The organism is Streptomyces goshikiensis, from assembly GCF_014650555.1.
Classification (GTDB): domain Bacteria; phylum Actinomycetota; class Actinomycetes; order Streptomycetales; family Streptomycetaceae; genus Streptomyces; species Streptomyces goshikiensis.
Genome location: NZ_BMVE01000002.1, coordinates 742,752 through 798,697, shown reverse-complemented (window position 1 = coordinate 798,697; position 55,946 = coordinate 742,752). Strand labels below are relative to the sequence as shown.

53 protein-coding genes (1 of these 53 only partly in view) are annotated in these 55,946 nt (G+C 73.0%); 32 read left to right on the top strand and 21 right to left on the bottom strand.

Features of this window, described 5'->3' with window-relative positions:
* Positions 1–99 precede the first annotated feature (99 nt).
* Complete coding sequence (locus IE248_RS08880) at positions 100–285, bottom strand: DUF5999 family protein (protein WP_008741183.1); 186 nt, start codon at positions 283–285, stop codon at positions 100–102.
* 155 nt (positions 286–440) lie between these two features.
* Between IE248_RS08880 and IE248_RS08875 the strand changes: the two genes are divergently transcribed.
* Entirely contained in the window at positions 441–890 is a 450-nt protein-coding gene (locus tag IE248_RS08875; protein ID WP_190030337.1) for an SRPBCC family protein, read from the top strand.
* A 90-nt stretch (positions 891–980) separates the two neighbouring features.
* Positions 981–1,820: an LppU/SCO3897 family protein gene (locus IE248_RS08870; protein WP_229895188.1), complete on the top strand. Its 840-nt coding sequence runs from the start codon at positions 981–983 to the stop codon at positions 1,818–1,820.
* A 64-nt stretch (positions 1,821–1,884) separates the two neighbouring features.
* Here IE248_RS08870 and IE248_RS08865 read toward each other — a convergent pair whose 3' ends face one another.
* Positions 1,885–3,114 (bottom strand): acyl-CoA dehydrogenase family protein, encoded by a 1,230-nt coding sequence (locus IE248_RS08865; protein WP_073772645.1) that lies wholly within the window; start codon positions 3,112–3,114, stop codon positions 1,885–1,887.
* 222 nt (positions 3,115–3,336) lie between these two features.
* Here IE248_RS08865 and IE248_RS08860 point away from each other — a divergent pair, with 222 nt between their 5' ends.
* Complete coding sequence (locus tag IE248_RS08860) at positions 3,337–3,981, top strand: TetR/AcrR family transcriptional regulator (protein ID WP_008741179.1); 645 nt, start codon at positions 3,337–3,339, stop codon at positions 3,979–3,981.
* A gap of 30 nt (positions 3,982–4,011) precedes the next feature.
* On the opposite strand, the gene def is transcribed toward IE248_RS08860, so the two are convergent.
* Positions 4,012–4,569: a peptide deformylase gene (def, locus tag IE248_RS08855; RefSeq protein WP_190030336.1), complete on the bottom strand. Its 558-nt coding sequence runs from the start codon at positions 4,567–4,569 to the stop codon at positions 4,012–4,014.
* Between the two features lie 123 nt (positions 4,570–4,692).
* On the opposite strand from def, the gene IE248_RS08850 reads away from it, so the two are divergent.
* From IE248_RS08850 to IE248_RS08825, 6 genes are all read left to right on the top strand, one after another.
* On the top strand, positions 4,693–5,931 hold the full coding sequence (locus IE248_RS08850) for a MurT ligase domain-containing protein (protein WP_008741177.1): 1,239 nt from the start codon (positions 4,693–4,695) through the stop codon (positions 5,929–5,931).
* Between the two features lie 19 nt (positions 5,932–5,950).
* Positions 5,951–6,679, top strand: coding sequence for a type 1 glutamine amidotransferase (locus IE248_RS08845; RefSeq protein ID WP_008741176.1), 729 nt, complete (start codon positions 5,951–5,953; stop codon positions 6,677–6,679).
* A gap of 189 nt (positions 6,680–6,868) precedes the next feature.
* Entirely contained in the window at positions 6,869–7,897 is a 1,029-nt protein-coding gene (locus tag IE248_RS08840) for a 6-phosphofructokinase (RefSeq protein WP_008741175.1), read from the top strand.
* Between the two features lie 92 nt (positions 7,898–7,989).
* The gene (locus IE248_RS08835; protein ID WP_008741174.1) at positions 7,990–8,946 is read left to right on the top strand and encodes a cytochrome c oxidase assembly protein; all 957 of its coding nucleotides are present in this window, start codon (positions 7,990–7,992) and stop codon (positions 8,944–8,946) included.
* Between the two features lie 32 nt (positions 8,947–8,978).
* On the top strand, positions 8,979–9,137 hold the full coding sequence (locus IE248_RS08830; protein WP_008741173.1) for a hypothetical protein: 159 nt from the start codon (positions 8,979–8,981) through the stop codon (positions 9,135–9,137).
* 169 nt (positions 9,138–9,306) lie between these two features.
* A complete protein-coding gene (locus IE248_RS08825; RefSeq protein WP_190030335.1) occupies positions 9,307–10,017 on the top strand; it encodes a lysophospholipid acyltransferase family protein in 711 nt (236 codons plus the stop codon).
* Between the two features lie 33 nt (positions 10,018–10,050).
* Here the strand turns inward: IE248_RS08825 and IE248_RS08820 are convergent, their stop codons facing one another.
* The 8 genes from IE248_RS08820 to IE248_RS08785 all read right to left on the bottom strand — a co-directional run bounded on the left by IE248_RS08820 (position 10,051) and on the right by IE248_RS08785 (position 17,199).
* On the bottom strand, positions 10,051–11,715 hold the full coding sequence (locus IE248_RS08820; RefSeq protein WP_073796760.1) for an alpha/beta hydrolase: 1,665 nt from the start codon (positions 11,713–11,715) through the stop codon (positions 10,051–10,053).
* Between the two features lie 193 nt (positions 11,716–11,908).
* Entirely contained in the window at positions 11,909–12,694 is a 786-nt protein-coding gene (locus IE248_RS08815; RefSeq protein ID WP_229895187.1) for an urease accessory protein UreD, read from the bottom strand.
* On the bottom strand, positions 12,691–13,386 hold the full coding sequence (gene ureG / locus IE248_RS08810) for an urease accessory protein UreG (protein WP_008741169.1): 696 nt from the start codon (positions 13,384–13,386) through the stop codon (positions 12,691–12,693). The genes IE248_RS08815 and ureG overlap by 4 nt, the downstream gene beginning before the upstream one ends.
* A gap of 22 nt (positions 13,387–13,408) precedes the next feature.
* On the bottom strand, positions 13,409–14,089 hold the full coding sequence (locus IE248_RS08805; protein ID WP_008741168.1) for an urease accessory protein UreF: 681 nt from the start codon (positions 14,087–14,089) through the stop codon (positions 13,409–13,411).
* A complete protein-coding gene (locus IE248_RS08800) occupies positions 14,089–15,810 on the bottom strand; it encodes an urease subunit alpha (protein WP_008741167.1) in 1,722 nt (573 codons plus the stop codon). Before IE248_RS08800 ends, IE248_RS08805 begins: the two co-directional genes overlap by 1 nt.
* The gene (locus tag IE248_RS08795) at positions 15,803–16,114 is read right to left on the bottom strand and encodes an urease subunit beta (RefSeq protein WP_008741166.1); all 312 of its coding nucleotides are present in this window, start codon (positions 16,112–16,114) and stop codon (positions 15,803–15,805) included. Before IE248_RS08795 ends, IE248_RS08800 begins: the two co-directional genes overlap by 8 nt.
* A 14-nt stretch (positions 16,115–16,128) precedes the next feature.
* The gene (locus IE248_RS08790; RefSeq protein WP_008741165.1) at positions 16,129–16,431 is read right to left on the bottom strand and encodes an urease subunit gamma; all 303 of its coding nucleotides are present in this window, start codon (positions 16,429–16,431) and stop codon (positions 16,129–16,131) included.
* Positions 16,432–16,746: 315 nt separating this feature from the next.
* Positions 16,747–17,199 carry an ATP-binding protein gene (locus IE248_RS08785; RefSeq protein ID WP_190030334.1) on the bottom strand — a complete coding sequence of 151 codons (453 nt, stop codon included), beginning with the start codon at positions 17,197–17,199 and terminating at the stop codon, positions 16,747–16,749.
* Positions 17,200–17,396: 197 nt separating this feature from the next.
* Here IE248_RS08785 and IE248_RS08780 point away from each other — a divergent pair, with 197 nt between their 5' ends.
* Together IE248_RS08780 and IE248_RS08775 are read left to right on the top strand one after the other, a co-directional pair.
* Positions 17,397–18,281 carry a helix-turn-helix domain-containing protein gene (locus IE248_RS08780; RefSeq protein ID WP_100580261.1) on the top strand — a complete coding sequence of 295 codons (885 nt, stop codon included), beginning with the start codon at positions 17,397–17,399 and terminating at the stop codon, positions 18,279–18,281.
* Between the two features lie 12 nt (positions 18,282–18,293).
* A complete protein-coding gene (locus IE248_RS08775) occupies positions 18,294–18,515 on the top strand; it encodes a DUF397 domain-containing protein (RefSeq protein WP_008741162.1) in 222 nt (73 codons plus the stop codon).
* 9 nt (positions 18,516–18,524) lie between these two features.
* Here the strand turns inward: IE248_RS08775 and IE248_RS08770 are convergent, their stop codons facing one another.
* Positions 18,525–19,721: an 8-amino-7-oxononanoate synthase gene (locus IE248_RS08770; RefSeq protein ID WP_100580262.1), complete on the bottom strand. Its 1,197-nt coding sequence runs from the start codon at positions 19,719–19,721 to the stop codon at positions 18,525–18,527.
* A gap of 159 nt (positions 19,722–19,880) precedes the next feature.
* On the opposite strand from IE248_RS08770, the gene bioB reads away from it, so the two are divergent.
* From bioB to mug, 9 genes are all read left to right on the top strand, one after another.
* On the top strand, positions 19,881–21,098 hold the full coding sequence (bioB, locus tag IE248_RS08765) for a biotin synthase BioB (protein WP_008741160.1): 1,218 nt from the start codon (positions 19,881–19,883) through the stop codon (positions 21,096–21,098).
* Entirely contained in the window at positions 21,091–22,413 is a 1,323-nt protein-coding gene (locus tag IE248_RS08760; protein WP_124290371.1) for an adenosylmethionine--8-amino-7-oxononanoate transaminase, read from the top strand. Before bioB ends, IE248_RS08760 begins: the two co-directional genes overlap by 8 nt.
* Before the next feature lies 1 nt (position 22,414).
* Positions 22,415–23,134 carry a dethiobiotin synthase gene (gene bioD / locus IE248_RS08755; RefSeq protein ID WP_073796766.1) on the top strand — a complete coding sequence of 240 codons (720 nt, stop codon included), beginning with the start codon at positions 22,415–22,417 and terminating at the stop codon, positions 23,132–23,134.
* 157 nt (positions 23,135–23,291) lie between these two features.
* Complete coding sequence (locus tag IE248_RS08750; RefSeq protein ID WP_229895186.1) at positions 23,292–23,966, top strand: class I SAM-dependent methyltransferase; 675 nt, start codon at positions 23,292–23,294, stop codon at positions 23,964–23,966.
* 195 nt (positions 23,967–24,161) lie between these two features.
* Positions 24,162–25,502 carry a hemolysin family protein gene (locus IE248_RS08745; RefSeq protein ID WP_190030333.1) on the top strand — a complete coding sequence of 447 codons (1,341 nt, stop codon included), beginning with the start codon at positions 24,162–24,164 and terminating at the stop codon, positions 25,500–25,502.
* Positions 25,499–26,524: a hemolysin family protein gene (locus tag IE248_RS08740; protein ID WP_100580267.1), complete on the top strand. Its 1,026-nt coding sequence runs from the start codon at positions 25,499–25,501 to the stop codon at positions 26,522–26,524. Before IE248_RS08745 ends, IE248_RS08740 begins: the two co-directional genes overlap by 4 nt.
* A 111-nt stretch (positions 26,525–26,635) precedes the next feature.
* Complete coding sequence (locus IE248_RS08735) at positions 26,636–27,427, top strand: SGNH/GDSL hydrolase family protein (RefSeq protein ID WP_073796770.1); 792 nt, start codon at positions 26,636–26,638, stop codon at positions 27,425–27,427.
* Positions 27,428–27,498: 71 nt separating this feature from the next.
* Positions 27,499–28,932 (top strand): adenylosuccinate lyase, encoded by a 1,434-nt coding sequence (gene purB / locus IE248_RS08730; RefSeq protein ID WP_008741153.1) that lies wholly within the window; start codon positions 27,499–27,501, stop codon positions 28,930–28,932.
* Positions 28,929–29,477 carry a G/U mismatch-specific DNA glycosylase gene (gene mug / locus IE248_RS08725; RefSeq protein WP_073772916.1) on the top strand — a complete coding sequence of 183 codons (549 nt, stop codon included), beginning with the start codon at positions 28,929–28,931 and terminating at the stop codon, positions 29,475–29,477. The genes purB and mug overlap by 4 nt, the downstream gene beginning before the upstream one ends.
* Positions 29,478–29,502: 25 nt before the next feature.
* On the opposite strand, the gene IE248_RS08720 is transcribed toward mug, so the two are convergent.
* The 3 genes from IE248_RS08720 to IE248_RS08710 are packed head-to-tail and all read right to left on the bottom strand — an operon-like array spanning position 29,503 to position 31,675.
* A complete protein-coding gene (locus IE248_RS08720) occupies positions 29,503–29,937 on the bottom strand; it encodes a hypothetical protein (protein ID WP_190030332.1) in 435 nt (144 codons plus the stop codon).
* Between the two features lie 40 nt (positions 29,938–29,977).
* Positions 29,978–30,727 carry an ABC-2 transporter permease gene (locus IE248_RS08715; protein ID WP_073796773.1) on the bottom strand — a complete coding sequence of 250 codons (750 nt, stop codon included), beginning with the start codon at positions 30,725–30,727 and terminating at the stop codon, positions 29,978–29,980.
* Between the two features lie 36 nt (positions 30,728–30,763).
* Positions 30,764–31,675 carry an ABC transporter ATP-binding protein gene (locus IE248_RS08710; protein WP_190030331.1) on the bottom strand — a complete coding sequence of 304 codons (912 nt, stop codon included), beginning with the start codon at positions 31,673–31,675 and terminating at the stop codon, positions 30,764–30,766.
* A gap of 107 nt (positions 31,676–31,782) precedes the next feature.
* Between IE248_RS08710 and IE248_RS08705 the strand changes: the two genes are divergently transcribed.
* The 3 genes from IE248_RS08705 (at position 31,783) to IE248_RS08695 (ending at position 34,865) form a co-directional block, all read left to right on the top strand.
* On the top strand, positions 31,783–32,958 hold the full coding sequence (locus IE248_RS08705) for a sensor histidine kinase (RefSeq protein ID WP_190030330.1): 1,176 nt from the start codon (positions 31,783–31,785) through the stop codon (positions 32,956–32,958).
* A gap of 4 nt (positions 32,959–32,962) precedes the next feature.
* Positions 32,963–33,613 carry a response regulator transcription factor gene (locus IE248_RS08700; protein WP_008741147.1) on the top strand — a complete coding sequence of 217 codons (651 nt, stop codon included), beginning with the start codon at positions 32,963–32,965 and terminating at the stop codon, positions 33,611–33,613.
* A 97-nt stretch (positions 33,614–33,710) separates the two neighbouring features.
* On the top strand, positions 33,711–34,865 hold the full coding sequence (locus IE248_RS08695) for an ROK family transcriptional regulator (RefSeq protein WP_008741146.1): 1,155 nt from the start codon (positions 33,711–33,713) through the stop codon (positions 34,863–34,865).
* Positions 34,866–35,075: 210 nt separating this feature from the next.
* On the opposite strand, the gene IE248_RS08690 is transcribed toward IE248_RS08695, so the two are convergent.
* The gene (locus IE248_RS08690; protein ID WP_124290368.1) at positions 35,076–35,861 is read right to left on the bottom strand and encodes a GntR family transcriptional regulator; all 786 of its coding nucleotides are present in this window, start codon (positions 35,859–35,861) and stop codon (positions 35,076–35,078) included.
* A 286-nt stretch (positions 35,862–36,147) separates the two neighbouring features.
* Here IE248_RS08690 and IE248_RS08685 point away from each other — a divergent pair, with 286 nt between their 5' ends.
* From IE248_RS08685 to IE248_RS08670, 4 genes are all read left to right on the top strand, one after another.
* A complete protein-coding gene (locus IE248_RS08685) occupies positions 36,148–36,999 on the top strand; it encodes an alpha/beta fold hydrolase (protein WP_037798599.1) in 852 nt (283 codons plus the stop codon).
* A 115-nt stretch (positions 37,000–37,114) separates the two neighbouring features.
* The gene (locus IE248_RS08680; RefSeq protein WP_037800054.1) at positions 37,115–38,701 is read left to right on the top strand and encodes an alkaline phosphatase D family protein; all 1,587 of its coding nucleotides are present in this window, start codon (positions 37,115–37,117) and stop codon (positions 38,699–38,701) included.
* A 220-nt stretch (positions 38,702–38,921) separates the two neighbouring features.
* On the top strand, positions 38,922–40,394 hold the full coding sequence (locus IE248_RS08675) for a GNAT family N-acetyltransferase (RefSeq protein ID WP_073796778.1): 1,473 nt from the start codon (positions 38,922–38,924) through the stop codon (positions 40,392–40,394).
* Positions 40,395–40,613: 219 nt separating this feature from the next.
* Positions 40,614–42,320: a DUF885 domain-containing protein gene (locus IE248_RS08670; protein WP_073796779.1), complete on the top strand. Its 1,707-nt coding sequence runs from the start codon at positions 40,614–40,616 to the stop codon at positions 42,318–42,320.
* Between the two features lie 81 nt (positions 42,321–42,401).
* On the opposite strand, the gene IE248_RS08665 is transcribed toward IE248_RS08670, so the two are convergent.
* Complete coding sequence (locus IE248_RS08665; protein ID WP_190030329.1) at positions 42,402–42,926, bottom strand: rhodanese-like domain-containing protein; 525 nt, start codon at positions 42,924–42,926, stop codon at positions 42,402–42,404.
* A 94-nt stretch (positions 42,927–43,020) separates the two neighbouring features.
* Between IE248_RS08665 and IE248_RS08660 the strand changes: the two genes are divergently transcribed.
* On the top strand, positions 43,021–43,467 hold the full coding sequence (locus tag IE248_RS08660) for an Lrp/AsnC family transcriptional regulator (protein ID WP_008741137.1): 447 nt from the start codon (positions 43,021–43,023) through the stop codon (positions 43,465–43,467).
* Here the strand turns inward: IE248_RS08660 and IE248_RS08655 are convergent.
* Complete coding sequence (locus tag IE248_RS08655) at positions 43,457–46,471, bottom strand: AAA family ATPase (protein WP_190030328.1); 3,015 nt, start codon at positions 46,469–46,471, stop codon at positions 43,457–43,459. The two genes, IE248_RS08660 and IE248_RS08655, sit on opposite strands and share 11 nt — an antisense overlap.
* Positions 46,468–47,637: an exonuclease SbcCD subunit D gene (locus IE248_RS08650; RefSeq protein ID WP_190030327.1), complete on the bottom strand. Its 1,170-nt coding sequence runs from the start codon at positions 47,635–47,637 to the stop codon at positions 46,468–46,470. The genes IE248_RS08655 and IE248_RS08650 overlap by 4 nt, the downstream gene beginning before the upstream one ends.
* 598 nt (positions 47,638–48,235) lie before the next feature.
* On the opposite strand from IE248_RS08650, the gene IE248_RS08645 reads away from it, so the two are divergent.
* The 4 genes from IE248_RS08645 to IE248_RS08630 all read left to right on the top strand — a co-directional run bounded on the left by IE248_RS08645 (position 48,236) and on the right by IE248_RS08630 (position 54,514).
* Complete coding sequence (locus tag IE248_RS08645; RefSeq protein ID WP_037792937.1) at positions 48,236–48,466, top strand: hypothetical protein; 231 nt, start codon at positions 48,236–48,238, stop codon at positions 48,464–48,466.
* Between the two features lie 99 nt (positions 48,467–48,565).
* Positions 48,566–49,369, top strand: coding sequence for an HlyD family efflux transporter periplasmic adaptor subunit (locus IE248_RS08640; RefSeq protein WP_100580277.1), 804 nt, complete (start codon positions 48,566–48,568; stop codon positions 49,367–49,369).
* Positions 49,366–51,618: an NHLP family bacteriocin export ABC transporter peptidase/permease/ATPase subunit gene (locus IE248_RS08635; RefSeq protein ID WP_190030326.1), complete on the top strand. Its 2,253-nt coding sequence runs from the start codon at positions 49,366–49,368 to the stop codon at positions 51,616–51,618. Before IE248_RS08640 ends, IE248_RS08635 begins: the two co-directional genes overlap by 4 nt.
* A gap of 1 nt (position 51,619) precedes the next feature.
* Complete coding sequence (locus tag IE248_RS08630) at positions 51,620–54,514, top strand: NHLP bacteriocin export ABC transporter permease/ATPase subunit (protein WP_190030325.1); 2,895 nt, start codon at positions 51,620–51,622, stop codon at positions 54,512–54,514.
* 25 nt (positions 54,515–54,539) lie between these two features.
* Here the strand turns inward: IE248_RS08630 and IE248_RS08625 are convergent, their stop codons facing one another.
* A complete protein-coding gene (locus IE248_RS08625) occupies positions 54,540–55,673 on the bottom strand; it encodes a bifunctional 2-methylcitrate synthase/citrate synthase (RefSeq protein WP_073796785.1) in 1,134 nt (377 codons plus the stop codon).
* A gap of 26 nt (positions 55,674–55,699) precedes the next feature.
* A protein-coding gene (gene prpB / locus IE248_RS08620; protein WP_190030324.1) for a methylisocitrate lyase crosses the window boundary here: on the bottom strand, positions 55,700–55,946 show its 3' portion. 659 nt of this gene lie beyond the right edge of the window; only the last 247 of its 906 coding nucleotides appear in the window; the start codon falls outside the window, past its right edge — the gene reads right to left on this strand; it ends in the stop codon at positions 55,700–55,702.

Sequence of the window (55,946 nt, the reverse complement as noted above, 5' to 3'; positions counted from 1 at the left end):
GGGAGGGGTCTGCCCGACGGTGTGCGCAGGTCCAGGTCTCGGGGGGCGGGCTTGGGAACGGGCTTGCGGATCAGCTGCTGGCGCATGCCGACTCCTCGTTCAGACCAGGGCCGGGCGGCGGGGGTCCACCGCACGGCCGTCGGGGAGCAGCTCGCCGGTGTCGTCGAAGATCACCAGGCCGTTGCAGAGCAGGCTCCAGCCCTGTTCGGGGTGGAAGGCCACGGTGCGGGCGGCGTCGTGATCGGCGTCATCGGCGGCCGGGCAGGGGGGCTGGTGGGAGCACATGGTGCACCTCCTCGCAGTGTGGGGCGGGAGGGCCGGTGGTCACCCGGTCGAATCCGCGATCCACGGTGGCGGTGAGTATTACCGATCGCCGCCCCCGGACGGAACCCATATTCGAGGTCCAGTTCAGGATGTGTATGCCCGCTTACCATGCGCTCATGCCCGCTATTCGGATCGTTCACCGTTCACCGCTCGACCCGGCGGAGGCGTGGCGCAGGCTCACGGACTGGGAACGCCACGGCGCACAGGTTCCGCTCACCCGGACGATCATCGACACGGCGCCTCCCACGCACGTCGGAACGGTGTTCACGGCGCGCACCGGAGTGGGAAGGATCACGTTCGACGATCCGATGGAAGTCGTGGTCTGGCGCCCCCCCTCGGCGGCTTCCGGGGACGGCTCGGTGGGGCTGGTCCGGCTGGTCAAGCGCGGCCGCGCGGTCCGGGGCTGGGCGGAGATCGAAGTCCGCCCCCGCGCGGCGGGCGGCACGGAGGTCCACTGGCGGGAGGAGCTGCGGCTGCGCGGGCTCGGCCGCCCCTTCGACCCGCTGGTCGCGGCGGCGGGCCGGTTCCTCTTCGGGCGGGCGCTCGCCCGGCTGCTGCGGCCGTGAGGGCTCGGGCTAGGGTTCCGTGATCACCTTCCTTGATCACGGGCGGGGTCCACCCCGTCCGGTGGTCCCGCGAGCCCCGAGGAGACGTCCGTGGCCACTCCGCCACCGCAGTACGGCGCCGGCCCCCCTTCCCCGTACGCCCCGCAGCAGGGCCCGCCGCAACAAGGCCCGTACCAGGCGCCGCAGCAGGCCGGCCCGTACCAGGCACCCCCGCAGCAGGCACCCCCGCAGCACGCCGGCCCGTACGGCCCCGCGTGGCCCCAGCAGGCCCCGGCCCCGTACGGGCCCGCCTATCCGCCGCCGCAGGGCATGTACGGCTGCCGGCTCTGCGGGGCGTACCCGGCCGCGCACGCGACCGTACGCGGCCACCAGGGCTTCCTCGTGATCATGCGGTTCCTGAGCATGCCCGGGCCGTTCTGCCGCGACTGCGGGCTCTCCACCTACCGCCGGATGTCCTCGGACACCCTGTGGCAGGGCTGGTGGGGGCCGCTGTCGTTCTTCATCACGCCCGTCACCCTGCTGACGAACCTGGGCCCGCGCGGCACCTTCCGCGCCCTCCCGCCCCAGACGGGCGGCTTCCGGCCCGCCCTCGACCCGGGCAAACCGCTGTGGCGGCGCCCGGCGGCCGTGCTCTTCCTGGTACCGGCGCTGCTCCTCGTCCTCTCGATACCGACGCTGATCGTGATCGGCCTGCTGTTCGGGGAGGACGAGCCGCCGAAGCTGTCGGTCGGGCAGTGCGTGCGCAACGCGGGCAGCTGGCAGCAGCAGGACCTGCGGATCGTGGACTGCGGCGCGGCGGGGGCCCGGTTCCGGGTCACCAAGCAGCTGGACGTGGGCGACAGTTGCGCCCCGCTCGACCGGCTGGCGGACACCAAGTACAGCGCCGACGGCTGGACCCAGAGCTGCCTGACGCCGCTGGGCAAGGGCTGAGGCGACGCACGGGCGCGCCCCCGGACACCGAGGGGTGTCCGGGGGCGCGTCTGCTTTCCCGCGGCTAGCGGATCGGCATGTCGGAGATCGTCCGGGCGATGACCAGCCGCTGGATCTCGCTGGTCCCCTCGAAGATCGTGTAGATCGCGCTGTCGCGGTGCATCCGCTCCACCGGGTACTCGCGGGTGTAGCCGTTGCCGCCGAGGATCTGCACCGCCTGCGCGGTGACCTTCTTGGCGACCTCGCTCGCGAACAGCTTCGACATCGAGCCCTCCGCCGAGGTGAAGGGCTTGCCCGCGACCGCCATCCAGGAAGCCCGCCACACCAGCAGCCGGGCCGCGTCGATCTGGGTGCGCATGTCGGCGAGCTGGAAGGCCACGCCCTGGTTGTCGATGATCGGACGGCCGAACTGGGTCCGGGTCTTGGCGTAGTCGAGGGCGACCTCGTACGCGGCGCGCGCGGTGCCGACGGCCATCGCGCCGACGGCCGGGCGGGAGGCCTCGAAGGTGGCCATGGCGGCGTTCTTCACCCGCTCGCCGCCGCCGGCCCGGGCCCGCTCGCGGGCCCGCGCGAGGCGCTCGTCCAGCTTCTCCTTGCCGCCGAGCAGGCAGGAGCCGGGGATCCGGCAGTCCTCCAGCACCACCTCGGCGGTGTGCGAGGCGCGGATGCCGTGCTTCTTGAACTTCTGCCCCTGGGACAGGCCCGGGGTGTTCGGCGGCACGATGAAGGAGGCGTGCCCCTTGGTGCCCAGCTCCGGGTCCACCACGGCGACGACGATGTGGACGTTGGCGATGCCGCCGTTGGTCGCCCAGGTCTTGGTGCCGTTCAGCACCCATTCGTCCTTGGCCTCGTCGTAGACGGCGCGGGTGCGCATGGCGCCGACGTCGGAGCCGGCGTCGGGCTCGGAGGAGCAGAACGCAGCGACCTTCACGTCGTTCTGGTCCCCGTACATCTGCGGGATCCAGGTGCCGATCTGCTCCTCGGTGCCGTTGGCGACGACGCCGATCGCGGCGAGTCCGGTGCCGACGATCGACAGGGCGATGCCCGCGTCGCCCCAGAAGAGCTCCTCCATCGCCATCGGGATGCCGAGGCCGGTCGGGTCGAAGAACTGCTGCGCGTAGAAGTCGAGCGAGTAGATGCCGACCTTGGCGGCTTCCTGGATGACGGGCCACGGAGTCTCTTCGCGCTCGTCCCATTCCGCGGCCGCGGGCCGGATGACCTCGGCGGCGAAGCCGTGGATCCAGTCCCGCACCTGCTTCTGGTCGTCGCTCAGCTCCATGGTGAACTCCGCCATGTCCCCTCCAGCTGTCTCACAATGGGTCGCCGGCGCGTCGTCGCAAGGCGTTGTTACTGCCGGTAACCCGAACGGTGACCACAGTCTGTTACCGGCGAGTAAGCCCTGTCAAGCGTGGTCGGAGCCCCGGAGCGGAGTACGCCGGTTCAATCGCCAGGGTGTGCGGGGTGTTACGTTGCGTGGGCGTCACGCACATCGCAAGGGCGGGGAGACAAACACGTCATGGAGACCACGCATCAGGCCGGCGACCCGGGAGCGGCCGACCGGCGCAGGCGGGAACTGCTCGAAGCCGCCGACCGGGTCGTCCTCAGGGACGGCCCCAAGGCGTCCATGAACGCCATCGCGGCGGAAGCCGGCATCACCAAGCCGATCCTCTACCGCCACTTCGGCGACAAGGCGGGCCTCTACCAGGCGCTCGCCGTCCGGCACACCGACGCGCTGCTCGACTCGCTGCGGGCGGCGCTGGACGCCCCGGCCGAGCGCCGGCGCCGGGTGGAGGCCACCCTCGACACCTACCTCGCCGCCATCGAGGCCCGGCCGCAGGTCTACCGGTTCCTGATGCACCCGGCGGAGGACTCGCAGACCGCCGAGCGCGGGTTCGACGTCGGGCTGCACTCGGCCCCGCTGCTGCGCCGGCTCGGCGAGGAGCTGGCGCAGGTCATCGGCGAGCGCGTGGACCTCGGCCCCGGCGGCGAACGCCTCGCCCGCGTCTGGGGGCACGGCATCGTCGGGATGATGCACGCCGCCGGGGACTGGTGGCTCGGCGAGCGCCCCTGCGAGCGCGCGGAGCTGGTCACCGGCCTCACCGACCTGCTCTGGGGCCGCCTGGCGACGGCCGGCAACCGCGTGGACGGGCCGGGCTTCTGACGGGAGTCCCCCGGCACACCGAGCGCCGGACTAGGGCTGTACGAGGGCCCGCGCGCCCCACGCCGTCTTGCGGATCGCCCGCCGCAGCCGGCGTGCCCGCAGCCCCGTCACGCGGTCCGCGTACACCGTGCCGTCGAGGTGGTCGCACTCGTGCTGGAGGCAGCGCGCGAAGAACCCGGTGCCCTCGATCCGCACGGGCGCGCCGTCGGAGGTGACCCCTTCGACGACCGCGCGGTCGAAGCGGTCGGTGCCCGCCTCCAGGCCGGGCAGCGAGAGGCAGCCCTCGGGACCGCGGATCTCGTCCCCGTCGGCCGTCACCAGACGGGGGTTGACGATGTGACCGACATGACGGACATCATCGTCGTCGGGGCAGTCGTACACGAAGACCCGCTGCCCCACGCCGATCTGGTTCGCGGCGAGTCCGACGCCCTCGGCGGCGTACATCGTGGCGAACATGTCCTCGATGAGCCGGTCGAGGGCCGGGCCGAATTCGGTGACCTCCGCGCAGGCCGAGTGGAGCACCGGATCGCCCAAGAGGCTCATGGTGCGGACGAGTCCGGTGGTACCGGGAATGGGGCGCTGTCGCATGGCGGTAAGCGTACGACGGGCGAATATATGAGGAGATCCGCGGCGGCACTGGGGCGCCGCGGTCAGGGCTCGGGCCGGTACTGGATAGGCTGGTGCCGACCGACGCAAGGAGGACAAGGGACGATGGCAGGCAACACAGAGCCGCTTTCGCCGCGGGCCAAGCTGGCCGTGACGGCGGGCAAGGCCGCGGCGGCGGTGTCGCGGGCCGCGGGACGCGGAAGCGGATCGGTGATCGGTGGCAAGGTCGCACTCAGGCTCGACCCCGATCTTCTCGGAGCGCTGGCGCAGCATCTCGATGTCGTCCTCGTCTCCGCGACGAACGGCAAGACCACGACGACCCGGCTGATCGCGGAGGCCCTGCGGGCCAGCGGTCCGGTGGTGTCCAACGCGCTCGGCGCGAACATGCCGGCCGGCATCACCTCGGCGCTGGCGGGCGGTTCGGACGCCAAGTACGGGGTCATCGAGGTCGACGAGAAGTACCTGGCGGGCGTGGCCCGGGACGTCACCCCCAAGGTGATCGCCCTGCTGAACCTCTCCCGCGACCAGCTGGACCGCGCCGCCGAGACCCGCATGCTCGCGGAGAAGTGGCGCGAGGGGCTCCAGGGCTCCAAGGCGGTCATCGTCGCGAACTGCGACGACCCGCTGATCGTGTGGTCGGCCTCCTCCTCGCAGAACGTGGTGTGGGTCGCGGCCGGCCAGGAGTGGAAGGACGACGCCTGGTCGTGCCCCTCCTGCGGTGGCGTCATGCAGCGTCCGGGCGACGACTGGTTCTGCGGCGAGTGCGGTTTCCGCCGCCCCGCCCCCAGCTGGGTGCTCTCCGGCGACCACGTCCTGGACCCGCACGGCTCGGCCTGGCCGATCCACCTCCAGCTGCCCGGCCGCGCCAACAAGGCGAACGCCGCGACCTCGGCCGCCGTGGCCGCCGTGTTCGGGGTGCCGCCGCAGGTCGCGCTGGAGCGGATGTACCAGGTGCAGGCCGTCGCCGGACGCTACGACGTGGTGAACTTCCAGGGCCGTGACCTGCGGCTGCTGCTCGCGAAGAACCCGGCGGGCTGGCTCGAGACGTTCTCGCTGATCGACCCGCCGCCGACCCCGGTGATCCTGTCGGTGAACGCGCGCGGCGCCGACGGCACGGACACCTCCTGGCTGTGGGACGTGGACTACCCGCGCCTCGCCGGCCACCCGATCTTCGTGATCGGTGACCGCAAGCTGGACCTGGCCGTCCGCCTGGAGGTCGCGGGCCTGGACTTCCGGGTGTGCGAGACCCTCGACGAGGCCGTGCAGCTGGCACCGCCCGGGCAGATCGAGCTGATCGCCAACTACACCGCCTTCCAGGACGTGCGCCGCCGCGTCGGCAACTAGAACCCTCAAGGACAACAGCATGAGCGACAACAGCCTGCGTCTGGTGTGGGTCTACCCGGACCTGCTGAGCACGTACGGAGACCAGGGCAACGCCCTCGTGGTGGAGCGCCGGGCGCGCCAGCGCGGCCTGGACGTCCACCGCGTGGACGTGCGCAGCGACCAGCCCATCCCCACCTCGGGCGACATCTACCTGATCGGCGGCGGTGAGGACCGGCCGCAGCGGCTGGCCGCGGAGCGCCTGCTGCGCGACGGCGGTCTGGAGCGGGCCGTCTCGAACGGGGCGATCGTCTTCTCCGTCTGCGCCGGGTACCAGATCCTCGGCAAGGCCTTCGTCAACGACGTCGGCCAGCGTCAGGAGGGCCTCGGCCTGCTGGACGTCGAGACCGTGCGCGGCGAGGGCGACCGGTGCGTCGGCGACGTGCTCGCCGACATCGACCCGCGGCTCGGCCTGCCCCAGCTGACGGGCTTCGAGAACCACCAGGGCATCACCCACCTCGGTCCGACGGCGCGGCCGTTCGCCCGTACCGTGATGGGCCGCGGCAACGGCACCGGCGACGGCACCGAGGGCGCGTACAACGACACGGTGTTCGGCACGTACATGCACGGCCCGGTCATGGCCCGCAACCCGCTGATCGCGGACCTGCTGCTGAAGCTGGCCCTCGACGTGAACGCGCTGCCGCCGGTCGACGACCGCTGGTACGAGGCGCTGCGCGCCGAGCGCATCGCGACGGCCACGCAGCCCGCGTAACGCCCGCGTCACGTGGTGTTCGGCCCGGATTCCCTGGGGGATCCGGGCCGACATGCGTCCGCACGACGGATATGACCAGCATGTGGAGGATGGTTCAGTCCAGTGCGGATCCGCTTGTAGGGTGACGGGTAGTTCCAACCGGACGACGTGGTCCGGTCGTCGGCCCACGTTGCAAAGGTTTTCCCTGCCATGCGCATTGGTGTGCTCACTTCCGGCGGCGACTGCCCCGGCCTCAATGCCGTCATCCGTTCCGTCGTCCACCGTGCCGTCGTCGACCACGGCGACGAGGTCATCGGCTTCCACGACGGGTGGCGCGGCCTCCTGGAGTGCGACTACCGCAAGCTCGACCTGGACGCCGTGAACGGCATCCTGGCCCGCGGCGGCACGATCCTGGGCTCCTCCCGCGTCCAGCCCGCGCACCTGCGCGACGGCGTGGAGCGGGCCCGCGGGCACGTCGCCGACCTGGGTCTGGACGCGATCATCCCGATCGGCGGCGAGGGCACCCTGAAGGCCGCGAACCTGCTCTCGCAGGGCGGTCTGCCGATCGTCGGCGTCCCGAAGACCATCGACAACGACATCGCCTCCACCGACGTCACCTTCGGCTTCGACACGGCCGTCGGGGTCGCCACCGAGGCCCTGGACCGGCTGAAGACCACCGCCGAGTCCCACCAGCGCGTGATGGTCGTCGAGGTCATGGGCCGCCACACCGGCTGGATCGCCCTGCACTCGGGCATGGCGGCGGGCGCACACGCGATCGTCGTCCCGGAGCGCCCCTTCGACATCGAGCGGCTCACGGAGATCGTCGGCGAGCGCTTCTCCGCGGGCAAGCGGTTCGCGATCGTCGTGGTCGCCGAGGGCGCCAAGCCCGCCCTGGGCAGCTCGATGGCGGTCGAGGCGGGCGGCACGGACATGTACGGCCACGAGCGGTTCGCCGGCATCGGCAACCGGCTCGCCGTCGAGCTGGAGGACCGGCTCGGCAAGGAGGCCCGCCCCGTGATCCTGGGCCACGTCCAGCGCGGCGGCACGCCCACCGCGTACGACCGGGTGCTCGCCACCCGCTTCGGCTGGCACGCGGTGGAGGCCGCGCACCGGGGCGAGTTCGGGATGCTGACCGCGCTGCGCGGCACCGACATCGTGATGGTGCCGCTGGCCGACGCCGTGCAGACCCTGAAGACGGTCCCGGCGGAGCGCTACGACGAGGCCGAGACCGTTCTGTGAGCTTTCCCCCCTTCCGTCACCGCCCCCGGCCGCGATAGCGCCCGGGGGCGGCACTACTGTGGTGGGGCACCACAGGTCAAGGGAGTGGACAGATGGATCACAGCGGGCACGGCATGGACATGAACATGGACCTGCCGCCGTTCACTCTCGGGAGGGGTCTGGAGTTCTCCTTCGACGCGTTCTTCCTGTTCGGCTCGCTGCTGGGGCTGGCCCTGTACGGCTGGGGCGTGCTGCGGCTGCGCGGGCGCGGGGACTCCTGGCCGCTGGGCCGGACCCTCGCCTTCACCGCCGGCGTGCTGACCGTGATCCTGGTGATGTGCACCAAGCTGAACGACTATGGCATGGTCATGTTCAGCGTGCACATGGTGCAGCACATGGTGATCAGCATGGTCACCCCGATCCTGCTGCTGCTCGGCGCCCCGATGACGCTGGCGCTGCGCGCGCTGCCGCCGGCCGCCCGCGGCCACAAGGGTCCGCGCGAGCTGCTCCTGATGCTGCTGCACAGCCGGTACATGAAGGTGATCACCCACCCGGCCTTCACGATCCCGATGTTCATCGCGAGCCTCTACGCGCTGTACTTCACCCCGCTCTTCGACTTCCTCATGGAGAGCCGGACCGGGCACATCGCGATGATGGTGCACTTCCTCGCCGTCGGTGTGATCTTCTTCTGGCCGATCATGGGCGTGGACCCGGGCCCGCAGCGCCCCGGCTACGTGATGCGGATGCTGGAGCTGTTCGCGGGCATGCCGTTCCACGCCTTCTTCGGCATCGCGCTGATGATGGCGAGCGAGCCGATGATCAAGACGTACGCGAACCCCTCGCCCTCGCTCGGCATCGATCCGCTGCTGGACCAGCAGTGGGGCGGCGGGATCGCCTGGGCCTTCAGCGAGATCCCCTCGGTTCTGGTGCTGATCGCCCTGGTCTACCAGTGGTACCACTCCGAGCAGCGGACGGCGAAGCGCTCCGACCGAGCCGCGGACCGCGACGGTGACCAGGAGCTGGAGGCGTACAACGCATATCTGGCCTCCCTCCAAGCGCGTGGCCAGTAGCGGATTCGCGCCTTCGCGCTGCACCATGGGGCATGACCGGATCCGTTAAGGCGATGGCCGTCATCACCTTCGCCGCCCTGGTGGCCGTGGCCACGTACTCGGTGGCCCTGGGCAGCAACGGCTGGCTGTGGTTCGGCTGGGTGGTCCTGGGGCTGATCACCATCGGCATGGCCGCGTCCGGCAACGTCTGAATCCGGCCGGGCGGCGCCCCTGCCGGGCACCCGCCCCGGCCGCCCGGGGCCGTGTCCGCGCGCGGCCGGTACGTGCCCCTCGTCGCTCCGGTATCGCCATCCCCTCCTGACACGCGGCTGACTGTCCGTAGGATGTCGGTGACAACGGGGCATCGACGGGAGCGGCCTGGTGTTCTACCACTTGCTCAAGCACGTACTGCTCGGTCCGCTGTTGCGGTTGCTGTTCCGGCCCCGGATCGAGGGCCTGGAGAACATTCCGGCGGAGGGCGCCGCGATCGTCGCGGGCAATCACCTCTCGTTCTCCGACCACTTCCTGATGCCCGCGATCCTGAAGCGGCGCATCACCTTCCTCGCGAAGGCCGAGTACTTCACCGGCCCCGGGGTCAAGGGGCGGCTCACCGCCGCGTTCTTCCGCAGCGCCGGGCAGATCCCGGTGGACCGCTCCGGGAAGGACGCCGGTCAGGCCGCGCTCCGGGAGGGGCTGGGCGTGCTGGCCAAGGACGAGCTGCTGGGCATCTACCCGGAGGGCACCCGCTCGCACGACGGGCGGCTGTACAAGGGGAAGGTGGGCGTGGCCGCGATGGCGCTGGGCGCCGGGGCTCCGGTGATCCCCTGCGCGATGGTCGGTACGTTCGAGATCCAGCCGCCCGGACAGAGGATCCCGAAGATCCGCCGGGTGACGATCCGCTTCGGCGAGCCGATGGACTTCTCCCGGTACGACGGGCTGGAGGGCGAGCGGGCCGTCCTGCGGGCCGTCACCGACGAGATCATGTACGCGATCCTCGGGCTGTCCGGGCAGGAGTACGTCGACCGGTACGCCACCGAGGTCAAGGCCGAGGAGGAGGAAGCACGGAAGAAGGCCCGGCGCAGAACGCGCTGAGCCTCCTCCCGTGCGGTGTCACCACCGGTCGTCCTAGCGGATGGCCGGGAGCTCCTCACGCGGCGCGAGCTCGGCGCCCTGGGCCGTGGCGAGCGACTTCGCGGCGGCCGGAGCCGGCGCCACCGGGGTGGCGTGCGGTGCGCACTTCACGTCCTTGGCGTCGACCTTGCCGGTCAGCAGGTAGGTCTCCACCCGCGGGTTGATGCAGGGGTTCACCAGGCTGGTCACACCGTGCGAGCCGGCGTTCAGCTCGGTGATCAGGCGCGAGCCGGCGAGGCGCTTGTGCAGCGAGACCGCACCGTCGTACGGCGTGGCCGCGTCGCGCTCGGACTGGACGATCAGCACCGGCGGCAGACCGCGCTTGGCACCGACCTCGATCGGGGTGCTCTGCTTGGCCTTCCAGGTCGCGCAGGGCAGGTTCATCCACGCGTTGGACCAGGTCAGGAACGGGTACTTCTGGTGCAGCTTGGAGTTGTCCCGGTCCCACTTGGCCCAGCTGGTCGGCCACTTGGCGTCGGCGCACTCGACCGCGGTGTAGACGGCGTTGCTGTTCTCCGAGGCGGCGTTGCCCGCGGTGTCGCTCATGTCCGGGGCGATCGCGTCGACCAGGGCCTGCTCGTCACCGGCGAGGTACTTGCTCCAGGTCTGGGCGACGGGCACCCAGGAGGAGTCGTAGTACGGGGCGCCCTGGAAGAAGCCGATCAGCTCGGCCGGGCCGACGACCCCGCCGATCGGGTTGGCCTTGGCCTTGGCGCGCAGCTCCTGGTACTTGGCCTCGACCTTGGCGCGGGTGTCGCCGATGTGGAAGACCGCGTCATTCTTGGCGACCCAGTCCTGCCAGTCGTTCCAGCGCATCTGGAAGGCGACGTCCTGGCCGAGGTTGGCCTCGTACCAGATGTTGTCCTGGTCCGGGTTGACCACGCTGTCGACGATCATGCGGCGCACGTGGGTCGGGAACAGGGTCGCGTAGACCCCGCCGAGGTAGGTGCCGTAGGAGACGCCGAGGTAGTTCAGCTTCCGGTCACCGAGCGCGGCGCGGATGACGTCCAGGTCGCGCGCGGTGTTCGGCGTGGTCATGTGCGGCAGCATCTCGCCGCTGCGCTCCTTGCAGCCGTCCGCGTACTCGGCGGCGAGCTTGCGCTGGGCGCGCTTGTCGGCCTCGTTGGAGGGGACCGGGTCGGCCTTGGGGGCCTTGACGAACTCCTGCGGGTCGATGCAGGAGATCGGCGCCGAGTGGCCGACACCGCGCGGGTCGAAGCCCACGAAGTCGTAGGCCTTGGCGGTGTTGACCCACAGCGGGCTCTTGGTGGTGGTCCGGCGCGGGAAGCGCATGCCGGAGCCGCCGGGGCCGCCCGGGTTGTAGACGAGGGAGCCCTGGCGCTCCTCCTTGGTGCCGGTGCTGACCGCGCGGTCGACCGCGAGCTCGATGGTCTTGCCGAACGGCTTGCGGTAGTCCAGCGGGACCTTGACCCAGCCGCACTGGATCGGCTTCTCGAAGCCCCAGTCGGCAGGACAGTCCTTCCAGTCGATCCCCGTGCGGGCGGCGCGGGCGGCGGCGATCTGAACGCCGATCGCCTCCGCCGCTCCGTTGTCACGGTCGGCCGATGCCGCCGAGGCGGACGGGGCCAGCAGCAGACTCGCCGCCAGCGTTCCGGTGATCAGTGTGGCGGCGCTCCCCAGCGCCGCGTTGCGTATCACGTGGTTGTTCCCCCTGCTCATGTGCCGCCGTGGGCAGCCGGGTTCGGTGGGTTCGGTCGTCGGGCGTGCAGGGGGATCCTTGCGCCTGACCGATACCCGACAACAGAGGAGCGCAAGGTTCTTTGCCCAACCGATAACCGGAAAGACGTGTACCGCTCAGCGGTGTCCGATGGGTCCTGAAATCGGACGCCCGTCACCAGCCGTATGTCCGGCGGGCCGCGTCCAGCAGTTCCCGCAACCGGAGGGCGTCCGGGGCCAGCGCGGTCACGAGGACGGCGGGTCCGGCCAGCGGGGTGACCGCGGCGAACTCCCCCAGCACCGCGGCGGCGGCCGGGGCCTTCTCGAAGGCCGGGTCCACGACGAGGAGTTGGCCGAGCGAGCGGTGCCCCGCCAGACCCGCCGGGCCGTCCCAGCCAGCGGGCGCGCCTGGTCCGCAGGCCAGTTCCTGGTCCAGCAGCGGGCGGCCCGCGCGGGTGACGGTGAGCCGGCTGCGCAGCAGGCCACCCGGCTCCCCCGCGCGGCCCAGCACCTGCTCCTCGCGCAGCAGCAGCCGGGCCCCGGGGGCGAGCTCGGCCCGGGTGCGCACCCGCAGGTCACTGCCGCGTACGGAGACCAGCGGCTCCGGCAGCCACCGCAGGGCCGCGTCCCCTTCCAGCGTCAGACGTACGTCGTACCGCGCGGGCGCACCGCCCCGGCCGGGCAGGGCCAGGGTGGCCGCCGCCGTCGCCAGTGCCAGCCGGGCCCCCGCGCCGACGTCCGCCTCGACGGCGAGGTGGTCCCCGCCGAGCGGGGCGCTCATCGCGCCGACCAGCATGACCCCGGCCTCGGCGCCCTCCCCCCGGGTGCGGCGCAGCGCGAGCGGCCCTTCCCCGGTGAGGAGGGGCAGGGCGGTGCCGCCGCGGCCGTCGGCGGTGGCGCGGATCCGGGCGGTGGCCCGCACTCCCGCCGGGACGGGGGTGGCGGGGGGCGCGCTGGTCACCGTACGGCCCAGGCGGCGAACCGCTCGCGGATCCACGAGGCCACGGGGGCCACGCCCTCGGGGCCGCGCAGGGACTGGAAGGCGACGGGCAGTTCGCCGCGCTTCTCGGCGGCGTCGCGGGCCATCCGGCCGAGGTCGGAGCCGACGTGCGGGGCGAGGTCGGTCTTGTTGACGATGAGCAGGTCGGCGGTGGTGACGCCGGGGCCGCCCTTGCGCGGGATGTCGTCGCCTCCGGCCACGTCGATGACGAAGATCTGGGCGTCGACGAGGCCCCGGGAAAAGGTGGCGGTGAGGTTGTCCCCGCCGGATTCGACGAGGATCAGGTCGAGCGGGGCGTGTTCCCGGAAGGCCTCCTCCAGTTCCTCGACGGCCTCCAGGTTGGCGGAGATGTCGTCGCGGATGGCGGTGTGCGGGCAGGCCCCGGTCTCGACGGCGGTGATCCGCTCGGGCGGCAGGACGGCCTCGCGGAGCAGGAACTCGGCGTCCTCGCGGGTGTAGATGTCGTTGGTGACGACGGCCATGGACAGTTCGGCGCGCAGGGCCCGGCAGAGCGCGGCGACGGTCGCGGTCTTGCCGGAGCCGACGGGGCCGCCGAGGCCGATGCGCAGGGCGCGGCGGGTGCCGTCGGCCCGGAGGGGCTCGGCGCTGTGGGTGTGGCGGTGCGGGAAGGTCACGCCGTGGTCGAGGTGCATGGGGGTCTCCTTGGGGGGTGGCTCAGGACGCGAACAGGCGTACCGGCCAGTCGGCATGGATTTCCGCCGCGATCTCCAGCAGGGGCGAGGAGGCGGCGGGCAGCGCCTCCGTGCCCTCCGTCCGGGCGCGCCGGGCGGCGGCCGCCGCCTCGGCGGCGACGGCGTCGAGTTCGGGGGCGAGCCGGGCGAGGACCCCGCTGGCCTCGAAGGGGTCGAGGCCCAGCAGCCGTACGGTCGCGGTGGCGGGCCCGCCGACGCTCTCGTACGCGGCCACGTGCGCGGCGTCGAGCGGCCCGAGCCCGGCGGCCCGGGCCGTGAGGCCGAGCACCACGGGCTGGTGGGCTCCTCGTGGGAACGCGGCGGCCAGCGCGTCGAGTTCGGGCGCGGGCCAGGTGGCCCGGGCGGCCCGCATCAGCTGCCGGCCGAGCCGGCGCCCGGCGGTGCGCAGGGCGGGTGACGGGGTGCGGGCGTCGGCGGCGGCGTCGAGCTCCGCCGGGTCGAGTCCGAGGGCGGCGGCCGCGGCGAGCCCGGCGGCGACCAGGCCCGCGGTGTGCAGGCGGCCGCGGCAGAACTCGGCCAGGGTGGCGGCGTCGTGGATGCGGCCCGCCGCGCAGGCGGCCTCCGCCCCGCCGGAGTGGGCGTGCCCTCCGGCGGGGAAGCGGCCGTCCGCGAGGACGAGCAGGGCGGCGAGGCTGGAGGCCATCAGAAGAGGAAGTATCTCTGCGCCATGGGCAGTTCGGCCGCGGGCGCCGGCTCCACGACCTCGCCGTCGATGCTGACGGTGAAGGTGTCGGCGTCGACCTCGACCCGGGGCATGGCGTCGTTGTTGCGCATGTCGGCCTTGGTCACCTTGCGGGTGCTCTCGATGGCCACGAACTCCTTGCCCAGCCCGAGCCGTTCGGGCAGTGCGTCGTCGAGCGCGGCCTGCGCCGTGAAGTTGACGGAGTTCAGACCGGGCGCCCGGCCGTGACTGCCGAACATCGGCCGCGGCAGTACGGGCTGCGGGGTCGGGATGGAGGCGTTGGCGTCGCCCATCTGCGCGTAGGCGATCTGGCCGCCCTTGATCACCAGCTCGGGCTTGACCCCGAAGAAGGCGGGGTTCCACAGCACCAGGTCGGCGAGTTTGCCGGTCTCGACGGAGCCGATCTCGCGGGCGAGTCCCTGGGCCACGGCGGGGTTGATCGTGTACTTGGCGACGTAGCGGCGGGCCCGCTGGTTGTCGGCGGGGCCGTCCCCGGGCAGGAAGCCGCGCCGCTTCTTCATCACGTGGGCGGTCTGCCAGGTGCGCAGCACGACCTCGCCGACCCGGCCCATGGCCTGGGAGTCGGAGGAGATGATGGAGATGGCGCCGAGGTCGTGCAGGACGTCCTCGGCGGCGATGGTCGAGGGCCGGATCCGGGACTCGGCGAAGGCAAGGTCCTCGGGGACGGCCGGGTTGAGGTGGTGGCAGACCATCAGCATGTCGAGGTGTTCCTCGACGGTGTTGACGGTGTGCGGCCGGGTCGGGTTGGTGGAGCTGGGCAGTATGTTGGGCTCCGAGACCACGGTGATGATGTCGGGCGCGTGCCCGCCGCCCGCCCCCTCGGTGTGGTACGAGTGGATGGTCCGGCCGGCGATGGCGGCGAGGGTGTCGGAGACGAAGCCGGCCTCGTTGAGCGTGTCGGTGTGGATGGCGACCTGGGCTCCGGTCTCCTCGCACACGCTCAGGCAGGCATCGATGACGGCGGGGGTCGCGCCCCAGTCCTCGTGGATCTTGAATCCGAGTGCGCCGCCGCGCAGCTGGGAGTGCATGGCCTCGCGGGACATGGTGTTGCCCTTGCCGAGCAGCCCGATGTTGACGGGGTAGGCCTCCAGCGCGGCGAACATCCGGGCCAGGTGCCAGGGTCCGGGCGTGACGGTGGTGGCCTTGGTGCCCTCGGCGGGGCCGGTGCCGCCGCCGACGAGGGTGGTGATGCCGGAGGCGAGGGCCTCCTCGATGACGGTCGGGGAGATGAAGTGCACGTGGGCGTCGATGGCCCCGGCGGTGACGATCTTCCCGTTGCCCGCGATGATCTCGGTCTCGGGGCCGATCACCAGGGCCGGGTCAACCCCGTCCATGGTGTCGGGGTTGCCGGCCTTGCCGATGCCGCAGATCCGGCCGTCGCGGATGCCGAGGTCGGCCTTGACGATGCCCCAGTGGTCGAGGACGACGACCCCGGTGATCACGGTGTCGGGGGCGCCCTCGGCGCGGGTGGTGCGGGCCTGGCCCATGGACTCGCGGATGACCTTGCCGCCGCCGAACACGGCCTCGTCGCCGGAGCGTCCGGGTCCGCCGCTGAGGTCCCGCTCGATCTCGACGAAGAGGTCGGTGTCGGCGAGCCGGATCCGGTCGCCGGCCGTCGGCCCGAAGAGGTCGGCGTACACGGGACGGGAGAGCTCAGCCATCGAGCGGCCCCCCGGTCTCGCCGCGCAGCCCCGGGACGGTGCGCAGCCCGCCCAGCGGTACGAGTTCCACGGAGACCGGGATGCCCGGCTCGAAGCGGACGGCGGTCCCGGCGGCGATGTTGAGCCGCAGGCCGTGCGCGGCCCGGCGGTCGAAGTCGAGGCCCGGGTTGGCCTCGGCGAAGTGGTAGTGGGAGCCGACCTGGACGGGCCGGTCGGCGGCGTTGAGCACGGTGACGCGGGTGACGGGGCGGCCTTCGTTGAGGCGCACCGGGCCGTCCCCGTAGCGGATTTCGCCGGGGATCATGCGGGTGCTCCTCTTCAGACGATCGGGGCGTGGACGGTGACGAGCTTGGTGCCGTCCGGGAAGGTCGCCTCGACCTGGACGTCGTGGATCATCTCGGGGATCCCCTCCATGACCTCCTCGCGGCCGAGGACCGTACGGCCGGAGGCCATCAGCTCGGCCACCGTGCGGCCGTCGCGGGCCCCTTCGAGGATGTGGGAGGTGATGAGGGCGATCGCCTCGGGATGGTTGAGGCGGACCCCGCGCGCCTTTCGCTTCTCCGCGACGTCGGCGGCCACGTGGATGAGCAGTCTCTCCTGCTCGTGCGGTGTCAATTGCACTCGAATTCACCAAGCTTCCGGGACATGATCAACGTCGCGCCGAGCCGACCCTATGGGCCGTCAACACTTTGTTGACCTGCGCATATCCGAGCCAAGCGTGTCTTGCCCAACGCGGGGAAAGGCTTTCCGTCCCCACCACCGCCGCTTTGCACACTCATGGGTGAACCATTGGTGAAGAGCCGTGGCGGCCACGCTAAGGCGCCCGTTTTTCCGCTGGGTTAACCCAGGTTTCAGGGAGGTTCCGGGGGCTCGGCACACGCCCGCCCGGGCCCGGCGCTCGCGGGGGTGCCGCGCTCGCCGGGGTCCCGCAGCGGTTCAGCAGCCGGTGACGGCGCTCTCCGCCGGGGCATCCACGGTCCAGGGGAGCGCGATCCACACCGTCTTGCCGCCGTCCTCGGTGGGACAGACGGAGAGCCGCCCGCCCGCCTCGGCCGCGAGCCAGCGGATGATGACCATCCCCCGGCCGTTGTCCTGCTGTACGGCGGCCGGGAGCCGCCTCGGCCAGCGCGGATGACTGTCGGTCACCCCGACGCGGAGCCACTCCGCGCGCTCCAGCCGCACCTCGACGGTGAAGGTGGGCGACTGCCCGAAGGTGTGCTGGACGGAATTGGTCGCGAGCTCCGAGACGATCAGCCGGACGGAGTCGGCGATCAACGCGTCTTCGGGCAGTCCCCATTCACCCAGCACCTCCGCGACGTAGCGGCGGGCGGCGGCGACCGAGGCTGGGTCGCTCGGCAGAGTGATGGAGGCTTCCTGCTGATCTGCCATGACGACGTCCCTTTCCCACCGGGGCGCAGCCGTCCCGGATCTGTGCTGAGCGCCAGAGTGCCACCCATCGTCCCGCTGTTGTTGCCGTTCTCCCAAGACCTGCATATATCTGTCGCTCAATGCGGTGAACTCTGCTACGGAAGAGCGTATTTGGACGGAAGACCGGTGCGAGCCGTACCGGTGGAAGGAGAGCGGGTATGCAGCACGGCCCCGCGGTGCGTCGGCGCAAGCTCGGCGAGGAGTTGCGCGCCCTGCGCGACCGGTCCGGACTCACCAGTGGTGAGGCGGCCCGGATGGTCGGGTGGCACCAGTCGAAAGTCAGCCGCATCGAGACGGGGCGCAGCGGGGTCAAACCTGAGGACATCCGGTCGCTCCTCGACGTCTACGGGGACGTGGTCAGCGCCCAGCAGCGCGCCCTGCTGGAGGCCCTGTCGGCCTCGGCGGCCGGGCCCGGGCCGGGGGCGGGCGCCGGGCGGGGCCGCGAGTGGTGGCACGACTACCGGGGGCTGCTGCCGCAGGAGTACCGGGACTTCATCAGCCTGGAGGCCGGCGCCCGCTCGGCCCGTACGGTGGAACTGTCGGTGGTGCCCGGCCTGTTGCAGACCCCGGACTACGCCAGGGCCGTGACCCGGGCGGCGCTGGGCGGGCTGCCGGAGCCGAAGGTGGACGCGCTGGTCGACGTACGGCTGGCCCGGCAGTCGGTGCTGCGGGCGGATCCGCCGCTGGAGCTGAGCGCGGTGCTGGACGAGGCGGTGCTGCGGCGGCAGATCGGCGGTCCGGGGGTGATGGCCGAGCAGCTGCGGCACCTGAGCGAGGTGACGCGGCTGCCCCAAGTCTGTCTACAGGTACTGCCGTTCAGCGTGGGGGGTCATCTCGGCCTGACCGGACCCTTCGTCATCTTTTCATTTCCGGACATCGCCGATCTCGATGTGGTGGTACTCGACCATTTGACGAGTAGCCTCTATCTGGAGCGGAAGGAAGACATCGAGGCCTACAGCGCCGCTTTCCGCGCGATCCAGGCCCACGCCCTCCCGCCCCGTGACTCGTCGGATCTGATCAGCTCACTCGCTGACGACGCGTAAGGAGGCACCCCCGTGTCCGCAACCCCGTTATCCACCAGCGGACTTCTGAGCAGTGCGCGGTGGCTGCGGAGCAGTCGCAGCACCGGAATGAACAACTGTGTGGAAACGGCCGCCCTCCGCGGCGGCCTGCTGGCCGTCCGCGACTCCAAACGAGCGGACGGCCCGGCCGTGCTCTTCACCGGGCCGGCCTGGGACGGCTTCCTCGCCTGTGTCCGGGCGGACGTGCTCGCGTAAGAGCCCCGCCTACCGGTCCGTGGCTCCGGCCGGAGCGGTCCGCAGGATCGTCTCGACGGCCCGGTCGATCTCTTCCCCCGTGAGATCGGCCCGAGCGGTCAGCCGCAGCCGGGACACCCCGTCCGGCACCGACGGCGGCCGGAAGCACCCCACGGACAGACCCGCCTCGCGGCAGTCGGCGGCCCAGCGCAGTGCCGCCGGAGCCGACGGGGCCCGTACCGACACCACGGCCGCGTCCGGCCGGGCCGCGGTCAGGCCGGACGCGGTGAGCCGTCCGTACAGCGCGGCGGCCACCTCGCGGGCCAGGCCTGCCCGTTCCGGTTCGCTCCGCAGCAGGCGCAGGCTCGCCAGCGCCGCTCCGGCGGCGGCCGGGGCGAGCCCGGTGTCGAAGATGAAGGTACGGGCGGTGTTGATCAGGTGCCGGATCACCTTGGCCGGCCCGAGCACCGCGCCGCCCTGGCTGCCCAGCGACTTCGACAGGGTCAGCGTGGCGACCACCCCGGGCGCGCCCGCGAGCCCGGCCGCGTGCAGCGCGCCGCGTCCGCCCTCGCCCAGGACGCCCAGCCCGTGCGCGTCGTCCACGATCAGGGCCGCGCCCTGCTCCCGGCAGGCGGCCGCGTACCCGGCGAGCGGGGCGGCGTCCCCGTCGACGGAGAACACCGAGTCGCTGACCAGCAGGGCCCGGCCCGTGTGCGCGGCCAGCGTCTTGCGGGCGCCGGCCACGTCGGCGTGCGGGACGACGGCGGTCTCGGCGCGCGAGAGGCGGCAGCCGTCGACGATCGAGGCGTGGTTCCCGGCATCGGAGACGACCAGGGTGCCCCGGTCGCTGAGCGCGGTCACTGCGGCCAGGTTGGCGGCGTAACCGGAGGACAGCACCAGCGCGGCCTCGAAGCCGCAGAAGTCGGCGAGCTCCCGCTCCAGCTCGGCGTGGAGCTCGGTCGTACCGGTGACGAGCCGCGATCCGGTGGCCCCGGCGCCCCAGCGCTCGGCGGCCTCCCGCGCGCCCCGGACCGTCTCCGGGTGCCGGGACAGACCGAGGTAGTCGTTGCTCGCGAGGTCCAGCAGCGGTGAGGAGGCCGGCCGCGGGCGCAGCGTGCGGACCAGCCCCGCCCGCTCGCGCGCCCGCTCGGCGTCGTCGATCCAGGCGAAGACGTCCGGGACCGGGCCGGGCTCGGCGGCCGCGGCGTCGGGGGTGTGCTGGGGCATCGGCGGCGTCCTCGCGTTTTGTCGGCTGTCCACAGACCTGCGAACGACCCTAGTGGGCGTGACCTCTGTGTCATGTGTGGTGATACACACACTCCAAACAGGCCATGTTGTCCGATCTCTCCTTGGCCGGGAGTGGTCGTGTGGTCCAGGATTCGGACCATGGACCTGCTGAACACCCTGGTGGACAAGGGACTGCGGCGTGAGCTGCCGACCCGCGAAGAGGCGCTCGCCGTTCTGGCGACCTCGGACGACGAACTGCTCGATGTTGTGGCCGCGGCGGGCAAGGTGCGCCGCCAGTGGTTCGGACGTCGGGTCAAGCTGAACTACCTCGTCAACCTGAAATCCGGGCTCTGCCCCGAGGACTGCTCCTACTGTTCCCAGCGTCTGGGATCGAAGGCGGAGATCCTCAAGTACACCTGGCTGAAGCCGGAGGAGGCCACCCAGGCCGCCGCGGCCGGGGTCGCGGGCGGTGCCAAGCGGGTCTGTCTGGTGGCGAGCGGGCGCGGTCCGACGGACCGGGACGTGGACCGGGTCGGCAAGACCATCGAGGCCATCAAGGAGGGCAACGAGGGCGTCGAGGTCTGCGCGTGCCTCGGCCTGCTCTCGGACGGCCAGGCGGAGCGGCTGCGCGACGCGGGCGCGGACGCCTACAACCACAACCTCAACACCTCCGAGGCGACGTACGGGGAGATCACCAAGACCCACACGTACGCCGACCGCGTCGACACCGTGCAGAAGGCGCACGCCGCCGGCCTGTCGGCCTGCTCGGGCCTGATCGCGGGCATGGGCGAGAGCGACGAGGACCTGATCGACGTCGTCTACGCCCTGCGCGAGCTCGACGCCGACTCGGTGCCGGTCAACTTCCTGATCCCCTTCGAGGGCACCCCGCTCGCCAAGGAGTGGAACCTCACCCCGCAGCGCGCGCTGCGCATCCTCGCGATGGTCCGCTTCGTCTGCCCCGACGTGGAGGTCCGGATCGCGGGCGGCCGCGAGGTGCACCTGCGCACGATGCAGCCGCTGGCACTGCACCTGGCCAACTCGATCTTCCTCGGCGACTACCTCACCAGTGAGGGCCAGGCCGGTCAGGCCGACCTCGACATGATCGCGGACGCCGGTTTCGAGGTGGAGGGCGCCGGTACGACGACCCTTCCCGCGCACCGCTCCGAGGCGACGGCCGCGGTGGCGGCGGCGCCCGCGGGCGGAGTATGCGGTTCCGGCTCCGGGGCGGCTCCGGCCGCGGCGGGCTGCGGGTCGGCGTGCGGCGGCTGCTCGGGCCACGACGCGGCGCCCGCCCAGGCCGACGCGGGCGAGGTCCGCTCGGACCTGGTGGCGGTACGCCGCCGCGGCGCGGGAACGGATCTCGCCCCGAATGCCTGAGCGGTCCCACCCGTACGAGGCGCTGCCGGCCGCCGAACTGCTCGCGCTGGACCGGCAGCACGTCTGGCACCCGTACGGCCCGATGCCCGGGCGGCAGGAGCCGCTGATCGTCTCCTCCGCCTCGGGGGTCCGGCTGCGGATGGCCGAGCCCGTCGAGGGCCACGAAGAGCTGGTCGACGGCATGTCCTCGTGGTGGTCGGCGATCCACGGCTACAACCACCCCGCGCTGAACGAGGCGACGACCGCCCAACTCGGCCGGATGTCGCACGTGATGTTCGGCGGGCTCACCCATGAGCCCGCCGTCCGGCTGGCCGCGAAGCTGGTCGAGATCACCCCGGCCGGCCTGGAGCACGTCTTCCTCGCCGACTCGGGCTCGGTCGCGGTCGAGGTCGCGGTCAAGATGTGCCTCCAGTACTGGCGCTCCATCGGCCGGCCCGGCAAGACCCGGCTGCTGACCTGGCGGGGCGGCTACCACGGGGACACCTGGCAGCCGATGGCCGTCTGCGACCCCGAGGGCGGCATGCACGAGCTCTGGTCGGGGGCCCTGCCCCGCCAGGTCTTCGCGGACGCCCCGCCCGGCGGCTTCGACGCCCCGGTGGACCCGGCGTACGCCGACCACCTGCGCTCCCTGATCGCCGCGCACGCGGACGAGCTGGCGGCCGTGATCGTGGAGCCGGTGGTGCAGGGCGCGGGCGGCATGCGCTTCCACAACCCCGGTTACCTGCGGGTGCTGCGCGAGCTGTGCGACGAGTACGGGGTCCTGCTCGTCCTGGACGAGATCGCGACCGGTTTCGGCCGCACCGGCGCCCTGTTCGCGGCCGACCACGCGGGGATCACCCCCGATGTGATGTGCCTCGGCAAGGCCCTGACCGGCGGTTACCTCACCCTGTCGGCGACCCTGTGCACGCCGCGGGTGGCCGACGGGATCTCCGAGGGCGAGGTCCCGGTACTGGCCCACGGGCCGACCTTCATGGGCAACCCGCTGGCCACGGCGGTGGCCTCGGCCTCGATCGACCTGCTCCTCGGCCAGGACTGGCAGCGCGAGGTCAAGCGCATCGAGGCGGGCCTCCTGGAAGGCCTGGCCCCGGCCGCGGACCTGCCCGGAGTGCGGGAGGTCCGGGTGCTGGGCGCGATCGGCGTGGTGCAGCTGGACCACGCCGTCGACATGGCGGCCGCCACCCGGGCGGCGGTCCGGGAGGGCGTCTGGGTACGTCCGTTCCGCGACCTGATCTACACGATGCCGCCGTTCGTCACGGGCGACGCCGACGTGGCCCGCATCTGCCGCGCAGTGTGCGCCGCGGCAAAGGAGGGCTGACATGCCGGTCGTCTTCATATCCGGAACGGGCACGGAGATCGGCAAGACGGTCGTCACGTCGGCGATCGCGGCGTCCGCCGTGGCCGCCGGCCGTTCGGTCGCGGTCCTCAAGCCCGCCCAGACGGGCGTGGGGCCGGCGGAGCCCGGGGACGCGGCGGAAGTGGTCCGGCTGGCGGGGCCGACGGTGACGGCGCTGGAACTGGCCCGCTACCCGGAGCCGTTGGCCCCGGACACGGCGGCCCGGCGCGCCGGGCTGCCCACGCTCTCCCCTGCGCGGATCGCGGAGGCGGCGCGGCAGCTCTCCCTGGACCACGACCTGGTCCTGGTGGAGGGCGCCGGCGGGCTCCTCGTCCGCTTCGACGAGGCGGGTCACACGCTGGCCGACGCGGCGCGGCTGCTCGCGGCGCCGGTGCTGGTCGTCGCCCCGGCGGCCCTCGGCACCCTCAACTCCACGACCCTGACGGCCGAGGCCCTGCGGGCGCGGGAGCTGACGGGGCTGGGCGTGGTGATCGGCAGCTGGCCGGCCGCCCCGGATCTGGCCTGCCGCTGCAACCTGGCCGACCTGCCCGGCTCCTCGGGACTGCCCCTGCTGGGCGCGGTCCCCGAGGGCTCGGGCGCGCTGTCCCCCGAGGCGTTCCGCGCCTCGGCCGCGGGCTGGCTGGCCCCTCGCCTGCACGGCACCTGGTCCCCGGAGGCCTTCCGCGCCGCCTGGCCGGCCTGACCCGGCGCTCACGGCGCGCGGGCCCGGTCCGGCCGGGCCGGGCCCGCGGCCAGGCCCGGCCCGGGGCAGCGCCGCGCGGCCGTGCGGCGCTGCCGGGGTGAGCCGACACCGGCGGGGAAAAATGGCAGTACGCGCCCCGTCCGCACGAGGAGGTCCCGTGCTCCGTCGCAGCCGCCCTACGCAGGATCCGGTCCACCATCCGCTGTTCGCCCGCTTCTACGCCCGGATGAGCGTCGAGGCCGATGCCCGCGCCGGGGTCGGGAAGATCCGCGAGGAACTCCTGGCCGGGCTGAGCGGCCGGGTCATCGAGATCGGCGCGGGCAACGGCCTGAACTTCGCGCACTACCCCCGCGCCGTGTCCGAGGTCGTCGCGGTCGAGCCGGAGCGCGTCCTGCGCCGGCACGCCGCAGAGGCGGGGCTGCGCGTCGAGGTCCCCGTCGACGTGGTGCCGGGCGCCGCCGAGGCCCTGCCGGTCAAGAGCGAGTCCTTCGACGCGGCGGTGGCCTCGCTCGTGCTGTGTTCGGTACGGGACCTGCCGCGCTCCCTTTCCGAGCTCCACCGCGTCCTGCGCCCGGGCGGGGAGCTGCGCTTCTTCGAGCACGGCCGCGCCCCCGGCCGGGGCATGGCCGCCTTCCAGCGCGTCCTGGACCGGACCGTGTGGCCGCGGCTGTGCGGCGGCTGTCACACCGCGCGCGATCCGCTGGCCGCCATCGAGGCGGCCGGGTTCGAGGTCACGGCGGTGCGCGGCCTCCGGGTCCCGGAGGGCGGACCCGCGCTGCCGTCCTCGTACTGCGTGCTGGGCACGGCCCGCCGGGGTTACGGGACCGACTAGCCCGTGGCCGGTGCGAAGGACGAGCCATCTCCTTTGCCCGTCCTTTACCATGTGTGCAGCTGTTCGAACCGTTCCTCCGATCGAAAGGTGTGAGCGTCCGCCCATGGGCGAGCCTCCCAGTACCCGACACCGCCGCAGCCGACATCGCGCGCTCCCCCTCCGCCTGACCGATCATGGGACGGAGGTGACCGACCGATGACCGAAGTGCTCCTGCTCGTCGTGGCGCTGCTGCTCTGCCTCGCCTGTGGAGTCTTCGTCGCGGCGGAGTTCTCGCTGACGACCGTCGAGCGCAGCGAGCTCGAACAGGCCGTCGAGCGGGGCGAGCGGGGCGCGGAGAGCGCCCTCGTCGCCGTCCGCAGCCTGACGTTCCAGCTCTCCGGCGCGCAGCTCGGCATCACCGTGACCGGCCTGGTCATCGGCATGATCTCCAAGCCCTCGATCGCCGCCCTGCTGAAGGGCCCGTTCCAGGCGATGGGACTGTCGCCCGGCGCCGCCTCCTCCACCGCCCTGGTCCTCGGCACCGCGCTGTCGACCGTCGTCCTGATGGTCGTCGGCGAGCTGGTGCCGAAGAACTGGGCGATCTCCTCCCCGCTGGCCGTCGCCAAGCGCGTGGCCACCATGCAGCGGCTCTTCAGCCGCGCGTTCGGGCCGCTCATCGGACACCTGAACACCACCGCGAACCACATGGTGCGCCGGCTCGGCCTGGAGCCGGCCGAGGAGCTGGCTTCGGCGCGCAGCCCGCAGGAGCTGGTCGCGCTGGCGCGGCACTCCGCCAAGGCGGGCGCGCTGGAGAAGGACACCGCCGAGCTGTTCGTGCGGACCCTGAACCTGGCCGACCTGACCGCGGAGAACGTGATGACCCCGCGCGTCCAGGTCACCGCGCTCGACCTGCAGGCCACCGCCGAGGACGTGGCGAACGCGACGCTGGCCACCGGTCTGTCGCGCTTCCCGGTCTACCGGGGCAGTCTCGACACCGTCGTGGGCACCGTCCACATCAAGGACGTCCTGGCCCTGCCCGCCGAGGAGCGGCACCGCACCGCCGTCTCGCAGCTGCTGCGCGAACCCCTCCTCGTACCGGAGTCGCTGACCGTGGACCGGCTGCTGGACCGGCTGTCGGGCCGGCAGACGATGGCCGTGGTGATCGACGAGTACGGCGGCACGGCCGGCGTCGTCACGCTGGAGGACATCGTCGAGGAGGTCGTGGGCGAGGTCCGCGACGAGCACGACCCGCACGAGACCCCGGACCTGGCCCCGGCCGGTACGGACGCCTCCGGGCGCGCGCTCTACTCCGCCGACGGCGCCGCGCGCACCGACCAGCTGCGGCGGATCGGACTGCGGGTGCCCGAGGGCCCGTACGAGACGCTGGCCGGTCTGATAGCGACCGAGCTCGGCCGGATCCCGGCCGTCGGCGACAGCCTGGAGCTGGACGGCTGGCACCTGGACGTGGTGGACGCGAGCGGGCGCCGGGCCGCGCGGGTGCTGCTGCACGTGCCGGTCGAGTCCGCTGACGACGAAGACGCGGAGGGGACCCGATGACCGCGATCCAACTGCTCATCGGCCTGGCGACCCTGGTCGTCAACGCCTTCTTCGTCGGGGCGGAGTTCGCGCTGATCTCGGTGCGGCGCAGCCAGATCGAGCCGTACGCCGAACAGGGCGACCGGCGGGCCCGCGCCGTGCTGTGGGGCCTGGAGCACGTGTCGGCGCTGATGGCGGCGGCGCAGCTGGGCATCACGCTGTGCACCCTGGTGCTGGGTGTGGTGGCCGAGCCGGCCATCGCGCACCTGCTGAGCCCGCTGCTCGACGCGGTCGGGGTGCCCTCCGGCGTGACGCACGCGATCTCCTTCGTGGTGGCGCTGGCGCTGGCCACGTACCTGCACATGCTCTTCGGCGAGATGGTGCCGAAGAACGTGGCGCTGGCGGAGCCGGTGCGCACCGCGCTGGCGCTGGGGCCGCCGCTGGTGACCCTGGCGCGGGCGCTGCGGCCGGTGATCTTCGCGATCAACGCGTTCGCCAACACCTTGCTGCGGCTGCTGCGGGTGGAGGTGAAGGACGAGGTCGGAGCGACCTTCTCGGACGACGAGCTGGCCCGGATCGTGAAGGACTCCTCCGCGGCGGGGCTGATCGACGACCGGGCGAGCGAGCGCCTGTACGACGCGCTGGAGCTGGGGCGGCGGCCGGTCACCGATGTGGTGCTGCCCTCGGGCCGGGTGGTCTCGGCCCGGGCCGGCATCACGCCGGCGGGGCTGGAGCGGCTGTCCGCCGAGTCGGGGTACTCCCGCTTCCCGGTGCTCGACGCGGAACAGCGGATCCTCGGCTACCTGCACGTCAAGGACGCCCTGGACGCGGACGCGACGGAGCGGGAGGAGCCGTTCCCGGTGCCCGCGCTGCGGCCGATCGCGCAGGTACGGGCGGAGACCCCGCTGGACGACGTGCTGACCGCGATGCGGCGCAGCCGTACGCACCTGGCGGCGGTGCTCGGTGCGGACGGTGCGATGACGGGTCTGGTGACGATGGAGGACGTACTGCGCGAGCTGTTCGACCGGCCCGCCTCGGCGTGAGCCGGGCCGGGCCTCGCCGGGCCGGGCCTGATCGCATCGGCGCAGCTCAGCGGGTCAGGTACCGCCGCCCCGGACGGGGCGGCGGTACCGCGCGGTAACATCTCTTCCGCCATGGAGATGAATGCGTCTTACACCAGTTTCGTCGCGGTCGGCGACTCCTTCACCGAGGGCATGTCGGACGGCCTGCCCGACGGCTCCTACCGGGGCTGGGCCGATCTGCTCGCCGCCCGGCTGGCCGCGCGCGAGCCCGGCTTCCGGTACGCGAACCTCGCGGTCCGCGGGAAGCTGATCGGCCAGATCGCCGGGGAACAGGCGCCGGTGGCGGCGGGCATGGGCGCCGACCTCGTGACCCTGGTCGGCGGGCTCAACGACGCCCTGCGGCCCAAGGTCGACATGGGCAGGGTGCGCGCGCACCTGGAGGAGTCCGTGGCCCTCCTCGCGCCCTCCTGCCGGCAGCTGGTCCTGATGCGCTCCCCCGGCCGCAACGGTCCGGTGATGGACCGGTTCCGGCCGCGCATGGAGGAGCTCTTCGGCATCATCGAGGAACTCGCCGACCGGCACGGCGCGCTCGTCGTGGACCTGTACGGGGCTCCGGCGCTCGCGGACCCCCGCATGTGGGACGTGGACCGGCTGCACCTGACCGCCGAGGGGCACCGCCGGGTGGCCGAGGCCGTCTGGCAGACGCTCGGACTGCCGCCCGAAGAGGACTGGCGCACCGCGCTGGCGCCCACCGCGGCGCCGGGCTGGGCGGTCCGCCGCTCCCAGGACCTGAGCTTCGCCCGCAGGCACCTGCTCCCCTGGATAGGCCGCCGGCTCACCGGCCGCTCCAGCGGTGACGGCCGCCCGCCCAAGCGGCCGGAACTGCTGCCGCACGACGCTTCGGCCGCCGACCGGCTCTCGTAGCAATCCACAATCCGAGACGGGCTCCCTACCTGCGTAAAGACACAGCGGCGGCCCAAGTAGAATCACTCCACGTGACAGCCAAGCCCCGCATCCCCAATGTCCTGGCCGGCCGCTACGCCTCCGCGGAGCTCGCCGTCCTGTGGTCCCCCGAGTACAAGGTGACGCTGGAGCGGCGGCTGTGGCTCGCTGTCCTGCGCGCCCAGAAGGACCTCGGTATCGAGGTACCGGACGCCGCCCTCGCCGACTACGAGCGCGTCCTGGAGACGGTCGACCTCGCCTCCATCGCCGAGCGCGAGAAGGTCACCCGCCACGACGTGAAGGCCCGGATCGAGGAGTTCAACGCCCTCGCCGGCCACGAGCACGTCCACAAGGGCATGACCTCGCGCGACCTCACCGAGAACGTCGAGCAGCTCCAGATCCGGCTCTCCCTGGAGCTGGCCCGCGACCGTACGGTCGCGGTCCTCGCCCGCCTCGGCAAGCTGGCCGGCGAGCACGCCGAGCTGGTCATGGCCGGCCGCTCCCACAACGTGGCCGCGCAGGCCACCACCCTGGGCAAGCGCTTCGCCACCGCCGCCGACGAGCTGCTGGTCGCGTACGCCCGCCTGGAGGACCTGCTCGGCCGCTACCCGCTGCGCGGGATCAAGGGCCCGGTCGGCACCGCCCAGGACATGCTGGACCTGCTGGGCGGCGACGCCGCCAAGCTGGCCGACCTGGAGCAGCGGATCGCCGCCCACCTCGGCTTCGCGGAGGCCTTCACCTCCGTCGGCCAGGTCTACCCGCGCTCGCTCGACTACGACGTGGTCACCGCCCTGGTGCAGCTGGCCGCCGCGCCGTCCTCCATCGCCAAGACGATCCGCCTGATGGCCGGCCACGAGCTGGTAACCGAGGGCTTCAAGCCCGGCCAGGTCGGCTCCTCCGCGATGCCGCACAAGATGAACACCCGCTCCTGCGAGCGCGTGAACGGCCTGATGGTCATCCTGCGCGGCTACGCCTCGATGACCGGCGAGCTGGCCGGCGACCAGTGGAACGAGGGCGACGTCTCCTGCTCCGTGGTCCGCCGCGTGGCCCTGCCGGACGCCTTCTTCGCCTTCGACGGCCTGCTGGAGACCTTCCTGACGGTCCTCGACGAGTTCGGCGCCTTCCCGGCCGTCGTGGCCCGCGAGCTGGACCGCTACCTGCCGTTCCTCGCCACCACCAAGGTGCTGATGGGCGCGGTGCGCGCGGGTGTCGGCCGCGAGGCCGCCCACGAGGTCATCAAGGAGCACGCGGTGGCCTCCGCGCTCGCCATGCGCGAGCAGGGCGCCGAGCGCAACGAGCTGCTGGACAAGCTGGCCGCCGACGAGCGGATGCCGCTGGACCGGGCGCAGCTCGACGCGCTGATGGCCGACAAGCTGTCCTTCACGGGCGCGGCCGGCGACCAGGTCGCGGCGGTGGTCTCCCGTATCGAGGCGATCGCCAAGCAGCACCCGGAGGCCGCCGGGTACGCGCCGGGGTCGATCCTCTGACCCCCGACGAGCTCGACGCCGCCCGCGACCGCGTCCTCCCGGACGTGGTCGCGGGCGGTCTGCGTGTGCTCTTCTGCGGAATCAATCCGGGTCTCCTCTCCGCCGCGACGGGCCACCACTTCGCCCGCCCCGGCAACCGTTTCTGGCCGGTGCTGCACCTGTCCGGCTTCACCCCGCGCCGGCTGGCCCCCGCCGAGCAGGAAGAGCTGCTGACCTACCGGCTCGGCATCACCAACGTGGTGGCCCGCGCCACCGCCCGGGCCGACGAGCTGAGCGCCGAGGAGTTCCGCGAGGGCGGCCGCATCCTCACGGCGAAGGTGGAGCTCCTGCGCCCCCAGTGGCTGGCGGTCGTCGGCGTCACCGCCTACCGCACCGCTTTCGGCGAGAGGAAGGCTCAGATCGGCCCCCAGGAGCGGATGATCGGCTCCACCCGCGTCTGGGCCCTCCCCAACCCCAGCGGCCTCAACGCCCACTGGACCGCGGAGACGATGGCCCAGGAGTACGCCCGCCTGCGCACGGCCGCCGAAGCGACCGCACAAGACTGAGCGGCGGGCACCGGACCGACGACGATCAGGGCGGGTCGATCACCGTCACCGCCGCCATCAGCCGGGGCGAGTGGTCGGCTCCCCACCGGGCCTCGAAGAGCACCACCCAGCGGTCGCCGGCCCGCCACAGGCACAGTTCCTCGGAGGTGTCGCCCATCTCCCGCCAGGGCTGTGGCGCCTCCTCGCCTTCCGCCCGCAGTCTCAGGCTCCTGAGGCTGAACCGGTCGGCCGCCCCCCAGCGCTCCTCCAATCCCAGGCTCAGCGCCTCGAACTCGGCCGAGACCTGCTCCTCCCCCGCCACCCGGTCGGCCGCGTCCTCATCCCCCTGCCAGCGGCTCGCGCCCAGCTCGGCCAGGTGGTAGCCGGGGCCGCTGGTGCCCACCTCGGACCGGCCCTGGACCTCGGGGAAATCGCGCGTCAGGAGCCGGTCGATCGTGTCGAGATGCTCTGCCGTGGTCATGCCGTCAGTATCCGGGGGACCACTGACAACTGGCCCGGCGTCACACGTCCCGCCGGCGCACCGCAAGCCAGCCACCGATGACTGCGGCCCCCGCCCACAGGGTCAGCACCCCGAGGCCCTGCCAGTGGCCCACGACGCTGCCGGCCTCGGCCCGCATCATCATCTGGCCGGCCCGGTCCGGCAGGAACTCGGCCATGCCCTCGGCACCGGCCCCGATGACGAAGGACAGCATCAGCACGAACGGTATGAGCAGGCTCAGCACAGCCGTTGCGCTGCGCAGCACGGCCGTCAGGCCCGCCGCGAACAGGGCCATCAGCGTCAGGTACATCCCGCAGCCGAACACCGCCCGGAGGGCTCCTGGGTCCCCCAGCCCGATGCTGTGGGGGCCCATGAACGACTGGCCTGCCAGGAACGTCGCCAGCCCGGCGATCTGGCCCGCCACGAAGGCGAGTCCGCCCACCAAGGAGATCTTCGACAGGTAGAAGCGCGCCCGGTTCGGGACCGCGACCAGTGAGGTGCGCAGGCCTCCGTCGTGGAACTCCGAGGACAGAGCGGTCGCGCCGAAGGCCATGGCGGCTATCTGCCCGAAGGTGATCCCGTAGAAGGCCGCGAGGAGCGGGTCCTCCCCCATGGCGCCTTCCTCGGCCTGGCCTATGGCCGCGGCCGTGAGCGCCTGGATCCCGGTGGTGACGAACAAGATGGCAATCAGGGACCCGAACGTGCCGCGCAGGGACCGTATCTTGATCCATTCCGAGTGCAGGACGGGCCGGGTGGGCAGGGCGGTGCTCATGGCGAAGCCTCCTGGATGGAGAGGGGACGGGGAAGGTCAGCGGGTGGCGGCGAACTGGGCGTGGTCGGCGGTGAGGTCGAGGTAGGCCTGCTCCAGCGAGGCCCGCTCGTCGGAGAGTTCCAGCATGGGGATGCCCTCGCGGGCGGCCAGCGGGCCGAGCCGCTCGGCCTGTATGCCCTCGACGGTCCAGCGCCCGTCATCGGCGCCGACCATCTCAAGGCCCTCCCGGGCCAGGGCGGCCCGGAGCCGGACCGGGTCGGAGGTCCGCAGCCGTACTCTCGGGGTGCTGCGGGCGTCGATGAACTCCTCCATCGAGGTGTCGGCCAGCAGCTTCCCCTGGCCGAGCACCACCAGATGGTCGGCGAACGCGGCGGTCTCCGACATCAGATGACTGGACACCAGGATCGTGCGCCCCTCGGCGGCCAGCGTGCGCATCAGCTCGCGGACCCAGATGATGCCCTCGGGGTCGAGACCGTTCGTCGGCTCGTCCAGCAGCAGCACTCCCGGATCGCCCAGGAGCGCGGCCGCTATGCCCAGGCGCTGGCGCATCCCGAGCGAGAAGGTCTTGATCCGCCGCTTGGCGGCCGAGGCGATCCCGGACCGCTCCAGCACCTCCTCCACCCGGCGCGCAGGGATCCGGTTGGCGGCGGCGAGGAAGCTCAGGTGGGCCCGGGCGGTGCGACCCCCGTGGGCCGCCTGGGCGTCCAGGAGCGCGCCGACCCTGTGCAGCGGGTCCGGGAAGTCGGTGAACCGCTGCCCGCCGATGGTGGCCGTACCGGACGTGGCCCGGTCCAGGCCCAGCAGCAGGCGCATCGTGGTGGACTTGCCGGCGCCGTTGGGGCCCAGGAAGCCGGTGACCCGCCCGGGCAGAACCTCGAAGGTGAGGTGGTCCACGGCCCGGGTACGGCCGTATTCCTTGGTCAGTTCTCGGATCTCGATGCTGTTCATGTCTCAAGACTCGCCGTCGCCCCACCCCCGTTCCTCCCCCATGCGAGGGTGGCGTCTCCCCCACGTGGGGGAGACGCCCGTGACCTGCCTGCTGTCACGATGTGTGCATGTACCGACTGCTCCGCGCTCCGTTCCAACCAGTGACCTATTCACGCTGGTTGCACCTCTGCGTGCCGATCCTGATGCTGGCCGTCTGGATGTTCATAGAGCCCGAGGCGCCGTGGGTACCCCTGCTCATCGTCATCCCGCTGGGGCTGGTGCCGTGGGTGCGGCTGGCCGAGGGACTACAGGCGCGGTTCCTGCTCACCCCTCACGACTGGGACGGCGCCGAGAACACCATCAGCACGGCCGCGTCCGCGCGCTGGAGCGACCGGTGGCGGACCTTGCTCTGGCTGGAGATACGGCTCGTCGTCTCCCTCGGCGCCATGTTCCCCACGGTGTGGCTCCCGTTCATGACCGTGGAGCTGGTGGCGATCGCGCTCGGGAGCCCCTTCGAGGCGGACCACATGCTGCCGTTCATCCCGCCGCGCTGGGCCGCAGCGCTGCTCGTCCCGGTCCCCCTGATCCTGCTCATCATCTCGGTGACGCTGCTGGGCCGGCTGATCACCGCGATCGCCCAGCGGCTGCTGGGGCCCTCCGCGGCCGAGCGGCTGAGCGCGCTGGAGGCCCGCACCGAGCAGCTGCTGGAGCGGACCAGGATCGCGCGCGAGCTGCACGACTCCATCGGGCACGCGCTGACGGTCGCGGTGTTGCAGGCGGGCGCCGCCCGCGCCGCCGGCGACCCGGAGTTCACCGACCGGGCGCTGAGCGCGATCGAGGAGACCGGCCGGGCCGCGCTGGAGGATCTGGAGCGGGTGCTGCTGGTACTGCGGGAGTCCTCGCGGCCGCCTTCGCAGCGGCCGACGCTGGTGGAGGCGGACCGGCTGTTCGAGTCGGCCCGGAATTCCGGGGCGACGGTGGACGCGCAACTGACCGGCCCGCTGGAGAAGTTGCCCGGCCCCGTCACCCGGGAGGGGTACCGGATCCTTCAGGAGGCGCTCACCAACGTGCTGCGGCACTGCGGCTCCGTATCCGTCCGGGTGAGGATCGAGATGACCAAGCGCCGGCTGGAGATGGAGGTGTCGAATCCGCTGCCGGAGGGGCTCACGCTGATGTCGGGCAGCGGCAGCGGGCTGCGCGGGATGCGGGAGCGGGCCTCACTGCTGGGCGGGGAGGCCGAGACCGGTCCGTTCGAGGGGAGTTGGAGGGTGCGCGTCAGGCTTCCGCTGGACCGAATACGCTGACCGGATGCCGGTTACCGTACTGCTCGTCGATGACGAACCCCTCGTGCGCGCGGGTCTGCGCGCCGTCCTGGACGCCCAGCCCGACATCGAGGTGGTGGGTGAGGCCGCGGACGGGGCTTCCGTGGTCCCGCTGGTCCGGCAGTTGAGGCCGGACGTGGTGGCGATGGACGTACGGATGCCGCTGCTCGACGGGATCCAGGCGACCCGGGCGGTCCTGCGGACCGTGGACTCCCCGCCGAAGATCCTCGTCGTGACGACCTTCGAGAACGACGAGTACGTCTACGAGGCCCTGCGGGCGGGGGCGGACGGCTTCCTGCTGAAGCGCTCGCGGCCCTCGGAGATCGTGCACGCGGTACGGCTGGTGGCGGAGGGCGAGACGCTGCTCTTCCCCGCCGCGGTGCGGGCCCTGGCCGCGGAGTACGGGAACCGCGGCGCGCGGGCGGTGCTGGAGCGAGCCGCGCTGACCGAGCGGGAGGAGGCAGTGCTGCGGCTGATGGCGCGGGGGCTGACCAACGTGGAGATCGCCTCCGAACTGATCGTCGGCACGGAGACGGTGAAGTCCCATGTCAGCGCGATCCTGGCGAAACTGGGGGCACGGGACCGGACGCAGGCGGTCATCATGGCGTACGAGTCGGGGTTCGTCTCTCCCGCCTGACAGGGGCCGGTGGGGCGGATGGGGGGCCGCTTCTCGCCGCGGCACCGCGAGCGCAGTACGATCCGGCTGACAAGCTCGCTAGCTGGGAGGACACACGTTGGGGCAGCTGACCGGCGGGGATCCCTCTCTGCTCCGGCGGATCAATTCCGCCGTCGTACTGCGGGCGCTGCGCGCGGCCGGATCGCCGACCCTCACGGACCTGACCCGGCTGACCGGGCTCTCCCGGCCGACCGTCGAAGGCGTGGTGGAGGGGCTGATCGGGACCGGGCTCGTCGCCCCGGCCGACGCGGAGGAAGGCGCGCGCCGGCAGGGACGACCGGCCAGGAGGTTCCGCTTCCGGACGGAGGCGGGCCATCTGCTCGGCATCGAGATCGGCTCGCACCGGATCGCGGTGCTGCTGTCCGGGCTGGACGGGCGGGTGATCGGCGCCGGGACCAAGGACGTCGCCGAGGACGCGTCGGCGGATGAGCGGCTGGAGCGGGTGCGGGCGGCGGTGGCCGATCTGCTGCGCCGGGCCGGGATCCCCCGGGACTCCCTGCGCGCGGTGGGGGTCGGCAGCCCCGGGATCGTGGAGGCGGACGGCACCGTCCGCCTGTGCACCGCGCTGCCCGGCTGGACGGGCCTGCCGCTCGGGGAGCGGCTGCGGCGATCGTTCCGCTGCCCGGTGCAGGTGGAGAACGATGCGAACGCCGCGGCCGTCGCCGAGCACTGGAAGGGCGCGGCGCGCGACACCGGCGACATGGTCTTCGTGATGGCGGGCCTCAGCCCGGGGGCCGGCTCACTGATCGGCGGCCGGCTGCACCGGGGCTTCGGCGGGGCGGCCGGGGAGATCGGCGCGCTGCACCTGCTGGGCCGCGAGGTCACGCCCGAGCGGCTGCTGTCCACCACCGGCGAACCGCTGCACCCGCTGGACGAGCCGGCCGTCGCCGAGGTCTTCGCCATGGCCAGGCGCGGTGACGAACGCGCGGTGGCCGCCGTGGAGCGGTTCATCCAGCGCCTGGTGCACGATGTCGCGGCGCTGGTCCTCGCCATGGACCCGGAGCTGGTGGTGGTCGGCGGCTGGGCGGCCGGGCTGGACGGGGTGCTGGATCCGCTGCGCCGGGAGCTGGAGCGGTACTGCCTGCGCCCGCCGCGGGTGGCCCAGTCCCTGCTCGGCGAGGCCGCGGTGGCGACGGGGGCGTTGCGGCTGGCGCTGGACCACGTGGAGGAAGAGCTGTTCGCGGTGGAGAAGACGGTCACCGCCCGACGGTGACCGTCCGGGCTTCCGGTTCCCCGTAGGCCTCATCAGCCACACCGCTGACGGCCCGTACGAATCCGCCGCCGCTTCCGGGAGCCCGGCTCGACCCGGTCGGCGGCGTGCTCGCGTTCCAGCTCGGCACGGAACAGCGCCGCACCGGGCCCGCGGTCGGCGGGCGGCCGGTGCGGCGCGGTGTCAGTGACGGCGACGGCGACGGCGACGGCGTCAGGAGGCGACGCGGGTCTCCGTGATCTCGACGCCCTCGTCACCGAAGGTGAGCCGGCAGGTGTCGGCGCGGTACGTGGCGACCGAGACGGCGGCCGTGCCCCCGGCGGTGAAGTAGCGGGTGGTGACGAGCAGCACCGGTGCGCCGGGCAGCCGGTCGAGCTCCTTGGCGTCATCCGCGCGGGCCGAGCCGAGCTCCACCGAGCGGTCCTGCCCGTCGAGGGCGAGTCGCTGGAGCTCGCGCAGGACGGCGCGGGCGCGCGCCGGGCCGGCCGGGGCGTCGATGGCGGAGAGGCCGGGCACGGAGGCGGCCGGCACGTACAGCAGCTCGGCGGCGACGACCTGGCCCTCGGTGACCCGGGTCCGGCGCACGGTGTGCACGGGCTGGTCGGCGGCGGAGGCGGAGCCAGAGGCGGCGGACCCACTGCCGGCGGCCAGGAGCTTCAGGACGGCGGCAGTGGGCAGGGCCTCGGCGGCGTCCACGGCCTCCCAGCCGTCGGCGCTCTCGCCGGGCCAGCTGTGCCGGGCGCTGCCGACGGCGACGCCCACGCGCGGCGGGGCCACCGTGGTCCCGACGCCGCGCCGGCGCTGCAGGCGTCCTTCGAGCTCCAGCTGCTCCAGGGCCTGGCGCAGGGTCGCCCGGGCCACTCCGAAGCGCGCGGCGAGCTCCCGCTCGTTCGGCAGGATCTCACCCACGGCGAAATCATGGTCCAGCGCCTCGCTGAGCACGGTCTTCAGGTGCCAGTACTTCGGCTCCGGTACCGATTCGAGCTGCGTGGTCCCCACCCTGACTCCTCCTGCCATCGCTGCAATCGCCGTGTTCCAGCGGCAGTTCCGCGCCCTTGTTTATTAAAGGTTCCTGCACTATCCCTGCGACGATAGGACGGCACAATCCCTTGGTCAAGACCAATCCTCATCCCTTTGCCGGGCAGATCGGGCATACGTATCAAGCCGTTCACAGGATGTTCTCGCTGTCCTTGAAGGCTTGTAGTCAAGGCCTACCGGGCGGTAATCATGGCGTAGACCGTTGCTGACGGTCCGTCTCATACGCGTCCACCCGACGAGGAGCAGCATGACCGCCACGGTCTCCTTCACGATCGATTCGCCGCTGGGTCCCCGCACCGCCACCGTCGCCTACGAACGCAAGGGCGCCGGCGAACCGCTTCTCCTGCTGCACGGCATCGGCCACCACCTCCAGGCCTGGCACCCCGTGACCGACGTCCTGGCCGGGCAGTACGACGTCATCGCCGTCGACCTGCCCGGTTTCGGCGCCTCCGCGCCGCTGCCGGAGGGGGTCCCGTACGACCTGGCGACCGTCGCCCCGGCCCTCGGGGCACTCTGCGCGGCGCTGGGCGTCGACCGCCCGCACGTCGCGGGGAACTCCCTCGGCGGGCTGCTCGCGCTCGAAATGGGCCGGACCGGCCTGGCCCGCTCGGTGACGGCCCTGTCTCCCGCCGGGTTCTGGACGCAAGGGGAGCGCCGGTACGCCTTCGCCGCCCTCAGGGCGATGCGGGCCGGCGCGCGGGCGCTGCCCCGGCCCGCCCTGGAGCGGCTCTCGCGCAGCGCCGCCGGGCGGGCGGCCCTGACCAGCAGCATCTACGCCGCCCCGGGCCGCCGGGCGCCCGAGGCCGTGGTCGCCGAGACCGTGGCCCTGCGCGACGCGACCGGTTTCGAGCAGACCCTGGCGGCGGGCGGGTCCGTACGGTTCACCGAGGACGTGCCCGGGCTGCCGGTCACGATCGCCTGGGGAGTCCACGACCGGCTGCTGCTCCGCCGCCAGGGGGTGCGCGCCAAGCGCACCGTCCCGGGCGCCCGGCTGGTCCGGCTGCCGGGCTGTGGCCACGTCCCCATGCACGACGATCCGGCGCTGGTCTCGCGGGTGGTCCTGGACACGGCGCGCAGCGCAACTCCTGCGGTGATCTGAGCAGCTGACGGCTGTTCATCCGGGGTTCGCGTGGGCGACGCGGCCGGGCCGGTGTGCGGCGGCACACTGGTCCGACCCGTTCCCGCCGGCCCCTGGAGGCGCACCGATGGCACCGATGCGGCACACCCGACGCTCCCTGCTCGGCGGCACCCTCGCCGTCCCGGTGGGCCTGACCCTGTCCGGAGCGCTCGCCGCGCCCGTGTCCGCCGCCACCGGAGCGGCGCCCGCGTTCATCCGTTCCGGCCGCCCGAGCGCGCTCTGGGGGACCCAGTCCGGCGAGATCACCGCGCACTCCGCCACCATCTGGACCCGCTCCGACCGGCCCGCGCGGATGTACGTGGACACCTCCCCGAGCGAGTCCTTCCGCTACGGCGTGCGGCGGCACGGCGGCTCCTTCCTCGGCCCCGCCACCGATTACACGGGCACCACCACCCTGCGCGACCTGCCGCCCGGCCGTCAGATCCACTACCGGGTGGTCCTCGCCGACCCCGACGACCCGCGCCGCACCGGCGAGCCGGTCCGGGGCACCTTCCGCACCACCCCGGTCTCCCGCCGCCACGACGTGCGCTTCCTGTGGTCCGGGGACCTGGCCGGCCAGGGCTGGGGCATCAATCCCGAGATCGGCGGCTACCGCGTCTTCGAGGAGATGCGGCTGCGCGATCCCGACTTCTTCCTCTTCAGCGGCGACACGATCTACGCCGACGGGCCGATCCAGGCCGCCGTGCCGCTGCGCGACGGCACCGTCTGGCACAACATCACCACCGAGGAGAAGGCGAAGGTGGCCGAGACCCTCACCGAGTTCCGCGGGAACTTCCGCTACAACCTGCTCGATCGCAACCTGCGGGACTTCAACGCGCAGGTGCCGGTCCTCGCCCAGTGGGACGACCACGAGGTGCGCAACAACTGGTACCCGGGTCAGGTGATCGACGATCCCCGCTACACCGTGAAGGACGCCGACACCCTCGCCGCCCGGGCCCGCCAGGCCTTCGGCGAGTACTTCCCGGTCACCGACCTCCGGGGCGGCCGGACCGAGGGCCGGATGTACCGCGTGATGCGCCACGGCCCGCTGCTCGACGTGTTCGTGCTCGACATGCGCACGTACCGCGACCCCAACTCACCCGGCCGCCAGACCGACGACCCGGTCGGGATCCTCGGCACGGAACAACTGGGCTGGCTCAAGCGCGAGCTGTCCCGCTCCCGCGCCACGTGGAAGGTCATCGCCGCGGACATGCCGCTCGGGATCGTGGTTCCCGACGGGGCCGCGAACTTCGAGGCCGTCGCCCAGGGCGACCCGGGAGCCCCGCTGGGCCGGGAGCTCCAAATCGCCGAACTCCTGCGCCACATCAAGCACCAGCGCATCACCGGCACCCTCTGGCTCACGGCCGACGTCCACTACACGGCGGCCAACCACTACGCGCCGGAGCGGGCCGCGTTCACCGACTTCGCACCCTTCTGGGAGTTCGTCTCGGGCCCCATCGGCGCGGGCGGGTTCCCCGCCGGGCGGCTGGACGCCACCTTCGGCCCGGAGACTGCGTACGTCCAGTCGGCGCCGGTCGCCAACATGTCGCCGGCGGAGAACCCCCCGTACTACGGCGAGGTGGAGATCGACGCGGCCGGCGGGGACCTCACCGTACGGCTGCGCCGTCAGGGCGGCGGCGTGCTCTTCACCAAGACCCTGCGGCCCGGGCGCGTGGGCCAGTAGGCCTACGTCGGCCGGTCCGCCGGGCGGCAGGGCAGCCGGGCGGACCGGCGGGCCGGGCAGCCGGGCGGCAGGGCGGTCCGCCGCGAGCGCACCGTCCGGCGGGCGTCCGGGAGGGCGGACATCGGCCGGAAAGCCGGGCGAAATCGACCAGATGGACACTTAACCCAGCGGTCACAGATCGTTCGTGATCACGCAACACCCCTGGGCCACAGTGATGTGCATGACTGAACGTAACCCTGCCTCCGCCCACGGCCCCCACCGCCACCACTGGCGCCGTGACCTCGTCGAACTCGCCGCCCTGTTCTGCGCCGTCGCGGTGGCCGACGGCATCGCCAATCTCGTCGCGCACGGCCCCCGGGGCCCGATCCTGCTGGTCGCCTCGGCCGTGGCACTCCTGATCACGGCGGCGTTCCACACCTGGTGGGCCCGCCGCCACAGCCATGCACCGCCGCCGGGCAGCACGGCGCCCGCCGATCCGGGCCCGGCCGGGCTCCCGGAGCCCGGCCCCGACTCCCCCGCCGGGACCAGGACCAACGCCGCCCTGTGGCGGATGCGGACCACCGTCCGTGACGAGCCCGGCAGCCTGGCCTCGCTCTGCATCGCGCTCGCCCACAACGGCGTCGACATCCTGACCCTGCAGACCCACCCGCTCCCCGAGGGCGGCACGGTGGACGAGTTCCTGCTGCGCGCCCCGCAGGCCCTGCCGTCCGGCGACCTGACCCGGGCCATCGCCCGGGCCGGCGGCCACAGCACCTGGATCGAGCGCGCCGACGCGCACGACCTGGTCGACACCCCCACCCGTGTCCTGGGCCTCGCCACCCGCACCGCCCTGGACGCCGCCGAACTGCCCCTCGCGCTGCGCCAGCTGCTCGGCCGCTGCACCATCCACTCGATCCCGGCCACCACCCTGTCCGGCCGCCCCAACGCGGGCGCCGACGCCCCGGTCGAAGGGGTCCTGGAGGCCACCGTGATGCGGCTGCGCGACCCGTCCGGCGGCGCGATCACCGTGGAGCGCCCGTACCTCCCCTTCACCCCGACCGAGTTCGCCCGGGCCCGCGCGCTCGTCGAGCTGGACGCCCGGCTCGGCCCGCGCGTGCCGCGCAGCCACGACGTGCTGACGCTGCCCGAGGGCAACGAGATCACCGTGCGCCGCGCCGACGGCTCCGACCAGGCGGCCGCCCGCGCGATGCACGACCGCTGCTCGGAGCGCACCCTCGGCCTGCGCTACCACGGCCCCGTCTCCGACGCGGACCGCTACCTCGGCCACCTGCTGAGCCCGCGTTTCGGCCGCACCCTCGCCGCCACCACCGCCTCCGGCAAGCTCGTCGCCCTCGGGCACCTGCTGTGGGACGGGGACGAGACCGAGGTCGCGCTGCTCATCGAGGACGACTGGCAGCGCCGGGGCATCGGCTCCGAACTGCTGCGCCGGCTCATCGCGATGGCCGTGGAAGCCGGATGCGACAGCGTGTACGCCGTCACCCAGGCCTCCAACACCGGGATGGTCGCGGCCATGCGCGGCCTCGGCCTGCCCCTCGACTACCAGATCGAGGAGGGCACCCTGGTGGTCACCGCCCGGCTGGACGCCACCCCGGCGCCCGCCCCGGCCCCCGCGCGGGTGCCGTACGAGGTCCCGCGCGAAGTACCGTACGAGGCCCGGCGCGAGGTGCCGGGCACGCAGCGGCACCCGGCGTAGCCGCGCCGCCGCCCGCGGCCGCCCCGGCCACGAACCGGCCGAGGGCGGCTGCGGGCGGCTGCGGGCGGCCGAAGGCGACCGCGGGTACGGGCCACGGGGTACGGGCCGCGGGCACGGGCGTCCGGATATCGGACCCCGGGCCGTTGGTTCCCGGCCAAGTCAGCGGGCCGAGAGCGAACGGTGATGACGCGGACCCGTCCCACAGACGAAGATGTCCGCATGTCAGAGACCCTCCACCGTGACAACGGCACCCGGCTGCCCCGCCAGGTCGCCGACGCCTATGTCGACGACCTCATCGCCATCGATCCCCTCACGGGCACCTACCTCGGTGTCGCCGAGAGTTCCGGCAAGCTCCCCGACTTCTCGCCGGCGGGCCGCGCGGCCGAGGCCGAGCTCGCCCGTACCACTCTCGCCCGCCTCGACGCCGCCGAACGGCTGCCGGGAGCGGACAGCGACGCCGAGCGACGCTGCGCCCGGCTGCTGCGCGAGCGCCTGACCGCCGCCCTCGCGGTCCACGAGGCCGACGAGGACCTGCGCGCGGTCAGCAACATCCACTCCCCCGCGCACTCGGTCCGTGAGATCTTCCCCCTGACCCCGGCGGACACCGAGGCGGACTGGGCCGCGATCGCCGAGCGGCTGCGCGCCGTCCCGGCCTCCTTCGCCGGCTACCGCGAGAGCCTCGCGCTCGGCCTCGACCGCGGCCTGCTCGCCGGCCCGCGCCCCACCGCCACCTTCATCGAGCAGCTCACCACCTGGGCCGGCCAGGACGGCGACGGCTCCCGCGACTTCTTCGGCGAATTCGCCGCAGACGGCCCCCAGTCGCTGCGCGCCGAGCTGGACGAGGCGGCCGCCGCAGCGACGGCGGCGGTGGCCGAACTCCGCGACTGGATGCGGGACGTGTACGCCCCGGCCGTCGCGGGCGCACCGGACCCGGTGGGGCGCGAGCGCTACGCCCGCTGGTCGCGGTACTTCAACGGCACCGACCTGGACCTGGACGAGGCGTACGCCTACGGCTGGTCGGAGTACCACCGGCTGCTCGCGGAGATGAAGACCGAGGCGGCGAAGATCCTGCCCGGCGCCGGTCCCTGGGAGGCGCTGAAGCACCTGGACGAGCACGGCACCCACATCGAGGGCGTCGACGAGGTGCAGGCCTGGCTGCAGGGTCTGATGGACGAGGCCATCGAGAACCTCGACGGCACCCACTTCGAACTCGCCGAGCGCGTCAAGAAGGTGGAGTCGAAGATCGCCCCGCCCGGCGGCGCGGCGGCCCCGTACTACACGAACCCCTCGGAGGACTTCTCCCGTCCGGGGCGGACCTGGCTGCCGACGATGGGCCAGACCCGTTTCCCCGTCTACGACCTGGTCTCCACCTGGTACCACGAGGGCGTTCCGGGCCATCACCTCCAGCTCGCGCAGTGGACGCACGTGGCGGACCAGCTCTCCCGCTACCAGGCCGGCGTGGGCCTCGTGAGCGCGAACGCCGAGGGCTGGGCGCTGTACGCGGAGCGCCTGATGGACGAGCTGGGGTACCTGAAGGACCCCGAGCAGCGGCTGGGCTACCTGGACTGCCAGATGATGCGCGCCGCGCGGGTCATCGTGGACATCGGCATGCACCTGGGTCTGGAGATCCCGGCGGATTCGCCGTTCCACCCGGGTGAGCGCTGGACGGTGGACCTGGCGCAGGAGTTCTTCGGGCTGCACAGCGGCCGGCCGGCGGACTTCATCGAGAGCGAGCTGACCCGCTACCTGTCGATGCCCGGGCAGGCGATCGGCTACAAGCTGGGCGAGCGGGCCTGGCTGCTGGGCCGGGACAACGCGCGGGCCGCGCGCGGCGAGTCCTTCGACCTGAAGGCCTGGCACATGGCGGCGCTGTCGCAGGGTTCGCTGGGGCTGGACGCCCTGGTGGAGGAGCTCTCGAAGCTCTGATCCCCACGATTCCCACGATCCCCACCACGATCCCCACGATCCGCGCGGCCGCACCCCGGTACGGCCGCGCGGCGCGGGGTGTCAGCAGCCGCAGTCGCCGGAGTCCGTGGGCGCGGTCAGCGGGTCGGCCCCGGCGCGCCGCTCGCTGCCCTGCCAGGTCTCGACCTCGAAGCCCTCGCGGATCCAGTACTCGATGCCGCCGAGCATCTCCTTGACCTGGAATCCGAGTTCGGCGAGGGCGAGCGCGGAGCGGGCGCCGCCGTTGCAGCCGGGGCCCCAGCAGTACGTGACCACCGGGAGGCCCTTGTCGAGGAGCCGCTCGGCCTGCTCGGGGATCAGCGCGGTGGGCAGGTGGATCGCTCCGGGTACGTGGGCCTGGTCCCAGGACGGGGTGGAGCGGGAGTCGACGAGCTGGAAGCCGAGGCCGGCGCCCTGCTCGCGGTGGGCCGTGAAGGCGGCGGCGACGTCCGACACGTCCGCGTGGAAGGCGAGGCTCGCGCGGAAGTGGGCGGCCGCCGCGGCCGGTGCGGCCGGGGGTACCCGCAGGACGGGGTTGACGGTGGTGGCGGCGGCCTCATGGGCGGCAGGAGTGCGTGTCGTCGTCATGGCTGAAAATCTATGGACCCTTGATCATCTCGGGAAGTGGAATTCCCCGGCCTTCGGGTTGCCCGGCCGGGGATTCCCCTGCTAGATCTCCGGCATGACCGATGATTCCCCCGACGCCACCGACTGGCGCATCCTGACGGCCCTCCAGGCGGACGGCCGGGCCAGTTTCGCCGAGCTCGCGCGCGCCGTCTCGATGTCGCCGAGCGCCGTCACCGAGCGGGTGCGCCGCCTGGAGGAGTCCGGCGTGATCACCGGATACACGGCCGTGGTGGACCCGGAGAAGCTGGGCAAGTCCATCCTGGCGCTGGTCCGGCTGCGCTATCCGCACGGGAACTACAAGCCGTTCCACGACCTGCTGGAGTCCACCCCGGAGATCCTGGAGGCCCATCACGTCACCGGCGACGACTGTTTCGTCCTCAAGGTCGCCGTCCGTTCGATGGCGCACCTGGAGGAGGTCACCGGCCGGATCGCCGGCCTGGGCTCCGTCACCACCAGCGTGGTGTACTCCTCGCCGCTCCCCCGCAGGCCCCTCAGTCCGTGAGGGCGGCCGCGGTGCGGTGGCGCACCAGGGAACCGCCGCGCTGCTTGACGATCTCCAGTTGTGCCTGCACCCGGGTGCGCAGATCGGCGACGTGGCTCACGATGCCGACGCTGCGGTCCCGTTCGCGCAGCGAGTCCAGTACGTCGAGCACCTCGTCCAGCGCCTGGTCGTCGAGGCTGCCGAAGCCCTCGTCGATGAACAGGGTGTCGAGGCGCATCCCGCCCGCCTCGTCGGTGACCACGTCCGCGAGGCCCAGGGCCAGGGCGAGCGAGGCGAAGAAGGTCTCGCCGCCCGAGAGGGTGGCGGTGTCCCGCTCGCTGCCGGTCCAGGCGTCCACCACGTGCAGGCCGAGACCCGAACGGCCGCGTCCGCTCGCTTTCGCGTCCGAGTGGACCAGGGTGTAGCGGCCGCCGGACATGCGCAGCAGCCGTACCGTCGCCGCGGCGGCGACCTGCTCCAGCCGGGCGGCCAGGACGTACGCCTCCAGCCGCATCTTGCGCTCGTTGTCGGCGGAGGTGCCCGCGGTGAGTCCGGCGAGCCGGGCCACCCGGTCGTACTCCTCGCGCAGCGGCCCCATCGCGCGCAGTTCCTGCTCGGCCTGCCGGGAGAGCCGGTCGAGCTCGGCGCAGCGGACCCGGGCCGCGTCGTACGCCGAGCCGGCCGTACGGAGGGTCGCGGCGGCCCGGTCGGCGTGTGCCTGGGCGGTCTGCGGGTCGGCCGGGGGCAGGGCGGCGGCCGCCGCGGTGTCGGTCTCGGCGTGCCGGTCGGCGAGCATCGCCTCCTCGGCCTGCCAGGCGTCCGACCGGTGCTGGAGCGCGGTGCGTTCGTACTCGGGGAGCACGGCGTCGGCGGCGGCGTCGATGGTGTCGAAGCCCGCCTTGAACGCGGCGTCGGCCAGCTGGTCGTCGGCCTCCTTCAGGCGGGCGGCGGTGGTCTCGGCCCGGCGCAGCGCGTGGGCGGCGCCGGTGACCATGCGGATCCGGTCCTCCAGGATCCGGGCGCGGGCGGCGACGGTGGGCGCGTCCCCGCGGACGAGGGCCAGCTCGGCCTCCAGCGAGGCCTGCTCGCGGTCCAGGGCCTCCCGCCGTGAGGTCCGGGCGGCGGCCCGGCGCTCGGCGTCGAGCCGGTCGGAGCTGCGCGCGGCGTGCTCCCGCTCGGCGCGGGCGAGCCGCTCCCGGGCGGCGTGCAGTCCGGCGGCCGCCGCGTGGGCGGCGGCGTGCCGGGAACTGAGGTCGGCCGTGAGTTCGAGCAGTTCGGCGGTGGTGGCCTCGCCCGCGGCGGCCGCGGCCTCGGCGCGGGCCTCCTGGACGGCGGCGAGTTTCCGCTCGACGGCGGCCCTGCGCTCCTCGGCCTCCTCGAACCGGGCGTGGGCGGCGTCCTCGGCGGCCCGGTCCACGTGCCCGGGGGCGGGCCGCGCCGGATCCGGGTGCCGCTGCGAACCGCACACGGTGCAGGGCACGCCCTCCTCCAGCGCCTCGGCCAGCTCGGCGGCGATCCCGCGCAGCCGGGCCTCCTTCAGCTCCAGCCAGCGTTCCCGGGCGGCGGCGGACTCCTCCCGTACGCGCAGCAGCTCGCCGGAGGTCACCTCCGCCTCGGCGTCGAGTCCGTCCCGCCGCCGGGCGGCCTTGAGGTGCATCCGGGCGGGTTCCAGCTTCCCGGCGAGCTGCTCGCCCAGGGTCGCGGCCTGCTGGGCGGCCTCCACCCGCTCGGCCAGCCCGGCCCGGGTGTCCTCCCAGCGGGCGAGCCACTCGGCGGACTCCTGGTGCTGCTCCTCCGCGGCGCGAGCCTCCCGCTCCAGGGTGGCGCGCTCGCGGCCGATCTCGGCGCTGCGCTGCTCGGCGCGGTGGGCGGCGCCGACCGCTCCGAGTTCCTCCCGCAGCCGCTGCTCGACGGAGCCGAGCTGCTCGGTTCCGGCCTCGGCGAGGGCGGGCGGGAGCTGCGCCCGGGCGGCCGTCTCCGCGTGGGCGGCGGTGAGGTGCGCGGCGTAGGCGGCTCCGCGCATCTCCAGGGCGGGGGCGACCAGGGCCCCGCGCCGGGCCCGGTCGAGCAGGTCGCGCACCCGGTCCCGGTCGGGCGCGGCTTCGGCGAGCAGGGCGGCCCGGCGGGCCGTCTCGGCGTGCCGGCGTTGCAGGCGGTCGAGCTCCCGCGCCTCCTCGGCGGCGCGCCGGGCGGCCGCCTCGCGCCCCTCGACGGCGGCCAGCGCGTACTCCGCGACGGTCCGCCGCTCCCGGGCGGAGCAGCGGGCGAGCGCCGCCCAGGCCCGGACCGCCTCGGCCAGGCCGGGGTCACCGGGCTGGTGCCGGGGCATCGGCCAGTCCCGCAGGTCGGCGCCGTGTCCGGCGGCCTGGGCGAGCCGCTGGGCGGTGCCGAGCACCTTCTCGTCCCCGGCCCGTACCTTCGCCTCGGCGGCCCGGCGGCGCTCGGCGAGCAGGGCCTCGACGGCGGCGAAGCGGCGGGTGTCGAAGAGCCGCCCGAGCAGCCGGCCGCGCGCCCCCTCGTCGGCCCGCAGGAAGCGCGCGAACTCGCCCTGCGGGAGGAGCACCACCTGGCAGAACTGCTCGCGGCTCATGCCGAGCAGCTGCTCGATCTCCTCGCCGATCTCCTGGTGGGAGCGGCTGAGCGCCTCCCAGCCCTCGCCGGTGCGCTCGCGCAGCCAGCTCTGCGCCTTGTCCTTGGTCGTGCCGGTGCCGCGCTTCTTGGGCCGGTCCTGCTCGGGGCGCCGGGTGATCTCCAGGCGGCGGCCGCCCGCGGTGAGGTCGAGGGTGACCTCGGTCGGGGTGTCGGGGGCGGAGTGATCGCTGCGCAGGCTGGTGCCGGGGGCCTGCCGGGAGCCGGGCACGGACCCGTACAGGGCGTAGCAGACGGCGTCGAGCACGGAGGTCTTGCCCGCGCCGGTGGGGCCGTGCAGCAGGAAGATCCCGGCGCCGGACAAGGCGTCGAAGTCGATCTCCTGGGGCTCGGCGAAGGGGCCGAAGGCGGTGACCCGCAGCCGGTGCAGCCTCATCGGAGGGTCTCCTGGCGCGTGGCGTCGGTGCGTACGTCGTCGAAGGCGCCCTGGAGCACCGCCCGTTCGGCCTCGCTCGGGGCGCCCCCGCCCCGGACGTGGGCGACGAAGTCCTCGGCGATCTCCTGGTCGCTTCGCCCCTTGAGGCGCTGGGCGTAGGAGGCTCCGCTGTCCTCCTCGCGGCCCTCGGGGTCGAAGGCGAGGCTGAGGACGTGCGGGAAGCGGGCGGCGAGGCGGGCCATGGGGTCCTCGGGCCGGACGGGGTCGGTGAGGGTGGCCTCGACCCAGCGGTCCTCGCACCCGGCGAGCGCGGGGTCGTCGAGGAGGTCCTCCAGCGGCCCCCGCAGCCGGGCGAGTGCCCGCGGCACGGGGGTGTCGATCCGGTCGGCGCCGGCGATCTCGCCCCGCGCGCCGAGCTCGATCAGCCACATCGTCTTGCGGTGGTCGGCCTCGGAGAAGGAGTAGGCGAGCGGGGAACCGGAGTAGCGGACCCGTTCGCTGATCGTCTGGCAGCCGTGGAGGTGGCCGAGGGCGGCGTAGTCCACCCCGTCGAAGACGGAGGCGGGCACGGCCTCGACCCCGCCGACGGTGATGTCGCGCTCGCTGTCGCTGGCCTGCCCGCCGGTGACGAAGGCGTGGGCGAGGACGACGGAGCGGGTGCCGGGCGGGCGGGTGGCCAGGTCGGCCCGGATCCGGTCCATGGCCGCGCCCAATACGGCCTCGTGGCTGACCTGCCCGGCGCCGAACCGGTCCTTGACCAGGGCCGGTTCCAGGTACGGCAGCCCGTAGAAGGCCACCTCGCCGTGTACGTCGGCCAGCACCACGGGGTCGGCGCAGCCGTCCGGGTCGGTCCTGAGGTGGATGCCGGCCCGGCCGATCAGCCCGGCCCCGACCCCGAGGCGGCGGGCGGAGTCGTGGTTCCCGGAGATCATCACGGTGGGCACGCCGAGGTCGGCGAGCCGGTGCAGGGCCCGGTCGTACAGCTCGACGGCGGGCAGCGGGGGGACGGCGCGGTCGTAGACGTCACCGGCGACGAGGACGGCGTCGACCTCGTGCGCGCGGACGGTCTCGACGAGGTGGTCGACGAAGGCGGCCTGGGCGCCGAGCAGGTTCACGCGGTGGAAGGCCCGGCCGAGGTGCCAGTCGGAGGTGTGCAGGATCCTCAAGACATCGCTCCGACCTGCACGTTTACCGCTCCTTCACCTCCGAGACCAGCGCGGGACCGACCGCGGGCGCCGCGGCCGGTGCCGGCCGCGCTGTCGCCGGTCGGCACCCGGTCCATCACGGACCCAAGTCTGCCACCGGCGTCCGGGGTCGGGCGACCACGGACGTCCCGCCCTCGCCCGGCCGCACCCGCCCGTACCCGGCCGCACCGGGCGGCGCGGCGCGGTCACCCCGCACTCCTTCCGGAAACCTGCACATCGTGTGCGCGTCGGGGACGGCCCGTTGCCGACGCCGTGCGGTATGCGGCAATTGCCCGGCCCGTTAGATGCGGGTCTGTCCCATTTGGTTCCGTGTAAGCAGCGGGCGGCCCATATCTGTTACTCGATCCTGTGAAGAAGTCGTCACCATTCGGTGAATCAAGCTGCACTTCCATGTTCGGAGATGTCCGCCCGACCCCGACGGAGCGTCAACGGGATTCGTCCGGGCACCCGTTCGCGTGCTTTCATCTTGCCCACCGCGGCAGTCAGGAATGACGGGCTGAATTCTGGGCCCACGGCCGCCGCAGATACGTATTACTCCCCCCAATGAAAGGTGCGCGCCATGCGTAACGACCTTGAGACCCGTGAGATCGCCGACACCGAGCTGGACGCCGTCTCCGGTGGCCTCCTCAACGTTTCCGGCGGCCTGGTCGGCGCCGCGACCAGCGATGTCACCAACATCGTGGGCTCCCTCGGCACCGTCCAGGCGGCCACGGGCATCGTGTCCCAGGTCCCCGGCCTCGTCACGGGCGTCACCGGCGTTTCGCTGAACACCGGTATCGCCGGTCTCTGATCGGAATAACACCAGGAACCCCGGAGCGTCCCCCACGGCTCCGGGGTTCCTGGTTGCCTGAATTACCGAACGACTCGAATGCAGTTGAAGGAATGGTCCGTGCAGTTCCGCCAAAAGGCTCTTTCCAAGCTGCAATCGCCCGAAGAACTCGACCTGCCCGTCCGCTTCGCGCACCCGCAGGGAAGGCTCGTCCTGGCCGTCACGGTCGTCGTGATGGCCGCCGCGTGCTTCTGGGCGGTCACCGGCACCGTGTCCTCCAAGCTGAGCGTCCCCGGCATCCTCACCCGGCCCGAGGGCAGCTACGTGCTGCAGACCCCGCTCTCCGGGCAGGTGACCGCGGTCCTCGCCTCGGAGGGCCAGCAGCTGCCCGCCGGAGCACCGCTGCTCAACGTCCGCACGGAGCAGGGCGAGCGCCCCGTGCGCGTGGTCACCGCAGGCCGGCTGACCACCCTGGTGGCCAAGGTGGGCTCGGTCGTCGCCACCGGCGCGGACGTGGCGACCGTCGAACGTGTGAAGGCCCCGCAGGACCCCCTGGTGGCCGTGCTGTACGTGCCGGGCGACAGCGGACCGGCGATCCCGGTGGGAGCCCCCGTCGACCTCGGCGTCCAGTCCGTCCCCCAGCAGCGCTTCGGCATGCTGCGCGGCCGCGTCAAGGCGGTCGGCCGCGCCCCCCAGACCCAGGCACAGATCAGCGGTTTCCTGGCCGACGCCGGCCTCGCCGAACAGTTCTCCCGCCAGGGCAGCCCGGTCGCGGTGCTCGTACAGCTCGACCCCTCCTCCACCCCCTCCGGCTACCGGTGGACCTCCGAGGACGGGCCCCCGTACGCCGTCGAATCCAGGACTCCGGTCACCGGCTCCGTCCACCTCTCCGCGCAGCGCCCCGTCGACTGGCTGCTGCCGTGACCGCGCCGTCGACAGCCGAGACCGGCCGCCGCCGCCACCGCCCCGGCCCGAAGGGCGGCGCCCGCCGCAGGCCCGCCCCCGAGCCCAGGGGCAGGACGCCCCGCCCCGTGCGCACCCCCACCGTGCTGCAGATGGAGGCGGTGGAGTGCGGCGCCGCCGCCCTGGCCATGGTGCTCGGCCACCACGGCCGCTTCGTCGCCCTCGAAGAGCTGCGCGTCGCCTGCGGCGTCTCCCGCGACGGTTCCCGCGCCAGCAACCTCCTCAAGGCCGCCCGCGGTTACGGCCTGACGGCCAAGGGCATGCAGATGGACCTGGCCGCGCTCGCCGAGGTGAGCGCCCCGGCCGTGCTCTTCTGGGAGTTCAACCACTACGTCGTCTACGACGGCACGGGCCGCCGGTTCGGCCGCAGGGGCGTGTACGTCAACGATCCGGGCAAGGGACGCCGGTTCGTCCCCATGGACGAGTTCGACCACAGTTTCACCGGCGTCGTGCTCACCTTCGAGCCCGGCGACGGCTTCCGCCGCGGCGGCCGCAAGCCCGGAGTCCTGCGCACCGTACCGGCCCGCCTGCGGGGCACGTCCGCCACCATGGCGGCCGCCGTGCTCTCCAGCCTCCTCCTCGTGGCCGTCGGCGCCTGCGTACCGGCCCTGAGCCGCACGTACATCGACATGTTCCTCATCGGGGAGCAGACCTCCCTGCTGGGCGTGCTGTTCGCCTCGCTGGCCGTCGCCCTCGTCCTCACCGCGGCCCTCACCGCGGTGCAGCAGGCCAACCTGCTGCGCGGCCGCGTCATCTCCTCCACCCTGGGCGGCGCCCGCTTCTTCCGGCACCTGCTCAGGCTGCCGGTCACCTTCTACTCCCAGCGCAGCCCGGCCGACCTGGTCCAGCGCCTGCAGTCCAACGACACCGTCGCCGAGACCGTCTCCCGGGACCTGGCCGCCGCGGGCGTGGACGCCGTGGTGGTCGTGATCTACGCGGTGCTGCTGTGGACGTACGATCCGCAGCTGACCGCCGTCGGCGTGGGCGTGGCGCTGCTCAACGTGGTGGCCCTGCGGATCGTGGTCGGACTGAGGGCCACCGGCACCCAGAAGCTGCGCGCCGAGAGCGCCCGGCTGACGAACACGTCCTACGGCGGCCTCCAGCTCATCGAGACGATGAAGGCCACGGGCGGCGAGAACGGCTTCTTCCGCCGCTGGGCCGGACAGCACGCCGTCACCCTCGACGTGCAGCAGCGGCTCGGCGTGCCCGGCGCGTGGCTCGCGATCGTCGCTCCCGCCCTCGCCGCGTTCAACAGCGCGCTGATCCTGATGATCGGCGGTCTGCGCGCGGTGGACGGCAGCCTCACCGTGGGTCTGCTCGTCGCCTTCCAGGCCCTGGTGACCAGCTTCACCGCGCCGATCGCCAGGCTGGGCGGGGTCGCCGGGCGGATCCAGGACTTCGCGGCCGACGTCGCCCGCCTCAAGGACGTCGAGAACTTCCCCGTCGATCCGGTCCACTCGCGGCGCGAGGCCGCCGCGGGCACCCGCCGCCTCAAGGGTCACGTGGAGCTGGAAGGGATCACCTTCGGCTACAGCCCGCTGGACGCCCCGCTGCTGGAGGACTTCTCGCTCTCGGTCGGGCCCGGCCGGCAGATCGCGCTCGTCGGCGGCTCCGGCAGCGGCAAGTCCACCGTCTCCAGGCTGGTCTCCGGCCTCCACACGCCCTGGCAGGGGGCCGTCCGCATCGACGGGATGCGGCTGGAGGACATCCCGCGCGGCGCGCTGGCCGCTTCCGTCTCCTTCGTCGACCAGGACGTCTTCCTCTTCGAGGGCACCGTCCGCGACAACGTCACGCTGTGGGACCCCTCCGTCCCCGACGAGGCCGTCGTCGCCGCGCTGGAGGACGCCGCCGTGCACGACGTCGTCGCCCGCCGTCCCGGCGGCATCCACAGCCGCGTCGAGCAGGACGGCCGCAATTTCTCCGGCGGCCAGCGCCAGCGCCTGGAGATCGCGCGGGCGCTGGTGCGCCGCCCCAGCGTCATGGTGCTCGACGAGGTGACCAGCGCCCTGGACGCGGTGACCGAGCAGCTCGTCATCGACAACCTGCGCCGCCGCGGCTGCGCCTGCGTCGTCATCGCCCACCGGCTGAGCACGGTGCGCGACAGCGACGAGATCGTCGTGCTCGACCGGGGCCGGATCGTGGAACGCGGTCGGCACGAGCAGCTGGTCGCCGCGCGGGGCCCGTACGCCGCACTGGTCGGGGAGCACTGAGGTGACACAGCACGATGCCGGAGCCACGGCCACCGCCGGAGCATGGAACGCGGCCCCGGACCCGGTGGTCGCGGCCCTGGGCGCACTGGGCTCCCCGGTCGACTGCACGGGTCTGCGCAGCCTGTCCCTGGAGGGCCCGCTCGTCCTGTGGCTCGTCGTACGGGGCGAGCTGGACCTGTTCGCCGTCGACGCCGCGCACGCCGGGCACTGGCACTTCCTGGGCCGGCTGGAGCCGGGCACGCTCCTGCTGGGCCCGGCCGAGGGCCCGGACCACACCCTGGTCGGACGCCCCCTGCAGGGATGCCTGCTGCGGCGCATCACCCTGCGCGAGCTGTACCGGCCGCAGTACGGAGACCAGTTCCCCGAAGCGGCCTGGTACGCCGACCAGGGCGACCACTACGGCGCCCCCGGACGGCCCGGCCCGCAGAGCCCCCTGGAGGACGCCTTCGCCCGCGGCATCGGCCGCGGCCTGCGCGTGCTCTACCAGGCGCCGCTGGACGGCGGCGCCCCCGACGCGCACGGCGGGGCCGACGACGACATCCTGTGGATGCAGATCGCTCCGGGCAGCGTGCAGTACGGCGCCGTGTACGAGGCGGAGGCCGTGGGCACCCTCCTCGTCGACGCGGCGATGTGGCAGGGCATGGTCGACCAGCAGCACCGGCTGTTGTACGCCCTGGACGACCGGATCGAGGAGCTTGAGCGCGCCCACGAGGACCGCACCGCCGCCGGGATCGAGGCGGGCCGGGCGGCCCACAGCCAGGCGGACCGGACCCTGCTGGCGTCCATCGCCGGATCCGGCCGGGCCTCCCGCCCGGGCGCGGGCGCCGACGCGACCTTCGCCGCGTGCCGCCTGGTCGCCGAGGCGTCCCGCATCACCCTGACCGAACCGGCCGCCGCCGACGGCGGCGGCGGCGGCGGACCGGAGCGGACCGACCCCGTCGAACGCATCGCCCTCGCCTCGCGGATCCGCACCCGCACGGTCGCGCTCGGCGGGCGCTGGTGGCGGGAGAACAGCGGGCCGCTGGTGGGCCGGCGCGAGAAGGACGGCACGCCGGTCGCCCTGCTGTGGCGGCGCGGCGGCTACGAGGCGGTCGACCCCGCCACCGGCCGGCGCGAGCGCATCGGGAAGGACGGCGCGAGCGCCCTCGAACCGCGCGCCGTCATGCTCTACCGCCCGCTGCCCGACGGACGGGTGGGCCTGCCCGCCCTGATCCGCTTCAGCCTGCGCGGCACCCTCCCGGAACTGCGCGGCCTCCTGCTGGGCGCGGCCGTCGCGGTGCTCCTGGGCGCACTGGTGCCGATCGCCACCGGCCGGGTCCTCGGCCGCTACGTCCCGCAGGCCGAGAACGGCCTCATCGTGCAGACCGGCCTGGCACTGATCGCGACGGGCATCGTCTCGGCCGCCTTCATGCTGCTGCAGAACACCGCCCTGCTGCGCATGGAGGGCCGCATCGAGGCCACCTTGCAGCCGGCGGTGTGGGACCGGCTGCTCCGGCTGCCGACGACGTTCTTCACGGGCCGCTCCACCGGCGAACTCGCCGGCGCGGCCATGGGCGTCAGCGCGATGCGCCGCGTGCTGTCCGGCATCGCCCCGGTCTGCGTCCAGGCGGGCGCGACCGGCGCGATGAGCCTCGTCCTGCTGCTCGTCTACAGCGTGCCGCTCGCGATGGCGGCACTCGCCATGCTGGTCGTCGCCGCCGCGGTCTTCCTGGGCCTGGGGCTGTGGCAGCTGCGCCACCAGCGGAGGCTGGTCGAGCTCGGTCTCCGGCTCGGCAACCAGGCCTTCCAGACCCTGCGCGGGCTGCCCAAGCTCCGCGTCGCCGCGGCCGAGAGCTTCGCGTACGCCGCCTGGGCGCGGGAGTTCGCCCGTACCCGCGACCTCCAGCAGCGCATCGGCCGGATCCAGAACCTCAGCACGGTGCTGGGAGCGGTCCACCTGCCGCTGTGCACGCTGGTGATGTTCGTGCTGCTGGCCGGACCGGCCCGCGGCGCCATGTCCGCCGGCGAGTTCCTCACCTTCAGCACCGCGCTGACGATGCTGCTGTCCTCGGTGACACAGCTGACCGGCGCGTTCCTGTCGGCCGCCGCCGTGCTGCCGATGTTCGAGCAGATCAGGCCGGTCCTGGACGCGGCCCCCGAGGCGGTCCGCGCCAGCACCCGGCCGGGCGAGCTGACCGGCGCCATCGAGGCGAAGGGCCTCTCCTACCGCTACGGCGACGACGGGCCCCTCGTACTGGACGACATCAGCTTCCGCATCGGGCGGGGCGAGTTCGTCGCCGTCGTCGGGGCCAGCGGCTGCGGCAAGTCCACCCTGCTTCGGCTGCTCATCGGCTTCGACGAACCCCTCTCGGGCAGCGTGCTGTACGACGGCCAGGACCTGGCGGCGCTCGACCGGGCGGCCGTGCGCCGCCAGTGCGGCGTCGTCCTCCAGCACGCCCAGCCCTTCACCGGCTCGATCCTCGACTGCATCCGCGGCTCGGGGACGTTCTCGCTCGAAGAGGTCTGGGAGGCCGCCACGATGGCGGGCCTGGCGCAGGACATCAAGGCCATGCCGATGGGCATGCACACCATGCTGTCCGACGGCGGCACCACCGTCTCCGGAGGCCAGCGCCAACGGCTGATGATCGCCCAGGCCCTCGTCCGCAAGCCGCGGATCCTGTTCTTCGACGAGGCCACCAGCGCGCTGGACAACGAGGCCCAGCGCGTGGTCACCGAATCCACCCGGGCCCTGCGCGCCACCCGCGTGGTGATCGCCCATCGGCTGTCCACGATCATGGAGGCCGACCGGGTGATCGCCATGGAGGACGGCAGGATCGTCCAGCAGGGCCCGCCCGCCGAACTGCTCGCCGACCCGTCGGGTCTCTTCCACGACCTGGTCCGCCGCCAGCTCCGCTGACCGGCCGGGCCTCACGGGTCAACCGTCAGGGACCGGGCAGGGCGCGCTGCCCGGGGCCGATGTAGACGCCCAGGGGCCGGATGAGGGCGTTGTGTTCGAGCTGTTCGGTGATGTGGGCGGTCCACCCCGTGATGCGGCTCATCACGAAGAGCGGGGTGAAGGTGGGGGTGTCGAAGCCCATGAGGTGGTACGCGAGACCTGCGGGGTAGTCGAGGTTCGGGTGGATGCCCCTGCGGGTGGCCATGGCGCGTCGGAGCGCGGCGTGCAACGCGGCGAGCCGGGTCACGCCGGGGTCGGCGGCGCGGGCGACGAGGCGGTCGGTGGCCTCCTGCATGAGGGGGACGCGGGAGTCGCCGCTCTTGTAGACCCGGTGGCCGAAGCCCATGATCTTCCGTTTCTCGGCGAGGGCGTCGTCCAGCCACCGCGCGGCCCGGCCGGGTTCGCCGATCTCCTCCAGCATGTGCATCACCGCCTCGTTGGCGCCGCCGTGGAGTGAGCCCTTGAGGGCTCCGACGGCGGCGGTGACGGCGCTGTAGAGGTCGGAGAGGGTGGAGGTGACGACCCGGGCGGTGAAGGTCGAGGCGTTGAAGCTGTGTTCGGCGTAGAGGATGAGGGAGATCTCGAAGCAGCGGACGACTTCCGGGTCGGGCAGGGCGCCGAAGCACATGTGGAAGAAGTTCTCTGCGTATCCGAGCGAGGCGTCGGGCCTGATCGGCGCCCGGCCGTGCCGGCGGCGGTGGTCGGCGGCCACGACGACGGGGAGCCGGGCGAACAGCGCCAGGGATTTGGCCCGGTTGGCGGCGGCGCTGCCGTCGTCCTCGGCGGGGTCCTCGGCGCCCAGGAGGCTGACGGCGGTGCGCAGGACGTCCATGGGGTGGCAGGTCTCGGGGAGCCGGGCGAGGAATTCGGCGGTGGTGCGGTCCAGGGGCCGCAGGGCGCGCTCGGCGGCCTGGAAGGCGCTCAGTTCGGCAGGGCCGGGGAGCTCCCCGTGCCAAAGGAGGTACGCGACTTCCTCGAAGGTGCGGCGGGCGGCGAGTTCCTGGACCGGGTAGCCGCGGTAGGTGAGGGAGTTGGTCTCCTGGATGACGGTGGAGATGGCGGTGGTGTCGACGACGACACCGCTGAGACCTCGGTGGATCTCGGGCGTGGTGGCGGTCATGGCTGAGGGCCTCCGGTGCGGGTCGGTCAGTTGCCGGGCGGGAGCGTGAAGTCGGAGACGGTGGAGTCGAAGGCGCCGTAGTCCTCGTAGCCGAGTACCTCGTAGAGCCGGGAGCGGGTCTGCATGCGGGGCACCAGGGACTCCTGGGTGCCTTCGGCCGCGAGGGTGCGCAGGCCGTCCTCGATCGCGCCCATGGCGAGACGGAAGAGGGTGACGGGGTAGAGCGCGATGTTGTAGCCGAGGTCCTCCAGGGTGCGCGCGTCGAGGAGGCGG

Excerpts from the sequence above, each read along its gene's own strand:
- IE248_RS08880 (WP_008741183.1), bottom strand. The coding sequence starts at position 285 with ATGTGCTCCCACCAGCCCCCCTGCCCGGCCGCCGATGACGCCGATCAC.
- IE248_RS08875 (WP_190030337.1), top strand. The coding sequence starts at position 441 with ATGCCCGCTATTCGGATCGTTCACCGTTCACCGCTCGACCCGGCGGAG.
- IE248_RS08865 (WP_073772645.1), bottom strand. The coding sequence starts at position 3,114 with ATGGCGGAGTTCACCATGGAGCTGAGCGACGACCAGAAGCAGGTGCGG.
- IE248_RS08860 (WP_008741179.1), top strand. The coding sequence starts at position 3,337 with ATGGAGACCACGCATCAGGCCGGCGACCCGGGAGCGGCCGACCGGCGC.
- def (WP_190030336.1), bottom strand. The coding sequence starts at position 4,569 with ATGCGACAGCGCCCCATTCCCGGTACCACCGGACTCGTCCGCACCATG.
- IE248_RS08850 (WP_008741177.1), top strand. The coding sequence starts at position 4,693 with ATGGCAGGCAACACAGAGCCGCTTTCGCCGCGGGCCAAGCTGGCCGTG.
- IE248_RS08845 (WP_008741176.1), top strand. The coding sequence starts at position 5,951 with ATGAGCGACAACAGCCTGCGTCTGGTGTGGGTCTACCCGGACCTGCTG.
- IE248_RS08840 (WP_008741175.1), top strand. The coding sequence starts at position 6,869 with ATGCGCATTGGTGTGCTCACTTCCGGCGGCGACTGCCCCGGCCTCAAT.
- IE248_RS08835 (WP_008741174.1), top strand. The coding sequence starts at position 7,990 with ATGGATCACAGCGGGCACGGCATGGACATGAACATGGACCTGCCGCCG.
- IE248_RS08830 (WP_008741173.1), top strand. The coding sequence starts at position 8,979 with ATGACCGGATCCGTTAAGGCGATGGCCGTCATCACCTTCGCCGCCCTG.
- ureG (WP_008741169.1), bottom strand. The coding sequence starts at position 13,386 with ATGCACCTCGACCACGGCGTGACCTTCCCGCACCGCCACACCCACAGC.
- IE248_RS08805 (WP_008741168.1), bottom strand. The coding sequence starts at position 14,089 with ATGGCCTCCAGCCTCGCCGCCCTGCTCGTCCTCGCGGACGGCCGCTTC.
- IE248_RS08800 (WP_008741167.1), bottom strand. The coding sequence starts at position 15,810 with ATGGCTGAGCTCTCCCGTCCCGTGTACGCCGACCTCTTCGGGCCGACG.
- IE248_RS08795 (WP_008741166.1), bottom strand. The coding sequence starts at position 16,114 with ATGATCCCCGGCGAAATCCGCTACGGGGACGGCCCGGTGCGCCTCAAC.
- IE248_RS08785 (WP_190030334.1), bottom strand. The coding sequence starts at position 17,199 with ATGGCAGATCAGCAGGAAGCCTCCATCACTCTGCCGAGCGACCCAGCC.
- IE248_RS08780 (WP_100580261.1), top strand. The coding sequence starts at position 17,397 with ATGCAGCACGGCCCCGCGGTGCGTCGGCGCAAGCTCGGCGAGGAGTTG.
- IE248_RS08770 (WP_100580262.1), bottom strand. The coding sequence starts at position 19,721 with ATGCCCCAGCACACCCCCGACGCCGCGGCCGCCGAGCCCGGCCCGGTC.
- bioB (WP_008741160.1), top strand. The coding sequence starts at position 19,881 with ATGGACCTGCTGAACACCCTGGTGGACAAGGGACTGCGGCGTGAGCTG.
- IE248_RS08760 (WP_124290371.1), top strand. The coding sequence starts at position 21,091 with ATGCCTGAGCGGTCCCACCCGTACGAGGCGCTGCCGGCCGCCGAACTG.
- bioD (WP_073796766.1), top strand. The coding sequence starts at position 22,415 with ATGCCGGTCGTCTTCATATCCGGAACGGGCACGGAGATCGGCAAGACG.
- IE248_RS08745 (WP_190030333.1), top strand. The coding sequence starts at position 24,162 with ATGACCGAAGTGCTCCTGCTCGTCGTGGCGCTGCTGCTCTGCCTCGCC.
- IE248_RS08740 (WP_100580267.1), top strand. The coding sequence starts at position 25,499 with ATGACCGCGATCCAACTGCTCATCGGCCTGGCGACCCTGGTCGTCAAC.
- IE248_RS08735 (WP_073796770.1), top strand. The coding sequence starts at position 26,636 with ATGGAGATGAATGCGTCTTACACCAGTTTCGTCGCGGTCGGCGACTCC.
- IE248_RS08720 (WP_190030332.1), bottom strand. The coding sequence starts at position 29,937 with ATGACCACGGCAGAGCATCTCGACACGATCGACCGGCTCCTGACGCGC.
- IE248_RS08715 (WP_073796773.1), bottom strand. The coding sequence starts at position 30,727 with ATGAGCACCGCCCTGCCCACCCGGCCCGTCCTGCACTCGGAATGGATC.
- IE248_RS08710 (WP_190030331.1), bottom strand. The coding sequence starts at position 31,675 with ATGAACAGCATCGAGATCCGAGAACTGACCAAGGAATACGGCCGTACC.
- IE248_RS08705 (WP_190030330.1), top strand. The coding sequence starts at position 31,783 with ATGTACCGACTGCTCCGCGCTCCGTTCCAACCAGTGACCTATTCACGC.
- IE248_RS08700 (WP_008741147.1), top strand. The coding sequence starts at position 32,963 with ATGCCGGTTACCGTACTGCTCGTCGATGACGAACCCCTCGTGCGCGCG.
- IE248_RS08685 (WP_037798599.1), top strand. The coding sequence starts at position 36,148 with ATGACCGCCACGGTCTCCTTCACGATCGATTCGCCGCTGGGTCCCCGC.
- IE248_RS08680 (WP_037800054.1), top strand. The coding sequence starts at position 37,115 with ATGCGGCACACCCGACGCTCCCTGCTCGGCGGCACCCTCGCCGTCCCG.
- IE248_RS08675 (WP_073796778.1), top strand. The coding sequence starts at position 38,922 with ATGACTGAACGTAACCCTGCCTCCGCCCACGGCCCCCACCGCCACCAC.
- IE248_RS08670 (WP_073796779.1), top strand. The coding sequence starts at position 40,614 with ATGTCAGAGACCCTCCACCGTGACAACGGCACCCGGCTGCCCCGCCAG.
- IE248_RS08665 (WP_190030329.1), bottom strand. The coding sequence starts at position 42,926 with ATGACGACGACACGCACTCCTGCCGCCCATGAGGCCGCCGCCACCACC.
- IE248_RS08660 (WP_008741137.1), top strand. The coding sequence starts at position 43,021 with ATGACCGATGATTCCCCCGACGCCACCGACTGGCGCATCCTGACGGCC.
- IE248_RS08655 (WP_190030328.1), bottom strand. The coding sequence starts at position 46,471 with ATGAGGCTGCACCGGCTGCGGGTCACCGCCTTCGGCCCCTTCGCCGAG.
- IE248_RS08645 (WP_037792937.1), top strand. The coding sequence starts at position 48,236 with ATGCGTAACGACCTTGAGACCCGTGAGATCGCCGACACCGAGCTGGAC.
- IE248_RS08625 (WP_073796785.1), bottom strand. The coding sequence starts at position 55,673 with ATGACCGCCACCACGCCCGAGATCCACCGAGGTCTCAGCGGTGTCGTC.